A 55,743-nucleotide genomic window follows, 5' to 3' on the forward strand; every position below is an offset into this window, starting at 1 on the left:
CCGCCGATCCGGGCGGAGGAGACGTGATGGCCGGCGTGCTCGACGTCGATCCCGCCACGCTCGCCACGATCCTCGGCATGGCGGCGGTCACCTATGCGACGCGGGTCGCGGGGCTCGCGTTCGCGGGGCGACTCGCGCTGCACGGGCGGGCGAAGGCTGCCTTCGACGCGATCCCGCCGGCGGTCCTCACCGCGGTGATCGCGCCGGCGGTTCTGCTGTCCGGCTGGCCGGACGCGATCGCCGGCGCGCTCGTCGCCCTCGCGGCGATCCGGCTGCCGCTCGTCGCCTGCGTCGCCGTGGGGGTCGGCGCCGTCGTCGCGCTGCGTGCGCTCGCCGGCGCCTGAGGCTCAGCGGGCCGCGATCACCGCGATCTCGACCTTGAGCGGCGGCGCGGCGAGCTTCGCCTCGACGGTGGCGCGGGCGGGCGCGCAGCCCGGCGCGAGCCAGGCGTCCCAGACGCCGTTCATCTCGGCGAAGGTGGCGATGTCGGTGAGCCAGATCGAGGCGGAGAGCAGCTTCGTCTTGTCGGTGCCGGCCTCGGCGAGCAGCGCGTCGATGAGCCCCAGGATCTCCCGGGTCTGGTCGGCGACCGAGCCGCCGGCGGTCTCCTTGGCGACCTGGCCCGCGGTGTAGACGGTGTCGCCGTGCACGACGGCCATGGACATGCGCGGGCCGGGCTTGATGCGGGTGATCTCGGTCATGGGGACGTCCTCTGTTGTGGGACGCCCCTCATGGCCGAGCGGCGCGCGCTCGGCAAGGGGCCGCGGGGAGGGCTCACCGCTGTCACCCCGGGTCGCGAAGCGGGCCCGGGGCCCAGAACCACAGGTGTGTCGCTCGGCGTGCGCGGCAGCGCGCGCGTCCACGAACGCTGCCGTCGGCCGTTCCCGCCGCGGCGCTGGCGCGCCGCTCCACGAACACCTGTGGTTCTGGGTCCCGGACTTGCTTCGCAATCCGGGATGACGGTCCGGTCACCCCGGCTGCGGGGCGAGGCGGGGGACCGGCTTCTCGACGATGGGGAGGTTGATCAGCGCCGAGGCGAGGCCGAGCGCCACCGAGAACCACCAGACGATCGCGTAGCCGCCGGTCGCCTCGTAGAGCACGCCACCGAGCAGCACGCCGAAGAAGCCGCCGAGCTGGTGCGAGAAGAAGGCGAAGCCGTAGAGCATCGCCATGTAGCGCGTGCCGAACATCACCATCACCAGGGCCGAGGTCGGCGGCACGGTCGAGAGCCACAGGAGGCCGATGGTGATGCCGAACAGGATTGCCGAGGTCGCCGAGGCCGGCGCCAGCACGAAGGCGGCGATGGCGATCGCCCGGCCGAGGTAGATCCAGGCCAGCAGGTAGCGCTTGGGCATGCGCGTCGAGAGCCAGCCCGCCCCCAGCGAGCCGACCGCGTTGGCGAGCCCGATCACGGCGAGCGTCCAGCCGCCCACCGCGGCCGAGAGGCCGGCGTCCTTCAGGTAGGCCGGCAGGTGGGCGGTGATGAAGGCGAGCTGGAAGCCGCAGGTGAAGAAGCCGGTGACGAGGAGCACGTAGGAGCGGTGCCGGAAGGCCTCCGCCAGCGCCTGCGCGATCGACTGGCTCGGGCCCGCGTCCGCCTTGGCGCCGCCCCCGGTGCCGCGGGTCGCGAGCATCAGCGAGAGCGGCAGGACGACGAGCATGATCGCCGAGAACCAGAGCAGCGCATCCTGCCAGCCGACCGCGTTGATCAGCGCGTTGCCGATCGGCGGGAACAGGAACTGGCCGAAGGACCCCGCCGCCACGCCCATGCCGAAGGCCATCGGCCGCCATTCCTCCGGCAGGAGCTTGCCGAAGGCGCCGAGCACCAGGTTGAACGAGGCGCCGGCGAGCCCGATGCCGATCAGCAGGCCTGCGCCCACGTGCAGCATCAGGGGCGTCGCCGCCCAGGCCATGACGACGAGGCCGAGCGCGTAGAGCAGCGCGCCGACGATCAGGACGCGTACCGTGCCGAAGCGGTCGGCGACCGCCCCGGCGAAGGGCTGGCCGATGCCCCAGACCAGGTTCTGGATGGCGATGGCGAGACCGAACGTGTCCCGGCCCCAGCCGTAATCCGTCGTCATCGGCACCTGGAACAGGCCGGCGGAGGCGCGCGGCCCGAAGGTGACGAGCGCGATCAGGCAGCCGGCGGCGATGACGATCTCGGGAGCGACGCGCGAGGGGCGCGGCGCAGCGGTGGGGGAGGGCATCGGGTCGGGGCTCCGTCGAAAGCGTGCGGCGGCACTGCGTCGTCCCTGCAGCATAGCTGGCGGACGACGTCGGGGAAGCGAATTGGCTGCATGGGCCCCATCACGCATCGTGATGCCTGCACCCTTCCGGAACGCGCCGCGCCGGCGCGGAACCGGCATGCGACGGCGCCCGTTGCCCGCGCGTCCTCACGAACCACCCGACGCGCGCACGCCGGAGGAGCCCCCCGATGACCCCACGCCTGAAGCCGCTCGCGCATCAGATCGTCGTCGTCACCGGCGCCGCCGGCGGCGTGGGCCGCGCCGTCGCCCGCGAGGCCGCGTCAGCCGGCGCGCGCCTCGTCCTCGTCGGCGGGGACGGCGCGGCGCTGACGCGGGTCGCCGGCGAGCTCGCCGCCGGCGGCGCGCGCGCGGTGATCGTCGAGGCCGACGCGTCCGAGCCGGACGACGCCCGCCGCGTCGCGCAGGTGGCCGACGCCACGTACGGCGGCTTCGACACCTGGGTCGCGACCGCGCCGACGGCGCTCGCGGGCGCCGCGCTCGCGACCGGGCCGGCAGAGCAGCGGCGCATCTTCGACCGGGTCTACTGGAGCGCCGCCCACGGCGCGATCGAGGCCGCGCGCCATCTGCGCCGGCGCGGTGGCGCCATCGTCGTGGTCGGCGGCGGCGTGGCCGAGCGTGCGCTCGCGGAGACGGCGCCCTACGCGGCCGCCCGCGGCGCGATCGCCGCCTTCGTCGGGGGCCTCCGCCGGGAGCTCGCCGCGGAGCGCGCGCCGGTGTCGGTGACGCTGGTGCGCCCGAGCGCCGTCGACGGCCCCGGGGACGCCGCACGCCTCGACGACGCGATCTCGGCCTACGACCCGGCGCTCGTCGCCCGCGCGGCGCTGTTCGCGGCCGAGCACCCGCGCCGCACCCTCGTCGTCGGTGCCGGCGGCCACGCCGCCGACCTGGTGGACAGGATCGCGCCGGGGCTCGGCGGCGGGCTCGCACGGCGCATGGCGCGCGCGGTGCCGCACCGCGACACCAGCCTCGCCCTCGAGGCGCAGCTCCACCCGGGCGCCGCGGCGGCGATCGCGCTCGGCACGGGGCTGATCGTCGCCGGGCTCGCCTGGGCGCTCGCCCGGGTCGGAGAGGGCGCGGCCCCCGGCGAGGCCGGGCCGGTCGACCGCCGCTGGCAGGCCTGGCGCGCCGCCCGCCCGATGCGTGCCGAGCGCGCCGCCGCCCATCCGATGAGCCGCCCCCGGCCGCCGATCACCCGGCACTGAGGGAGGCTCAGCGCCCGGTCTTCACCCGCGTCCAGGCGCGGGTTACGAAGCGCTGGGCGCGCGGGTCGTAGGCCGTGTTGATGAACAGGTTCTCGATCGTCGAGTCGCTCGGGTAGATGCCCGGGTCCCCGAGCACCTCCGGATCGACGAACGCCTTCGCCGCGAGGTTGCCCGAGGCGTAGGCGACGTAGTTCACGTTCCGCGCGGCGACCTCGGGGCGCATCATGTAGTCGATGAAGGCGTGCGCCTCCTCGATGTTGGGCGCGTCCGCCGGGATCGAGAACGAGTCGAACCACAAGAGCGCGCCCTCGTCGGGCACGATATAGGCGATCTCGACGCCGTTGCCGGCCTCCTCGGCCCGCGCCTTCGCCTGGAGCACGTCGCCGGAATAGCCCACGGCCACGCAGATGTCGCCGTTGGCCAGCGCGTTGATGTACTCCGAGGAGTGGAACTTCTGCACGTTCTCGGCCATCGCCGCGAGCAGGTCCGCGCCCTTCTGGAGATCGTCCTGATCCTTGGAATCCGGATCGAGGCCCAGGTAGTTCAGCGCGGTGGGAAAGAGGTCCTCCGGCGCGTCGAGGACATGGATGCCGCAATCCTGGAGCTTCGCGGCGACCTCGGGATCGAACACGAGATCCCAGGTCTCCAGGTTCGCGTCCGGCCCGAGCCGCTCCCGCACCGCCTCGACGTCGATGCCGATGCCGGTCGTGCCCCACATGTAGTTCACGGCGTGCGCGTTGCCGGGATCGTAGACCGCGAGCCGGTCGGCGATCTGCGGCCAGGCGTGCTCGAGGTTCGGGATCCGCGTCTTGTCGAGGGGCGCGAACACGCCGGCCTGGATCAGGCGCTGCGTGAACGGGCCCGACGGCACCACGATGTCGTAGCCCGAGCGGCCGGCGAGCAGCTTCGTCTCGACGATCTCGTTGTTGTCGTAGGTGTCGTAGACCACCCGGATGCCGGTCTCTTCGGTGAAGTCCGCGAGCACCTGCGGGTCGACGTAGTCCGACCAGTTGTAGACGTTGACGACGCGCTCCTGCGCATGCGCGGCGCCTGCTGCGAGCGCCAGCGCGGACACGGACGCGAGCGCGAACAGCGCCCGGCGGGTGGGGAGGAATCGACCCATCGCGTGCGGTCTCCCGGTGTTTGCGTGTACGGCCTGGGGAAAAGCGCGGCGGCGCCGACGCGCGCGCAAATTAGGGGAGCGGGGGGTGGGGTGCAAGGGGCACTCGAAGGGGCACTCGGAGGGGCACCCGAACAGGCCCGCAGGGGGCGCTCAGTACGCCCGCGCGATGCAGAACGCGACCGCCTCGACGAGGGCGTGCTTCATCGGCCCGTCCGGGTGGACGTCGAGGGCGGCGACCGCGCGGCGGCCGTGGTCGCGGGCGCGGGCGATGGTGTCCTCGAGCGCCTTCGTGCGGCGCATGATGGCGAGCGCCTCCTCGAGGTCGCCCTCCCCGATCTCGCCGCGCTCCAGCGTGCGGCGGAAGAAGGCGCGGTCGGCGTCGGTCCCGCGCCGGAGCGAGAGCACCACGGGAAGCGTGATCTTGCCCTCGCGGAAGTCGTCGCCGACGTTCTTGCCGAGCGCGGCGGCGGCGCCGCCGTAGTCGAGCGCGTCGTCGACGAGCTGGAAGGCGACGCCGAGCGCCATGCCGTAGGCGCGCGCGGCCCGCGCCTCCGCCTCCGGCCGCCCGGCGATCACGGGCCCGACCTCGCAGGCGGCGCCGAACAGCTCGGCCGTCTTCGCCTCGATGATGCGCAGGTAGGCGTCCTCGCCGGTCTCGATGTTCTTGGCCGCGGCGAGCTGCATCACCTCGCCCTCGGCGATGATGGCGGCCGCGTCCGAGAGGATCTGCAGCGCCCGCAGCGAGCCGACCTCGACCATCATCCGGAAGGCCTGGCCGAGCAGGAAGTCGCCGACGAGCACGCTCGCCTCGTTGCCCCACTTGATCCGCGCCGCCGGCTTGCCGCGGCGCATGTCGCTCTCGTCGACGACGTCGTCGTGGAGCAGCGTCGCCGTGTGCATGAACTCGACGGAGGCGGCGAGCTTGACGTGGCCGTCGCCCTCGTAGCCCGAGAGGATGCCGGTGGCGAGCGTCAGCATCGGCCGCAGCCGCTTGCCGCCCGACGAGATCAGGTGGTTCGCGACCTCCGGGATCATCGTCACGTCCGAGCCCGTGCGCGACAGGATCATCTCGTTGACGCGGCCCATGTCCGCGGCGACGAGCGTGACCAGGGATTCGATCCCCGGCTCGGCCCGGTTCTCCTCGAAGGGAAGGACGACTCCCACGCGCGCGACCTCGTCTCTAGCGTCCCGCGACCCGGCCGCGGCTTTACGGCAAGGTCGCACGGGCTATGCTGTGGCGCAACGCGCAGGGTTGACGCAAGAGGGAAACGGGCCGGCGATGGTCGAATTGATCCGGACGAACGACGTCGTGACGCTCGGCTACGCCGAATCGCTGCTGCGTGACGCCGGCTACAACATCTTCGTGGCCGACGGGCACACCAGCGTGATGGAGGGCTCGATCGGCATCATCCAGCGCCGCATCCTCGTCGTCGACGACGAGGCGGACGGCGCGCGCCGCTTCCTGCGCGAGGCCGGGCTCGGCGCCGAGCTGCGCGATGGCGCCTGAGCCGCCGGAGGACGCCACCCGCGACACGCTGCTCGACGGCCGGGTCGTGCTGTGGCAGCGCAGACGGGGGCACCGCGCGGGGACCGACGCCGTGCTGCTCGCCGCCGCCGCCGCGCCGCGCCCCGGCGAGGTCGTCGTCGACGTCGGCGCGGGGACCGGCGCGGTGGGGCTGATGGCCGCGTCGCAGGTGCCCGAGGTGCGCATCGTCCTGATCGAGCGCGATCCGGTGCTCGCCGCGCTCGCCGTGCGCAATCTCGCGGAGAACGCGATGAGCGGCCGCGGCATGTCGGTCTGCGCGGACGTGCTCGCCGGCCCGCCGATGGCGCCGGGCGGCGCCGACGTGGTGGCGACGAACCCGCCTTTTCTCGAGCAGGGGGATGCGCCCGCGTCGCCGAACCCGGCGCGGGCCGCCGCCCACGTGCTCGACGCCGGCGGCCTCGCCGCCTGGATCGACGCCTGCGCCCGCCTGCTGCGCCGGCGCGGCCGGCTCGTGCTGATCCAGCGTGCGGACAAGCTCCCCGCCTGCCTCGCGGCGCTGGCACCGCGCTTCGGCGCGATCCGCGTCACCCCGGTCCATCCCCGCGCCGATGCGGATGCGACGCGCGTGGTGATCACCGCGATCAAGGACGCGCGCACGCCGGCGAGCCTCGCCCCGCCCTTCGTGCTGCACGGGCCGGACGGGCGCTTCACCGAGCGGGCGGAGCGGGCGCATCGCGAAGGGACGTGGGAGTAGCGGCGCTTTCCGCTTGCCACCGGCCGCGATCGACCCTAGACCGCCCCGCTCCCGAAGCCCCGGAGCCGCCCCATGGTCGAGCGCGTCGCGATCGGCGTCGATTTCGGCACGACGAACACGGTCGTCGCCCTGGCGCGGGACGGCGAGCCCGTGCGTGCGCTGCCCTTCGACCAGCCCGAGGGGCTGTCCGACATCTATCGCTCCGTCCTCGCCTTCGAGAAGGTGACGGCCGGCGGGGCGCCGACCGTGGTCTCGCACGCGGCGGGCTCCGCGATCCGGGCCTTCCTGACCAGCGCCTTCGAGCTGCGCTTCATCCAGTCGTTCAAGAGCCACGTCGCGAGCCGGATCTTCCACGACACCCGCATCTTCACGCGGAGGTACCGCTTCGAGGACCTGCTCGGCGAGTTCCTGCGGCTCGCGATCGAGGATGCCGGCGGTGCGCTCGACGCGCCGCCGGGCCGGGTCGTCGCCGGCCGGCCCGTGGCCTTCGTCGGGGCGCAGCCCGACGAGGCGCTGGCGATCCGCCGCTACGCCGCGGGCTACCGCCAGGCCGGCCTTCCCGAGCCGTCCTACGTCTACGAGCCCGTCGGCGCCGCGTTCTGGTACGCGCGGCGCCTGGAGCGCGACGCGACCGTCCTCGTCGGGGATTTCGGCGGCGGCACCAGCGACTTCTCGCTGATCCGCTTCGAGCGCCGGGCGGGCGTCGTGCGGGCGACGCCGATCGGCCATGCCGGCCTCGGCCTCGCCGGCGACGCCTTCGACTACCGCATCATCGACGCGGTGATCTCGCCCGCGCTCGGCAAGGGCGGGCGCTACCGCTCGATGGACAAGATCCTGCCGATGCCGGTGCATTTCTACGGCAGCTTCGCCAAGTGGCACCAGCTGGCGCTGCTCAAGTCCCGCGAGACGATCGCCGAGCTCGAGGAGATCGAGCGCGCGTCGCTGGAGCCCGAGAAGATCCGGGCGTTCCTGGAGATCATCCGCAACGATTGGGGGTTTTCCCTCTACCGGGCGGTGACCGACGCCAAGGTGGCGCTCTCCTCCGCCGAGGAGGTGCCCTTCCGGCTGCGGCTCGGCTCGCTCGCCATCGACCGCACCCTGACGCGGGCGCAGTTCGAGGGCTGGATCGCCGACGACCTCGCGCGCATCGAGGCGACGGTCGACGGCCTGCTGGCGGAGAGGAACCTCGCGCCCGCCGACGTCGACACGGTGTTCCTCACCGGCGGCACCGCCTTCATCCCCGCCGTGCGCGCGCTGTTCGAGCGCCGCTTCGGCGCCGAGCGCATCGGCGACGGCGACAATTTCCAGTCCGTGGCCTACGGGCTCGCGCTGGTGGGGCTCGAGGCGGAGATGGGGCCGTGGCTGGCGCGGGGGGCGTGACGCGCGGGCCTCCGCGCCACGCGGACCGGCCGCCTCGGCGGATCTCCGGCACGTGCCACGACCGTTCTCACAGCCCCTCGACGAACCGCAGCAGCCGCGCGCGCTCCCCCGCCGCCAGCCTGTCGAACGCCGTGCGGGCGCCGGCGGCCTCGCCGCCGTGGGCGGCGATCGCCTCGGCCACGGTGGCGGCGCGGCCGTCGTGGAGGAGGCCCGCGCCGTCGGCGAGGGCGCGCGAGAGGCCCCAGAGCGGGGCGGTGCGCCATTCGCCGGGGGCGATGCCGGGCTCGGTGGCGCCGCCGTCGAGGCCCGGGCCGAGATCGTGGACGAGGAGGTTCGTGTAGGCGCGCACCTCTCCGTCGGGGGACGCGAGCGCCGGCGCGTGGCAGGCGGCGCAGCCGGTCTCGGCGAAGAGCCGGGCGCCCGCCGCGTCCGGTGCCGGCTCCGGCGGGGGCGGGACGGCGGCGAGGTAGGCGGCGACGAGCCCGACGATCTCGTCCACGATCTCGGGCGTCCCGCCGTGGGGCGCCGCGCGGCAGGTGGGGCAGTCGCCCTCCGCCGCCGGTCGGTGCGTCGTCGACATGCCGAGATCGGCGGCGAAGGCGATCGCCGTCATCTCGGCGAGGTCGCGCGCCTGCGCCTTGTGGCCGAAGCGCCCGACGAAGCGCCCGGAGATGCCGTCGCCGTCGCGGTCCTCCGGGTCCGCCGCGGCGGCGAGGACGGCGTCGGGCACCGCCTCGAGCCGGCCGAGCCCGCGCAGGGCGGGCGCGATCCGCGCACCCGTGCGGGTCGTCGCGGCGAGCGCACCCCGGGCGAGCCCGTGCGGCGCGTAGCCTCCCGGCGTACGCCGCAGGAGCCCGTCGGGCGCGAAGCCCGGAACGGCGGCGGTCTGGATCTGCGTGCCGTAGACCGGGTCCGGCCGCCCGGCCGCATCGGAGAGGCGCAGCACCAGCGTCTCGCTCGTCACCACGCCGTCGGCACCGACCCGCGTCGGCGCCCGGACGAGGCCGACGTGGCAGGAGACGCAGGCGCGCGCGTTGAACAGCGGCCCGAGCCCGTCGTTCGCCCTGGTCGAGGAGGGCGCGGGCACCCAGGCCCGCTCGAACAGCGCCTCGCCGAGCACGCGGGACATGCGGTCGTCGGCGTGGGCCGATGGCACCAGCACGCACGCGGCGAGCGCCGCGGCCAGCGCCAGGCGCGGGCCACCCCTCTCCCGGATGGGAGAGGGGCCGGGGGTGAGGGCGTACGGTCGACCGGCGGGATCGTCGCAGGCGTGGCGCAGGCCGTATCGATCGGTGAGCATCGGCCACTCCCGCCGGGGCGCACGGCCGCCGGTCTCGCATCATCGCCGATGACCGCCGGGAGTGGTTCGGCATGCTCGGCATCGTAGCGCCGCGGCGTTCGCGCAGGCTTTCCAGCCGTATTCCCTCACCCCCGGCCCCTCTCCCTTCCGGGAGAGGGGAGCGCGTCGGCGGCTTGGTCGGGCACGGCCGCCTAGTCATCCAGCAGATGCTCGTAGCGGTCATCGGTCAGCGTCTCGAGGAAGGCGACGAGGGCGTCGATGCGCTGGTCGTCGAGCGCCGGCCCGTGCTCCAGATCCTCGAGCGCGAGCGTGCCGGGGTGCGGCGGCGGGCCGAAGGGCGCGCCGGTCTCGGGGTTGATGCGCCGGCGCTCCGAGCGGGTGTTGTAGGTGTTGTAGAAGAGGATCACCGTGCGCAGATCGGCGAACACGCCATTGTGCATGTAGGGGCCGGTGACGGCGACGTTCCGGAGCGTCGGCGTGCGGAAGCGCCCGGCCTGGGCGGGGTCACCCGCCGCGGCCGGGTTCTCGCCGAGGCCCGCGTCCGGCGCGAGGTCGGGATGCGCCGGGGTGCCGATGTTGTGGTAGCGGTGGTCGGTGAAGGTCTCGCGCCGGTCGCCGAGCCCGCCGTCCCCGAGGTGGCATAGCGCGCAGTTGGTGAACTGCTGCGAGAAGAACAGCACCCGGCCGAGCTCTTCCAGGTCGTCGAGCGCCACCTCGCCGGCGAGCCAGCGGTCGTAGCGCGAGGAGTAGGGCGCGAAGGTCTCGCTGCGCTCGAAGGCGGCGATCGCCTGGCCGATCACGCCGAAGCCGCGCTGCGGGTCGTCCAGGACGCCCGGCGCGAAATGCGCGTCGAAGGCCGCCGCGTAGGCCGGGTCGGCGCGGACGGCGGCGACGACCGCGGCCTCGTCCGCCATCTGCATCTCGGCCGCGTCGAGCATCGGCCCGCCCGCCTGGGCGGCGAGGTCGGCGGCGCGCCCGTCGTGGAACAGGCCGCCGCGAAAGCCCTCCGCATCGCGGTGGAAGGCGGGGACCTCCGAGGCGTAGGTCAGGGTCGGGGCGTTGCGCCGCCCCATCGACACGTCGTCGGCCCCGAGCGACACGGCTCCCCCGAGCGCCCCGTCGCGTGGGTCGGCGAAGCCGGCGGCGGGGTCGTGGCAGCCGGCGCAGGACTGCGTGCCGCTGGCCGAGAGGCGCGGATCGAAGAACAGCGCCTCGCCGAGCGCGGCGGGGGAGGGGTAGGCGGGGGGCGGCTCGGCCGGCGCGCCCGAGCCCCTTGCCGACGCCGGGACGCTCCCGGCCGCGAGGGCGACCAGGAGCGCGAGCAATGGGTTACGCCGGCGCGACATCGCGTGCGACATGGTCCTCCTCGGTCTCTCTCCCGCCCCCGGCTCGACGCGCCCCGTTTCGGCTGTCGCCGAAGCGCGCCGTGCGGCGCACCCCCTCCGTCTCGTCGCCTTCGGCGCCGATCCACCTCCCCCGATAGGGGAGGAGCGCGTCCCGCCCCGTTGGGGCGGGGACGATCAGCGAAGCGGATCCGGGGCGGGGTCCACCGGCTCGACGTCGGCGATGTGTTCGGCTTCGCCGGCGCCACCTCCCCGGCGGGCGAGGAGCCTCACTGCACCAGCGTCGGGTCGTCCAGGCTGTCGGAGCCCTCCACGGTGATGGTCAGCCCGAGGTCGGCGACCAGCGTCTCGAGGGCGCGGGCCTGGGAGACGAGACCCTCGACGCCGGCCTGGAGCACCGCATTGCCCTCGGTGTTGCCGAGCGCGAGCATCTGGTCGTAGGCCTCGATGCCGTCGTCCGCGCGCTGCTTCATCACGGCGAGGCGGGCGTGCGCCTCCTCCATCGCCGCGGAGACCGCCTGCGCGGCCTCGGGCGCCTGGGCCTGCGCGTAGTCGGCCAGCCCCGGGCCTTCGACGATGCTGCCGTCGGTGCGCTCGTAGCGCCCGCCGTAGAGCGCCTGCATGCCGACCTGGTTGTAGTAATGGGAGTTGTGGGTGTTGTCGGAGAAGCAGTCGTGCTCCTCCTCGGGGTCGTGCAGCAGCAGGCCGAGCTTCATGCGCTCGCCGGCGAGCTCGCCGTAGGAGAGCGAGCCCAGCCCCGTGAGGATGGTGGCGAGCCCGCCCTCGGCGCCCTTGCCCGCGATGTCGGCCCGCGCCGCGCCGCCGTCCTCCCACGCCGCGACCATCTCCTCGAGGTCGGAGACGAGGAGGTCGGTGGCCGCGACGAGGTAGTCGCGCCGGCGCTCGCAATTCGCGCTGGTGCAGCCCTCGCCGAGCGCGAAGTCGCTCGCCGGGCGCGCGCCGGCGCCCGCGTCGGTGCCGTTCAGGTCCTGGCCCCAGAGCAGGAACTCGATGGCGTGGTAGCCGGTGGAGACGTTTGCCTCGACCCCGTCCGCCTCGTGGAGCGCCTGCAGCAGGGCGGCGTCGATGGTCGAGGCGTCGATCGTCTCGCGGCCGACCCGGATCGTCTCGTTGGCGACGACGTTCGCCGTGTAGAGCGGGTTCTCGTCCGACTCCTCGCCGTAGCTGTCGCTCGCGACGTAGTCGATCAGCCCCTCGTCGAGCGGCCAGGCGTTGACCTTGCCCTCCCAGTCGTCGACGACCGCGTTGCCGAAGCGCAGCCCTTCCGTCTGCTGGTAGGGCACGCGCGCGGCGCGCCAGGCCTCGCGCGCGGCCGCGAGCGTCTCGTCGCTCGGGTTTTCGAGCAGCGCATCGACGGCGCCGCGCAGGTCGCGGGCGGCGGCGAGCGAATCCGCGTACATGGCGTGCGCGATGTCGGCATAGGTCTCGACCACCGCCTCGGCGGTCGGCGCAGCCGGAACGGGCGTGATCGCCAGGGCGGGCGCCGTGGCGAGGAGGCCGGCGAGGGCGGTCGCGGCGAGGAGCGCGCGCGGCGAACGGGTCATGGGGATCTCTCCGGGCTTGCAGTCCAGTTTGGAACGCTTCCAAAAACCGAGTGTTTTCAGGCATTTGGCTAGACCGGTGCGGTTTCCCGCGCAACCCTTGTGATTTCCCCGATACCTCCTTGGAACGGCTCCAATCCGGGAGCGGATCGCCTTCCCTCAGCGCTCCACCACCACGTTCGAGCGCGGCTTCGAGCAGCACAGCAGCACCATCCCCGCGTCGATCTCGCGCTGGCGGATGCCGCCGGCATGCGCCATCTCGACGGTGCCCTCCCGCTTCTTGGTCTTGCAGGTGCCGCACAGGCCCTTGGTGCAGGAGGCGGGGAGCCGCATGCCCGCGAGGCGGGCGGCGGCGAGGATCGTGGTGTTCTCGTCGCAGGGCACCGTGCGGCCGGACTTGGTGAAGGTGATCTCGAAGGTCGCGAGCGTCTCGTCCGGCGGCGGCGGCGCGGCCTCGCGCTCGCGCGGGGAGAGCTGGTCGAAGTCGAAGCTCTCCTCGTGGTAGCGCGCCATGTCGTGGCCGGCGTTCGCCAGGAAGTAGCGCACGGCGGCCATGAAGGCGGGCGGGCCGCAGCAGAAGATCTCGCGCTCGCGGAAGTCCGACGACAGCGTCGCGACGAGCTCGGGCGAGAAGCGCCCGCGATAGCCGGACCAGGAGCGCTCGCCCTCGACGCTCTCGACCACGTGCGCGACCCTCAGGTTGAGGCGCCGGTGCGCCATCAGCTCGAGCTCGGCGCGGAAGACGATGTCGCGCGGCGTGCGGGCGAAATGGACGTAGAGCGTGTCGAGGTCCTCGCCGACGTCGAAGTCGCGGCGCACGTGGCTGATCAGCGGCGTCGCGCCCACGCCTCCGGAGATGAACAGGCGCTTGGGGCTCGGGTGCGCCCAGGTCGAGAACTCGCCCATTGGGCCGACCGCGCGTACGACGTCGCCGACGCGCAGGTTGTCGTGCAGCCAGTTCGAGACGACGCCGCCGACGCAGCGCTTGACCGTGATCGCGACCGTGTGCGGGCGCGTCGGCGAGGAGGCGATCGTGTAGCAGCGGTTGATCGAGCCGCCGTCCACGGGGAAGTCGAAGGTCAGGAACTGCCCCGGCGCGAAGTTGAACTGCCGCGGCTCGGGCGAGACGAAGACGAAGGTCTTGACGTCGTGCGTCTCCTCGTAGACCGCCCGGCAGATCAGCCGGTCGTCCTCCTCGCAATCCCAGACGGGGTAGAGCGCCTCGAGCGAGAGGCCATGGCGGGCTGGCATGGGCGAGGCTCCGCGGTGGCTTTGGCGGTGGCGGCGGGGATCAACGGGTCGCGTCGGCGGCGAGGCCGGCGCCGAGCCGCTCGACGTACCAGGCGACGAACCGCTCCACGAGCCCCTCCGTCCAGGGCGAGTACGGCCCCGGCTCGTAGGCGGGGCTCGCCACGCCCTTCTGGCCGATGGCGACGAGCGCGCCGTCCTGCTCGTTCGTGGCGCGCCAGACCTCGGTGAGCCGCTCGACATCGTAGTCGAGCCCCTCGACGGCGTCGCGGTGGACGAGCCACTTCGTCCGCAGGAGCGTGCGGTCGGGCGCGAGCGGGATGACGCTGAAGCTGACCGCGTGGTCCGCCATGAGGTGGTGCCAGGCGTTGGGCTGCGTCCAGAACGACAGCCCCCCAAGCCGCGGCTCGGAGAGCGCGCCGAGCAGGCGCCGGCAGGCGGAGCGCGTGTCCATCGTCTGCGATTCGCCGGCGCGGTCGATGGCGAGGCGCTGCGTGCGAAAGCCCGTGGGGCAGCCGGCCAGCCGCTCGATCTCGGCGAAGGGCAGGCCCTCGCGGGCCCAGCGGGCCTCGAACTCGGCGCAGATCCGCTCGTAGGCCGCCATGGCGGCGGCGCGGTCGGCGTCGGCGTCGTCGGGCGCGAAGCCGAAGCCGTACTCGAACAGGGAGACCGTAAGCTCGGGATGGTTGGTCGCGCAGTGATAGCACTCGCGATTGTTCTCCATCGTGAGCTTCCAGTTACCCTCCTCGATCAGGTCGATCGACGCCGCGACCTTCGCCTCGGCGAGGCCGTGGGGTGCAAGATAGGGGGTCACTGCCGCCGCCATAGCGTCGAAGTCGGCCGGCGGCTCCTCGGCGAGGCAGACGTGGACGAGGCCCGCGAGGCTCCTCACGTGCACGCGCTTCAGCGCATGGCAGGCGCGGTCGAAGCCCGCGCCCATGTGCTCGGCGTGGAGCAGCGCGCCGTCGAGATCGTAGGTCCACTGGTGGTAGGGGCACACGAGCTTGCCGACGACGCCGGCGGGCTCCGACAGGATGCGCGCGCCGCGGTGGCGGCAGACGTTGTGGAAGGCGGCGAGGCCGCCGTCGTCGTCGCGCACGACGATGATCGAGGCCGTGCCGATCTCGACCGTGACGTAGTCGCCCGGCTCCGCCACCTCGCCCTCGACGGCGACGAAGATCCAGTGGCGCCCGAAGACGAGCGCGAGATCGCGCTCGAAGATCTCGGCGCTCGTGTAGAACGGCGCCTCCAGCGAATGGCCGGGCCTGCGCCGCGCCAGGAGCTCCTCGACCGCAACCGCGCCGTCTCGTGCCATCGCGCCCTCGCGAAACCCGGGCCACCCGATCCGCCGAGTGTGACGACGGCCGCCCGGGCGCCTTTCACGCGAGCGACGCCGAATGTCGCTTTCGCGCCATGGGGTCGCGCGGGACCCGAACCATCGCAGCTCGGCCGGGCATCGCGCTCGACCGACGCGTCCCTCCACGTCGCGCGCACGTCATTTCCCGTCGCCTCGAGGCTGGCGCGCGCGCCCCCGGACGGGCAGTCTCGCGGGCACGAATCGACGACGAACCCGACGGGGAAGGACACGCCATGAAGACGCGCGCCGCGGTCGCCTGGGAGGCCGGCAAGCCGCTGACGATCGAGACCATCGACATCGAGGGGCCCCGGCCCGGCGAGGTGCTCGTCGAGGTTATGGCGACCGGCGTCTGCCACACCGACGCCTACACGCTCTCGGGGATGGATTCGGAGGGCAAGTTCCCCGCGATCCTCGGCCACGAGGGCGCCGGCATCGTGCGGGAGGTCGGCGCGGGCGTGACGACGCTGAAGCCGGGCGACCACGTCATCCCGCTCTACACGCCGGAGTGCCGCAACTGCAAGAGCTGCCTGTCGCGGCGCACCAACCTCTGCACGGCGATCCGCTCGACGCAAGGGCAGGGCGTCATGCCCGACGGCACCAGCCGCTTCCGCTGCGACGACGCGCCGGTGTTCCACTACATGGGCTGCTCGACTTTCGCGAACTTCACGGTGCTGCCGGAGATCGCGCTGGCCAAGGTCCGCGAGGACGCGCCGTTCGACAAGATCTGCTACATCGGCTGCGGCGTCACGACGGGCATCGGCGCCGTGATCTACACCGCCAAGGTGTGGCCCGGCGCGAACGTCGTGGTCTTCGGGCTCGGCGGCATCGGCCTCAACGTCATCCAGGGCGCACGCATGGTCGGCGCCGACAGGATCATCGGCGTGGACGTCAACCCGGGCAAGCGGGCGATGGCCGAGAAGTTCGGCATGACGGATTTCGTCGATCCCAACGAGGTCGGCGTCGACAAGGTGGTGCAGGCGATCGTCGACCTCACCGGCGGCGGCGCGGACTTCTCCTTCGACGCCACCGGCAACGTCGACGTGATGCGCCAGGCGCTGGAGTGCTGCCACCGCGGCTGGGGCGAGTCGATCGTCATCGGTGTGGCCGAGGCGGGCCGCGAGATCGCGACGCGCCCGTTCCAGCTCGTCACCGGCCGTGTCTGGAAGGGCACCGCCTTCGGCGGCGCCCGGGGCCGCACCGACGTGCCCAAGATCGTCGACTGGTACATGGACGGGAAGATCAACATCGACGACCTGATCACCCACACCATGCCGCTCGACGAGATCAACACCGCCTTCGACCTGATGCACGAGGGCAAGTCGATCCGCTCGGTCGTGGTCTACTGAGGCCGCCTCAGGCGGCGGCCTCGCGGTCCTTCCCGTCCTGCGCCGTCGCCTCCACCGCCGCCTCGGCGGTGGCGAGCGCGCGGGCCGCGAGCGCGGTGCCGACGCGGGCGTACTCGAGCCGCAGCGCCGCGACGTGCTCGACGCCGCGGGCGGCGAGCTCGTCCTCCTCGACGCCGCGCTTGGCGAGGCTCAGCTCGTAGATCCCGATCGCGCCGATGTTGGCGGCGCTGGAGCGCAGCGCGTGGACGTGGTCGCGGAAGGCCTCCGCGTCGCCGCTCTCCACCGCCTCGTCGAGGGCGTCGAGGAGAGCCTGCGCGTCGCCGAGGAAGGCGCTCGTCACCTCGTCGCGGAAGGCCGCGCCGCCGAGCCGCTCGAGGTCGTCGAGGGTCTTCGTCCGCAGCGCCGGGCGCTCGCCCTCGCTCTCGCCCGCCGCGGCCGGCGCGGTGTCGCCCGCCTCCGCCTCGGTCTCCTCCTCGAGGACGGCCGGCGCGTCGTCCGGTCCGGGGATGTGGATGAATCCGCCGGCGGGCTCCGCGCGCGCGACGTCGGCGAGAACGGCGAACAGGCGCGCGGGCTCGATCGGCTTCGTCACGCAGCCGACCATCCCGGCCGCCTCGCACAGGCGCCGCGCCTCGGGCGTGGCGTCGGCGGTGAGCGCCACGATGGGGCTTCGTTGGCTCGCGTCGGGCTGGGCCGCGCGGTAGAGCTTGGCGGCGAGGATGCCGTTCATCACCGGCATGTTGACGTCCATGAGCACGACGTCGAAGGGCTCGGCGATCATGGCGTCGAGCGCGCTCTTGCCGTCGGCGACGATCGCGGCGCGGTGGCCCTCGCGCTCCAGGATGCGCGCGATCACCTTCTGGTTCGTGACGTTGTCCTCGGCGACGAGCACCTTGAGCGGCCGTTCCGGGCGCGCGTGGGCTCGCTCGCGGCCCGCCTCGCCGAGGTCGACGAGCCCGCCGGCCACGCCCGCGAGCCGCAGCGCGGCCGCGACGTCGCCGTCGAGCGCCCCCGCGGGAAGCGCGCTCGCGAAGAGACGGCGCGCGGCGCCGTCGACGACGATGCCCTCCGCCCGCACGAGGATGCTCGCCGCCGGCGCGGCGCCGGCCTGCGCCAGCGCGGCCATCGCGTTCTCGGGCGCGCGGCCGAGCGCGCGCGGGTCGAGGACGAGGAGCACGCGGCCCGACGCGGCGCGGATCGCGGCGGCGGCTTCATCCAGGTTCGAGGTCGGCACGGGCCGCGGCCCGAGCGGGGCGATGCGCTCGCCGAGGCGCCGCGCGCCCTCGCCCGGGGCGAGGATCACGACCTCGACCGGCGGCAGGGTCTCCATCTCGCCCGCGGCCTCGCGGTCGATCGCGGCGCGGAAGCCGAAGCGGAAGGTCGAGCCCGCGCCCGGCGTGCTGTCGAGCGCGATCGTGCCGCCGTTGAGCTCGACGAACTGCTTGGCGATGGCGAGCCCGAGCCCGGTCCCGCCGTAGCGGTTGATGATGCTCTCGTCGGCCTGGGCGAAGCTCTCGAAGATCCGCGCCTTCGCCTCGGGCGCGATCCCGATGCCGGAATCGGCGACGCTCAGCCGCAGCATCACCTCCCCGCCCTCCTCCCGCTCGCTCTCGCAGGTGACGGCGACGTGGCCCGTGTCGGTGAACTTCACCGCATTGCCGAGGAGGTTGAGGAGGATCTCCTCCAGGTGCTTGCGGTTCCCGCGCAGGCGGTGGGGCGTGGCGGCATCCACGTGGAGCGTCAGCGCAAGGCCCTTCGCCCGCGCCTGGGCGCGCACCAGGGCGGTCGTCTCCTGGAGCAGCGCGTGCAGGTCGAAGGCGACGACGTCGGAGGGCATCAGCCCGGCCTCTAGCCGGGAGAAGTCGAGGATGTCGTTGATGTGGTCGAGCAGCACGCGGCCCGCCGCGTTGATGGTGCGCGTCATCTCGCGCTGCTCGGCGTCGAGCTTCGTGTCCTCGAGGAAGCCCGACATGCCGATGATGGCGTTGAGCGGCGTGCGCAGCTCGTGGCTGACGCTCGCGAGGAAGAGGCTCTTCTGGCGCGAGGCGTTCTCCGCCTCCTGCTTGGCGCGCGAGAGCTTGCGGATCAGCGAGGCGGCGTAGAGCGGCAGGATCACGAGGCCGATCGCCAGGCCCGCGGCGAGCTTGGGGTGCTCGCCCCAGTAATTGTCCTGGGTCAGGACCAGGGCGAAGCCGGCGACGCCCAGCGCCATGGCCGCGTAGAGATAGCGGACACCGAAGCGGAAGCCGTTGCCGAAGATGACCCAGAGGTAGATGGGATAGAGGATCGCCGTCGTCTGGCCGCCCACGGCGAGGCCGTAGGAGAGCGCGCCGAGATCGAGCACCATCGCCGCCACCCGGCGCGGCGGGCAGGCGTCGCGCACGAGGAGGATGTGGCCCAGGAAGCCGAGGCCGGCGAGCCAGTACAACGTCACGACGGCGAGCGGCTGCTCCACCCCCTCGATGCCGAAGAACCGGCAGGCGAGGAGGTAGACGAGGATGATGCCGCCGATCACGAGGCGGTTGATCACCATCTCGTGCTCGCGGTCCGGCCGGTCCCGGAAGGCGCGAATGCGCGAGGTACGCTCCTCGGCGGCGCCGAGCGCGTGCGCGGCGACGGTGGGGCGCTCGGCGCTCACGCGGAGAGCCTCATCGTGGCGCTCTCCCGCACCAGCGCGACGAACTCGGCGGCGGGGACGGGCTTGGAGAACAGGTATCCCTGCGCCTCGTCGCAGCCTTCCGCGCGCAGGAGCCCGACCTGCTCGGGGCTGTCGACCCCCTCGGCGATGGTCTCGATGCCCAGCGAATGGCCGAGATTGACGATCGCGCGCACGATCGCCGCGTCGTTGGGGTCGTTCTTCATGTTGCGCACGAAGCCCTGGTCGATCTTCAGCCGGTCGACGGGGAACTTCTTCACGTAGGCCAGCGACGAGTAGCCCGTGCCGAAATCGTCGATCGAGAAGGTCACGCCGAGCTTGCGCAGCTCCGAGAGCTCGGCGGCGACGGCCTCGGCGTTCTGCATCAGGATCGTCTCGGTGATCTCGAGGTCGAGGAGCTCGGGATCGAGCGTCGATTCCGAGAGCACGTCGAGGACGAGGTCGCGCATGGCGAGCTTGCGGAACTGGATCGGCGAGAGGTTGACGCCCACCCGCAGCCGCGGCAGCCCCATCGTCTGCCAGGACTTCGCCTCGCGGCAGGCCTCGCGCATCACCCACTCGTTGATGGGGATGATGATGCCCGTCTCCTCGGCGAAGGGCAGGAAGTCGAGCGGACGCACGAGCCCGCGCTTGGGATGGCGCCAGCGCACCAGCGCCTCGGCGCCGACGATGCGGCCGGTGCGCAGGTCGATCTGCGGCTGGTAGTGCAGCTCGAACTCGCGGTTGGCGATCGCCCGGCGCAGGTCGGTCTCGAGGGTGATGCCCTCGCGCGCCGCCGTGACCATGTCGGCCGAGAAGAAGCGCAGCGCGTTGCGCTCCTCGGCCTTGGCCCGGTACATCGCGATGTCGGCGTTCTTGATGAGGTCGTCCGTGTCCTCGCCGTCGCCGGGATAGAGCACGACGCCGAGGCTCGCCCCCACCACGATGTCCTCGCCGGCGATCCGGAACGGGTTGCCGATCGCCGCGATGAGGCGCCTGGCGAAATCGCGGGCCTCGTCGGCGTTGCGCACGTCCGTCTGGAGCACGGCGTACTCGTCGCCGCCGAGCCGCGCCACCGTGTCGGTGTCGCGCACGATGTGACGCAGCCGCTCCGCGACGGTGCGCAGGAGCTCGTCGCCGCGATGGTGACCCAGCGCGTCGTTGACGCTCTTGAAGCGGTCGAGGTCGACGAGGTGGAGCGCGAAGAAGCGGTCGCCGCGCCGGGCGCGGGCGATCTCGCGGCGCATGCGGTCCTGCAGCAGCGTGCGGTTGGCGAGCCCGGTGAGCGCATCGTGATGGGCGAGATGGACGAGATGGCTCTCGGCCTTCTTGCGGTCGGTGATGTCGAGCGCCGTGGTGAGCACGGCGATCACGTGCCCGTCCGCGTCCGAGAGCGGGGACTTGGTGACGACGAAGGCGTGCCTGGCGCCGTCGCGGTCGGTCACCTCCTCCTCGTAGCTCGGCAGCGCCCGCGCCGAGCGGAAGACGAGCTGGTCGAGGGCGAGGCTGCGCTGGGCGCGCTCGGCGCCGATCAGGTCCGAGGCCGGCCGGCCGATCGCCTCGGCCTGGTCGATGGCGGCGAAGGCGGACATGTGGGCGTTGAGGAAGATGCACGCGCCGTCGCGGTCGTGCGCGCTGATCAGCGCGGGCACGGTGTCGATCACCTGCGCCAGGCGCTGGCGGCTGTCGCGCAGGAGCGCCTCGCGGGAGCGTTCGCTGTCCTCGAGCTCGCGCTCCAGGAAGGAGGCGCGGCTCTTGATGATCTGCGCCTGGCGGCGCATCTGGAGGAGGTTGCGCGCCCGCGTGAGGAATTCGGCGTGATCGACGGGGCTGAGCAGGAAGTCGGTCGCCCCCGCCTCCAGCGCCTCGAGCCGGAACGAGCGCTCCTCGTAGACGGTGATGGCGATGACGGGCACGTCCTCGCAGCCGGGCAGCCTGCGGAAGCGGCGGGTGAACTCCGCGCCGGTCATGGTGGGCATCTTGAAGTCGGTGATGACGAGATCGGGCGTGCGCGCGGCGAGGCGCTGGAGCGCCTCCGCCGGATCGCCGAAGGCCTCGACCTCGACGCCCTCGGCGATCGACGCCGCCAGGCGCGAGAAGATGTTTCGGTTCGTCACCCGATCGTCGAGGATGATGATCAAAGGCATGCGCGCGACACCGTCCCGTACTCGTGCCCGGCCGAGGGTCGCCGGAGCATGGTCGCCGAGCGTACGGGCGAAGTCTAAAAGAACATTCAACGCAGCGAGAAGCTCTCGCCAACGTCGATAGTCGACACTTCGGTCGTTTCGGAGATCAACACAAAGCAAGCATTGGAACGATTTCATTGGGGATCGGGGGCGAATAGAAATTAATCGACCCCGCATGGCACGACGCGTGACCGCGTCCTCCTGTCGCACGCGCCTCCGGCGCCCGGCATTCGTGACGGTCTACCGGGCAGGCACCTTCCGCGCGACGCCGGCGGGCGTTTGACCGCAGGTTGTGCGACGGGCGCCGGCGTCCGCGGCGGTCTCCCGCCGCCCGCGTCTCACGCGGTCTGCGCGAGATCGCGGGGCGCGTCCTCGGGCTCGGAATCGGGCTCGTCGGGCTCCTCGTCGGCGGCGTCGAGGCCGCGAGCGTCGGCGCCGGAGACCTCCGCGAGATTGCGCGCGAGCTTGCGCAGCAGCTTGCGCAGACGCTTGCGATCCTTCGCATCGAAGTCGCCGAGCAACTCGGCCTCGACGTCGTCCCAGAGCACCGCGATGGCGGCGGCCTTGGCCGCGCCCTCCCCGGTGAGCCCGACGCGCACGACGCGGGCGTCGTCGGGCTCGGTGCGCCGCTCGACGAGGCCGAGGGCGGCGAGCCGCGAGACGGTCTTGGAGGCGGTGGGCGGGCGCACGCGCAGGATGGCGGCGAGCTCGCCCATCGTCATCTGGCCCTCGGCGGCGAGCGCCTGGACGACCTGCTCCTGGCCCGCGAACAGCCCGAGCTCGCCGAGCCTGTCGCCCATGCGCGCGCGATGCAGCCGCGCCGCCTGGACCAGTGCCCAGCCGACGCTCTTCGCCCCCGGATGCTTGGAGCCCGGGTGCTTGGAGCCCGGATGCTTGGTCCCCGAATGCTTGGATTTGTCGTTCATGCCCGTTCGCCCGACCGCCTCTGCCGGTCTCTCCATCGGCCAAATGAATGAAGCCTGGATGACAGCCGCCGAAACAAGTCGCGGCCGAGCGGTCGTGTCCGAGTTGCCGCGGCGACGCCGACGGTGCGGCGGCATGCACTGGAAGAAGGTTCGCGTGCGGCGGTGCGGGCCCCGTCCGACGCGGCCTAAGCGGTGCCGCGGGCCGGGGACGGCGATCCGTCCGTCAGCTCGCGCCGGGCTCGGCCGTGGTCTTGGCGCTCGACTTCGTGCTCGATTTGGCGCTCGTCTTCGCGCTCGTCTCGGCGCCCGGCTCGGCCTTCTTGCGCTTGGCGGCGCGGGCGGTCTTCGCGGCCTTCTCGGCCGCCTTCTCGGCGGCGACGACGGCGGCGGCCTCGGCGTCGGAGGCTTCCTTGGCGAGCCGCAGGGCCCGCAGGCGGGCGGTGCGCTCCTCGACGGCACGGGCCTCGTTGTCGTGATCGACCCAGGCCTGCGCGTTCTCGCGCTCCTTCGTGGCTTGAGCCTCGGCGCGCACGCGCCTCGACTCGTCGGTGGGCGGCGTCTTGGTCACGCGGCGTCCTCTTCCAATCGACGCTCGATCCTCTCGCGTCTTCCGTGCACCATCTGTACCAGTTCACGGCCTCCGGGGATACCGCTCGCGCGGCCGACCGCCCCGTTCACTTCCCCTTGGGGTCGAGCGCGTCGCGCAGGCCGTCGCCCAGCACGTTGAAGGCGAGCACGGTGACGAAGATCGCGAGGCCCGGGAACACCGCCATCCACGGCGCCTGCGCCAGGAAGCGCTGGGCGGAATTCAGCATGGAGCCCCAGGACGGCATCGGCGGCTGCTGGCCGAGGCCGAGGAAGGACAGGCTCGCCTCGGCGATGACGGCGGTGGCGATGGTGAGGGTCGCCTGGACCAGGATGGGCGGCAGCACGTTGGGAAGGACGTGGCGCAGCGCGATGCGCCAATGCGGGTTGCCCACGGCCCGCGCCGCCTCGACCCATTCCTCCGAGCGGGCGGCGAGCACCTGGCCGCGGGTGAGACGGATGAAGATCGGCGTCGCCGTGACGCCGATGGCGATCATCGCGTTCGTCAGGTTCGGTCCGAGGAACGCCGCGAGCGCGATCGCCAGGATGAGGAAGGGGATCGCCAGCATCGCGTCGGTGACGCGCCCGAGCACGCCGTCGGTCCAGCCGCCGACGTAGCCCGCGAGAAGGCCGAGCGGGATTCCGGCGGCCATGGCGATGAGGACGGAGATCACCCCCGCCGCGAGCGAGGCGCGCGCGCCCCAGATCACCCGGGAGAGCACGTCGCGGCCGACCTCGTCGGTGCCGAGCCAGTGCGCGGCGGACGGCGCCTGGCGCACGGCCGACCAGCTCTGCGCGGTCGGGTCGTAGGGCGCGATCCACGGCGCGAGCAGCGCGCAGGCGACGATGACGAGGACGACGACGAGAGAGGCCATCGCCGCGGGGCGACGGCGCAGGCGCCGCCAGGCCCGCCGGCCGGGGCTCTCGATGACGAAGGCGTCGGCGTCCGGCGCCGTCGCGGATGCGGTCGCGGAACCCGGGGTCATGAGCGCAGCCTCGGGTTCGCGAGGATGTAGCCGATGTCGGCGAGCAGGTTGAGCACGATGTAGGTCGTCGCCGTCACGAGCACGACGCCCTGGACCACCGCGTAGTCGCGGTTGAAGACGGCATCGACGATGAGCTTGCCGAAGCCGGGGATCGAGAAGATCTGCTCGGTCAGCACGGCGCCCGAGAGGAGCGTGCCGAACTCCAGCGCGCCCAGCGTGATCACCGGGGTGAGCGCGTTGCGCATGGCGTGCTTCCACACCACGGTGCGCTCCGAGAGGCCCTTGGCGCGCGCCGTGCGCACGTAGTCGCTGTCGAGCGCCTGGATCATGGCCGAGCGGGTATGGCGCATGATCACGCCGGCGATCGCCGTGCCGAGCACGAAGGCCGGCATGATCGTCGTCGCGAGCGAGCGCTGGAGGTCCTCGAAGGGGCTCACGTAGCCCGAGGCCGGCAGCCAGCCGAGATGCACGGCGAAGAGCAGGATCATCATGATCCCGAGCCAGAAGTTCGGCGTCGAGATGCCGGCGAGGCCGACGACGTTCACCACCCAGTCCCAGGCGGAGTTGCGCTTCACCGCGGAGAGCACGCCCGTCGCCACGCCCAGCACGAGCGCGATCAGCATCGCCATCACCGCGAGCTGGATCGTGACCGGGAGCTTCTGCGCCACGAGCTCGGAGACCGGCACCTTCAGGCGCATCGACTCGCCGAGGTCGCCGGCGAGCACCTTGCCGATCCACATCGCGTACTGCACGGGGATCGGCTGATCGAGGCCATATTGCTTGCGGATCTGCTCGATGACGACGGGATCGCGCTCCTCGCCCGCCATCACCAGCGCCGGGTCCCCCGGCATCAGGTGCTGGAGCGAGAAGATCAGCACCGACACGAAGAACAGCGTGGGGACGAGCTGCGCGAGCCGCTTGCCGATGAGCTGGAGCACGGTCCTCTCCGTTCTCTCCCCTCTCCCGGACGGGAGAGGGGCCGGGGGTGAGGGATTCGGTTCGAGGGCGAGGGCGCGGCCGATGCAGGCGTGTTCGCCGAGCATCGAGCCGCACGCCCTCACCCCTGCCCCTCTCCCGTCCGGGAGAGGGGTTCTTCGGGTCACTCCATCGTCACGCCGACGAGGTTGACGAGGCCGTCGGGGCGGGGCGTGTAGCCCTGCATGGCCTTCGTGTGGGCGATCAGCACGGCGCGGTGGTAGAGGTAGAGCACCGAGCCCTCCGTCAGCCACACGTCCGCGACGTCCGAATAGGCCTGCATGCGGCCCTCCTGCGTCGTCGCCGTGCGCGCCTGCGTCAGCGCCGCGTCGACCGCCTCGCTCGCGAACTTGCCGTAGTTCAGCGGGCCGGTCGAATGCGCGAAGGAGTAGATGTTGCCGTCCGGGTCGGGCCGGCCCGACCAGGCGAGCATGAAGGCGCCGAAGCGGCCGGCCTCGGCCTCCTGCAGGCCCGTCGCGAACTCGACCACGCGGATCTGCATGTCGAAGCCCGCCTCCGCCGCCATGGCCTGGATCACCTCGGCGACCTGGCGGACCTCCGGGTTGTTGGGCACCATGAAGTCGACGACGATCGGCGTTGCGACGCCGGCCTCGGCGATGAGCGCCTTGGCCTTCTCGACGTCGCGTGCGGGGACCGGGTAGGCGTCCTGGTACCAGGCGTTCTGCGGGTTGACCCACTGGTTGCCCGGGAAGAAGGCGCCGTCGAAGACGACCTGGTTGAGCGCCGCGCGGTCGATGGCGAGGTTGAGCGCCTGGCGCACGAGCGGGCTCTCGGCCAGCGGGCCGGTGGCGCCCTCGCCGTTGGCGACGTTGATCGTCATGCCCTGGTAGCCGAGCTCCGTCGTCGACTCGAGCACGAGGTCGGCATCCGCCTCGATCGTCGGGATGTCGGTCGCGAGCGCGCGCTCGATCAGGTCGAGCTCGCCGGACTGCAGGTTGGCGAGGCGCACGGTGGAATCCGGGATCGGGCGGAACTCGACGCGGTCCACATCGATCGCGTCCGCGTTCCAGTAGTCGTCGAACTTCTCGAGCACGATGCGGTCCTGCTGGACGCGCTCGACGAACTGAAAGGGCCCGGCGCAGACCGGGTTCGTGCCGAACTGGTCGCCCGCGGCCTCGGCGGCGGCGGGGGACACGATCATGCCGGAGCGATCGGTGAGCGTCGCGAGCAGCGGCGCGAAGGGGCTCTTGAGGGCGAGCCGCACGGTGAGCGGATCGACGACCTCGACGTTCTCGACGATCGAGAGCTCGCCGCGGCGGAAGGAGCCCTCCATCGTGCGGTGCCGGTCGAGGGAGTACTTCACGGCCTCCGCGTCCATCGGCGTGCCGTCGTGGAAGGTGACGCCCTCGCGCAGGCGGATCGTCAGCGAGAGGCCGTCGTCGGAGGTCTCGTGCGAGACCGCGAGCTGCGGGACGATGTCGAGGTTCGCGTCGATGTCGAACAGCTTGTCGCAGAGCGACGCGAAGACGATGCGGCCCACGTAGGTGCGCCCGAGCGACGGATCGAGCACGTCCGGATCCTCGGCGAGCCCGATCCGGACCGTCGTCTGCGCGCTCGCGCCGGCGGCGGAGAGGCCGAGCGTCGCGGTGGCGAGCGCTGCGGCGAGTACCATGCGTCTCATCTCGAGATGTCTCCCTCGTCGTGCCGGCTTTCCCGGCGGGTTCCCCTCATTGCGCCGCGGCCTGCGCCGCGGCGGCCTCGTCGTCGCCGGCGAAGGCGGCGAAGAGGGTCTCGAGCCTCGGGTCGCGGGCCGGCTCGCGCGGCGCGAGATCGCGCGCGTCGGGCAGCCGGGTCGCGAAGAGGCAGGCGGAGGCGTGCGTCGGGCTCACCGCCGCGAGCGGCGGGCGGGCCTCGGCGCAGACCGGCTCGGCATGCGGGCAGCGCGTGCGCAGATGGCAGCCCGAGGGCGGCGCGAGCGGGCTCGGCACGTCGCCTTCGAGCAGCCGCCGCTCGCGCCGCGCCAGCGGCGAGGGCGCCGGGATCGCGGAGAGCAGCGCGCGCGTGTAGGGGTGGCGCGGGTTGTCGAAGATCTCGTCGGTCGTGCCCGTCTCGACGATGCGCCCGAGATACATGACGCAGACCCGGTCGGCGATGTGGCGCACGACGCCGAGATCGTGGGAGATGAAGACGTAGGCGAGACCGAGCCGCGCCTGGAGATCCTCGAGCAGGTTGAGGATCTGGGCGCGGATCGAGACGTCGAGCGCCGAGACCGGCTCGTCGCAGACGATCACCTTCGGCTCGACCGCGAGCGCGCGGGCGATGACGATGCGCTGGCGCTGGCCGCCGGAGAACTCGTGGGGAAAGCGCGCCGCCTGGCGCGGGTTGAGCCCCACCCCCGCGAGCAGCTCCGCCACCCGGGCCGCGCGCTGCGCCGGCGGCACGATCGCGTGCAGCATCAGGGGCTCGGCGAGGATCTCGCCCACCGTCATGCGCGGGTTGAGCGAGGCGAACGGATCCTGGAAGACGATCTGCGCCGTGCGGCGCAGGCCCCTCAGGTCGCGCTCGCGGGCATGCGTGACGTCCGCGCCGTCGACGACGATGCGCCCGCTGGTCGGCTCGACGAGGCGCAGGACCATGCGCCCGAGCGTCGACTTCCCGCAGCCGGATTCGCCGACGAGCGCCAGCGTCTCGCCCGCATGGACGGCGAGGGAGACGCCGTCGACCGCCTTCACGCTCGCCGTCGTGCGGCCCAGCAGCGTCCGCTCGGCGACGAAATGCTTGACGAGGTCGTGCGCCTCGAGCACGGGCGCGGGGGAGGACGCGAGGGGCTTCATGCGGCGAGCTCCTCGAGCGGCGCGCGCCAGCAGCGGGTGGCGCGGTCCCCGCCGATCTCGACGAGGTCCGGCATGGTCTCGCAGCGCGTGATGCGGAAGGGGCAGCGCGCCGCGAACCGGCAGCCCGCGGGCGGGCGGGACATGTCGGGCACGGTGCCCTCGATCGCGGCCAGGCGTCCGCGCGCGCGGTCGAAGCGCGGCAGCGAGCCGAGGAGCCCCACCGTGTAGGGATGCTGCGGGAAGCGGAACAGCTCCTCCACCGGCGCGCGCTCCACCACCTGGCCGGCATACATCACGGCGACGTCGTCGCAGACCTCCGCGACGACGCCGAGGTCGTGGGTGATCAGCACGACCGCTGTGCCGGTCTCCTCGCGAAGCGCGCGCATCAGGTCGAGGATCTGCGCCTGGATCGTCACGTCGAGCGCGGTCGTCGGCTCGTCGGCGATGAGGAGCCGCGGCTCGCAGGCGAGCGCCATGGCGATCATCACCCGCTGGCGCATGCCGCCCGAGAGCCGGTGCGGATAGTCGTGGAAGCGCCGCGCCGGCTCGGGGATGCGCACCCGCGCGAGCATCTCGACGGCGCGCTCGGCGGCCTCCCGCTTGCCGACGGCGCGGTGGCGCACGATCGCCTCCACGATCTGGTCGCCGATCGTGTAGGACGGGTTGAGCGAGGTCATCGGCTCCTGGAAGATCATCGCGAGCCGGTCGCCGCGCAGGTCGCGCAGCGTGCGCTCGCTCTCGGTCAGGAGATCGCGGCCGTCGAAGAGGACGCGGCCCGTCACGCTGGTTCCGGTCCGAGGCAGGAGCCCCATCACCGCGAGCGACGTCACGCTCTTGCCGCAGCCCGATTCGCCCACGATCCCGAGGGTGCGCCCCGGCGCGACCGAGAAGGACACGCCGTCGACCGCCCGCGTGCGTCGTCCGTCCGGCCCGGTGAAGCCGACCGCGAGGTCCTCGACGGAGAGGATCGGCGCCTCGCTCATGCCGCGGGCGCCTTCCCGGCCGCCGGCTCGCCTGCGTCCTGGGCCTGCGCGGCGGCGACGGCGGCGGCGATCTCGGAATCGATGCGCGCGCGGTCGGTGATGCCGACGGGATCGGCCCCGGTCGCGAGATAGCGCTTGAAGTGCACCCAGCGCTCGCGGGAGACCCGCTCCAGGCGGGCGAGCTCGGCGATCGGCTCGGGATGGTCGTCGACGCGGATGTCGAGGTCGGGCCAGTCCTCGGTCCCGTGGATAACGAGACCGGCGGACTGCTTGCCGCGCTTGTCGCCGCCCGCCGCCTCGCCCGCCGCCATCGCCACGAGGAGCCGGCGCGGGAAGGGCAGGGCGGCGTTCTCGCGAAACGCGCGCGCGGTCTCCTCGAGCACCTGCGGCCCGGCGAGCATGTTGCCGGCGAGCCCGCAGAGATCGTCCGCGATCGCCCCGCACCAGTCGACGCAGTCCGTGCCGGTATGGGCGGCGAAGCGGCCGCGGGCGTCCATCACCTGGACCTGGCGATGATCGCGGCCGGAATCGTCGGCGACGAGGGCGTGGACGACCTCCGCTGCGCCCGCGCCGCCGCGCAGGAGAGCGAGGCCGCGGGGGCCGTAGAGCGGGTTGATCAAGGCCTGCGTCGCGACCGCGCCGGTGCCCGGCGCGATGAAGGGCACGCGCGCGCCCACCGCGAAGAAGCGGCTCGCCACCGCGATGCCGATGGCGCCGGTCTCGGGGTCCCTCGCGACGATCGACCAGGTCATGCGCCCCTCCCTCGGGTCCTCAGTAGCCGACGACCTGCCCGTCCTTGCGCGGATCGGAGCCGCCGGCATAGCCCCCCTCGATGCGGTGGATCAGCTGCGCGCCGCCGAAGCCGAAGCTCGCGTCCGGCGCCTCGACCTCGATCGCGTGGCCGAGCGCGCCGAGCGCCTCCAGCGCCGCCGTGCCCAGGCTGTCCTCGATGGCGACCGTGCGGCCCGAGACGAAGCGCCAGCGCGGCGCGTCGGCGGCGGCTTGTGGGTCCTGCCCCCAGACCTGCGTGCGCAGCGCCATCTGCAGGTGGCCCTGCGCCTGCATTGGCCCGCCCATCACGCCGAAGCTCATCAGCGGCGCGCCGCCCTTCGTCAGGAAGCCCGGGATGATGGTGTGGAAGGGTCGCTTGCGCGGGCCGACCCGGTTGGGGTGGCCGGGCGTCGTGACGAAGCCGAGCCCGCGATTCTGCAGCGAGATGCCCGTGCCCGGCACGACCACGCCCGATCCGAAGCCGGCGTAGTTCGACTGGATGAAGGAGACCATCATGCCCGAGGCGTCGGCGGCGGTGAGGTACACCGTGCCGCCGTGCCGCGGCGCGCCGGCGCCGAAGTCCTGCGCCCGCGCGGGGTCGATCAACGCCGCGCGCCGGGCGAGATAGTCGTCGGCGAGCAGATCCTGCGCGGACACCTCCGTCATCGCCGCCGGATCGGCGACGTACGCCTCGGCGTCGGCGAGCGCAAGCTTCATCGCCTCGATCTGGATGTGGAGCGCCGCCGGATCGTCCGCCGCGAAGCGCTCGAGGCCGAGGTGGCGGGTCATGCCGAGCGCCATGCAGGCGGCGATGCCCTGGCCGTTCGGCGGGATCTCGTGGAGCGCGACGTCGCCATAGGTCGAGGAGACCGTGCCGCACCAATCCGCCTCGTGGGCGGCGAGGTCGTCCTCGTCGAGCGCCGCGCCGTGGGCGCGGGCGAAGTCGGCGATGCGCCGGGCGAGCGCGCCGCGATAGAAGGTCTCGCCCCGGCTCTCCGCGATGGCGGCGAGGCTCGCCGCCATGTCCGGCGAGCGGAAGACCTCGCCCGCCGCCGGCGCACGGCCGCCGGGCAGGAAGTGGTCCGCGAAGCCCGGCTGATCGGCGAGCGTGCGCTCGGCGCGCTTCCACAGCGCCGCGATCACCGGCGAGACCGGGAAGCCCTCGGAGGCATAGGCGATCGCCGGCGCGAACAGATCGGCGAAGGGCAGCTTGCCGAAGCGCTGCGACAGCGCCACCCAGGCCGAGACTGCGCCGGGAACGGTGACGCTCTCCCAGCCGCGCTCGGGCATCCCGTTCGGGAAGCGGTCCGGCGACCAGCCGGCGGGGGAGCGGCCCGATGCGTTCAGCCCGTGCAGCCGCTCGCCGTCCCACAGGATGGCGAACGCGTCCGACCCGAGGCCGTTGCCCGTCGGCTCCAGCACGGTCAGCGCGATGGCGGTGGCGAGCGCCGCGTCCACGGCATTGCCGCCGGCGAGCAGCATGCGCAGGCCGGCCTGCGCCGCGAGCGGCTGCGAGGTCGCGACCATGTTCCTCGCGAGCACCGGCGAGCGGCGCGAGGCGTAGGGCATGTCGTGGCGCAGCTGCACGGGACGCTTCCTTTCGCGGCGCCGCGAGGCGCCGAACCAATCACGATTGTCACGCACCGAGGGCGCGGGGCCGAGCCCCTCGATGGGAAGCGGGAGCTTAGACACGGCCCATTTACCGTGCAAGCCGAAGCCTGCTCATTCTATATGCGCCGATTGCCCGAGCGGACGCCGCGCGTCGTCCCGGCCCGGGCTCGACAAGGGTGGGCGATTGGTCGTACCAATAGACATTGGTGCGGCCGGGACATGCCGCGAGCGTCATGGGTGACAACGTGGACGACATCCCGGACGATGGCCGGCCTGCGGCTGCGCGCAACCCGGCGCCGGACGACGATCCGGTCCTCGGGCGCGTGCGCGACGCGCTCGCCGACGGCAGCTTCGTCGCGTCCGGTCGCGTCATGCCCGAGCGCGACATCGCCGAGGCGCTCGGGGTGGGCCGGCGCGCGGTGCGCCGCGCGCTCGGCACGCTGGAGGCGCAGGGCCTGATCTGGCGGCGCCAGGGCCAGGGCACTTTCGTCTCCGCCCCGCCGGCGCCCAAGGCGCGGCGCTTCGCCGGCATCGCGGCGCTCACCAGCCCCGCCGAGATCATGGAGGTGCGCCTCGAGATCGAGCCCGTGCTCGCGCGCCACGCGGCGCTGCGGGCGGCGCCGGTCGATGTCGAGGGCCTGCGCCGCCTCGCCGAGCGGTCCCGCGACGCCGAGACGGACGCGGACTACGAGCGCTGGGACCAGGTCTTCCACCGCCGCATCGCCGAGGCGATGCGCAACGGCCTCTTCCTCGCCGTGTTCGAGGCGATCGAGGCCGTGCGCGAGGATCCCGTCTGGCGGCGCCTGCGCGAGAGCACCCGCTCGCCGGAGCGCCGCGCGGCGCTCGCCGCCGAGCACCTCGCCGTCGTCGACGCCATCGCCGCCAGGCGCCCCGAAGCGGCCGAGCGCGCGATGCGCGAGCACCTCGCCTCCATCGCCGCGAGCCTGGGGCTGCCGCCGGGCGGGTGAGACCGAGGATCGGCCTCAGTTCAGCTGGGTGAAACCTCCGACCCGGGCCACCTGTCGCATAGCCGGCGCTCGGACGGGCGCGACGCGGGCGATGGCGCCGACAGGATCGCTCTCCTCGAAAACAGGCCGCGGTGGCGGCAGGACGCCCGCCACGATCGCGAAGCCCGCCGGAGCCGGCGCGGCCGCGGGTGCGGCCGAGGGCGCCGCGACCGGCGCCGCGTGGAGCCCGTGCGGGCGCGGGGGCGGCAGCATCGCGACCGCGATCGCGCGCGCTTCGGCAACGGGAAGCGACACGTTCGGGATCGAGGCCGTGCGCGTCGGTGCGGCGCGTGCCGCGTCGGGGCGGCTCGCCGCGTAGGCGCGCCAGGTGGCGGCGTGGCGGGGGCCGAGGGTGGCGGCGACCATCGTGCGCAGCGCGCGCGGGGCGGCGCCGGGCGCCTCCACGTCCGGCAGCGCGCCGTCGCGGCCGACCACCCGCGCGCCGTCGGCGGTGACGATGACGTCGCCGGGCCGCAGCGTGCGGTCCCCGGCGGCGAGCCGCTCGGCGGCGCTGCGCTCCGGCTGGGCGCAGCCGCAGCCCGCGACGCGGGTCTCGCGGTGGGCGAAGGCCCGAGGCAAGTCCGTGTAGGGCGCGCCGCCGGCGAGCGCGCGGGCGTCCGCGATGTCGCGCGAGCCGGTCGCCGCGAACAGCGCCGTCTGCGCCGCCGGGCAGGCGGCGGCGCAGGCTTCCTCGTGGAGCGAGAGGTCGCGGGCGGTGCGCAGGTCGCCGAGGGGGAAGAAGTAGCCGTCGCAGGTGCGCACGCAGAAGCTGAAGCGGGCGGGCGCCGGAGCGGGTGCCGCGGCCGTTCGCGGCGCCGGTGGCTCGATCGACAGCCGCGCCGGCGCCACCACCGCGGCGCGGCGCGCGAGATCGGTCGCCGCCGGCCCGTCGGGCCGGCCGAACAGCGCGACCCCGTTCCCCGCCGCCCGGTCCGCCCGGAAGAAGGCGAGGGCGTCGGGCCCGGCGACCACGCCGGCACCGGCGAGGACCATCGCCCCGGCGAGCCCGAGCGCCAGGAGCACGCGCCGCCCCGCGCGCGGCGGCGAAGCCTCGGCGGGCGTCGGCGCCTGCGCGGTCAGGCGGGCGCGGTGGGCGCGCACGAGCGCTGATCCGGTCACGGCTCACTCCTCGGTCTGGAACCGGGCGTACCGAACCGGAACGTGTCCCCGCGCGCAATCTTCACCTTTCGTTAGGGTTAAGCCTTCCTTACCGGGATCCCGGGATCCCGGTCCTCAGCCGCGCGGGGTCGGCCGCCAGCCGGGCGGCGCCATCTCGAAGCCGGCGAAGTCGAAGCCCGGCGCCACCGTGCAGCCCACCAGCGTCCAGGCCCCGAGCGACGTCGCCGTCTGCCACCAGCCGGCTGGCACGACGATCTGCGGGGCCTGCCCGCGCGCGATGTCCGGCCCGAGATGGCGGGCCTCGGCGTCGTGGCCGTTGGGCGAGAGCGTGATCACCAGCGGCGCACCGGCACAGTGGTGCCAGACCTCCGCCGCGTCGACCCGGTGCCACTCCGACGTGTCGCCGAGCCCGAGCAGGTAGTAGATCGCCGTCGAGACCGCCCGTCCGGACGCGTCGGTGCGCGGGTCGCGATAGGTCTCGCGGTAGTAGCCGCCCTCCGGGTGGGGGGCAAGGCCGAGCCGCGCCACCACCTCGTCCGCCGTGAGCCCGTCGATCGCATGCGCCATGGCGGCCGCCCCCCTCCCCGCGTTGCGTCAGAACCGGTTCTTCCACTCGCGCAACGCCCGGAACACCTCGTTCGCCGGGCGGCCCTCCAGGTTCACGGCGCGGGCGAGCGCCGGCTCGGTGGCCCGCACGAACGGGTTCGTCGCCTTCTCCGCGCCCACCGTGGTCGAGCCGAAGAGCACGCCGGCCTGCGCCTTCTCCTCCGCCTCGCGGGCGCGCGCCTGGAGCGCCGCGTTGTCCGGATCGGCGGCGAGCGCGAAGCGGGCGTTGGCGCGGGTGTAGTCGTGCCCGCAATGGGCGACCGTGTCGTCGGGGAGCGCGGCGATGCGCGTCAGCGCCCGCCAGAGGTCGTCGTAGCCCTCGCCGAAGACGCGCCCGCAGCCCATCGGGAACAGCACGTCGCCGGGGAAGAGCAGCCCTGCTCCGGCGAAATGGAAGGTGACGTGGTCCTCGCAATGGCCCGGCGTCTCCCAGACCTCGCCGACGAGATCGCCGACGCGCACCGTGTCGCCCTCCGCCACCGTCTGCGCCACGCCCTCGATCGCCGGTCCCTTCGCCGGCGCCACGACGCGCGCGCCGGTGGCGGCGACGAGTTCGGGGATGCCCTGCACGTGGTCGGCGTGCTTGTGGGTGACGAGAATGTCGGTGAGCGTCCAGCCCGCCTCGGCCAGCGCCTGCTTCACGGCGGCGGCATCCGGCACGTCGATCGCGGCGCAGGCGCCCGTCGCCGGATCGCGCACGAGGACGCCGATATTGTCCGACAGGCAGCGGAAGACGCGGGTTTCGGCGGAGGTTTGCGCAGCCATGGCCGGGCTCCTGGAATGCGGTGTCGATCGCGGGAGCGGTAGCACGGGAGCCGCCCGCCCGATACCCGCCGGAAGCCCCGGCGGGCTCGGCGACGTTCCCATTCGCGTCCGGGACGTCGCGCCGCGGCGCTGGCGCGCCGTTCAGGACGGACCTGTGGTTTCGGGTCCCGGACTGCCTTCGGCATCCGGGATGACAACCCCTGTCACCCCGGGTCGCGAAGCGGGCCCGGGGCCCAGAACCGCGCGGGGATGTTCAGCGTGCGCGGGAGCGCGCGCGTCCACGAGGCGCCGATGGGGGCGTCTCACGCCGCGGCGTATGCACGCCGCTCGACGAGCACCTGTGGTTCTGGGTCCCGGATCGCCTTCGGCGTCCGGGATGACGGGTGGCAGCACGCCGAATCGGCCCTCTTCCCATCGCCCGCAGAACGTTATAATAGAACACGCCATGACCCGACCGCACGACCATCACCACCATAACCACGCACCCCGCCCCCGCGCGGCGGCGCCGACGCTGTCGCTGCTGCGCCTGTCGGCCGGGCAGCGGCTCGCCGGCGTGGGCGTGGCGCTCGTCCTGCTGTGGGCGGCGATCCTCTCCGTGATCGGGTGGGCCTGACGCACATGGCCGCCACCGCGATCCGCTTCGAGAACGTGACGCTCGGCTACGGCCGGCATCCCGCCGTGCATCACCTCGCCGGCGAGATCGCGCCGGGGAGCCTGACCGCCATCGTCGGGCCCAACGGCGCCGGCAAGTCGACGCTGCTCAAGGGCGTCGTCGGCGCGCTCAAGCCGCTGCAGGGCCGCATCACCCTCTCCACCGGCGCGCGCACCCGCATCGCCTACCTGCCGCAGGCCTCCGAGCTCGATCGCGCCTTCCCGATCTCGATCTACGACCTCGTGGCCATGGGCCTGTGGGGCTCGCGCGGGCTGTTCGGCGGCATCGGCCGCGCCGATCGCCCGCGGATCGAGGCGGCGATCGCGGCGGTGGGGCTGTCGGGCTTCGAGAGCCGCGCCATCGGCACGCTCTCGGGCGGCCAGATGCAGCGCGCCCTGTTCGCGCGCCTCCTCCTGCAGGACGCGCCGCTGATCCTGCTCGACGAGCCCTTCACCGCCATCGACGCCAAGACCACGGCGGACCTGCTCGGCCTCGTGCGCCGCTGGCACGACGAGGATCGCACGGTCGTCACCGTGCTGCACGACATCGAGATGGTCCGCGGCACCTTCCCCCGCACCATGCTGATCGCCCGCGAGCTGGTCGCCCACGGCGAGACGGACGTGGTGCTGCGCCCCGAGAACCTGCTCGAGGCGCGGCGCATGGTCGAGGCGGCGAACGACCGCGCCCCGATCTGCGCACAGGCGTGATCGCACGATGATCTACGAGGCGCTCCTCGCCCCCTTCGTCGAGTTCGAGTTCATGCGCCGCGCCCTCGTCGGCGCGCTGGCGCTGGCGCTCGCCGCCGGCCCGATCGGCGTGTTCCTGATGCTGCGGCGGATGTCGCTCACGGGAGACGCCATGGCGCACGCGATCCTCCCCGGCGCGGCGATCGGCTTCCTCGTGTCCGGCCTGTGGCTGCCGGCGCTGACCCTCGGCGGCTTCGTCGCCGGTGTCGCGGTGGCGCTGGCGTCCGGGCTGGTGACGCGGCTCACCCGGCTGGGCGAGGACGCCTCGCTCGCGGCCTTCTACCTCGTCTCGCTCGCACTGGGCGTGACCATCGTCTCCATGCGCGGCTCCAACGTCGACCTGATGCACGTGCTCTTCGGCACGGTGCTGGCGCTCGACGACGGAGCGCTGCTGCTGATCGGCGCCATCGCCACGGTGACGCTCGGCGCGCTCGCGCTGATGTACCGGCCGCTGGTGCTCGAATGCGTCGACCCGGTCTTCCTCGGCTCGGTGAGCCGGGCGGGCGGGGTGGTGCACCTCGCCTTCCTGGTGCTGGTCGTCGCCAACCTGGTGGGCGGCTTCCAGGCGCTCGGCACGCTCCTCGCGGTGGGCCTGATGATGCTGCCCGCCGCGTCGGCGCGCTTCTGGGCGCGGGACGTCACCGGCATGATCGCGGTCGCGACCGCCGTCGGCATGGCCTCGGGCGCGGTCGGGCTGCTGCTCTCCTACCATTGGGAGCTGCCGGCGGGGCCGGCGATCATCCTGGTGGCGGGCGGCGCCTACCTCGTCTCGCTGCTGGTCGGCCCCGAGCGCGGCCTCCTGCGCCTCGCCTTCCCGGGCCGGCATCTGGAGGCGTGAGGCGCGCGACCGCCTCCTCCCTGCAGGGGAGGGCGGAGGCCGCAGGCCGGAGGGTGGGGAGGGCGGCGACGCCGCTCGCAGGGACATCGAACGGCCCCACCGTCCGCGCCCTGCGCGGACTCCTCCCCTTCGGGGAGGACGCGGCCGCGGCGGAGGGCATTCATGTGGTCGAGAAAGCTCGAAAAGGGGATCATCATGTCCACTAAGTGCAACGTTGTAACATTGCTTTCCACCGCCGCTGCGGCGCTGCTCCTCGCGGCGCCGGCGCTCGCGCAGGAGCGCCTGCCGGTCGTCGCGACCTTCTCGATCCTCGGCGATCTCGTCGGCGAGGTCGGCGGCGAGCGCGTGGCGCTGACGACCCTCGTCGGTCCGGACGGCGACGGCCACGTCTACTCGCCCTCGCCCGCCGATGCGCGGAGGGTGGCGGATGCGGGCCTCGTCTTCGTCAACGGCCTCGAGTTCGAGGGCTGGATCGACCGCCTGATCGCCTCCTCGGGCACGAACGCCACGGTCGTGGTGGCGAGCGAGGGCGCCGACCTGCTCGAGACCGGCGAGCCGCACGCGCACGGGGACGAGGATCACGGGCACGACCACGACAAGGATCATGATCACGACCACGCCCACGAGGACGAGCACGCGCACGAGCACGCCGATGCGGACCACGCCCACGGCTTCTACGATCCCCATGCCTGGCAGGACGTCGAGAACGTGATCGTGTACGTCGGCAACATCCGCGACGCGCTGATCGCCGCCGATCCCGAGGGCGCCGACACCTACGCCGCCAATGCCGCGGCCTATCTCGCCGCGCTCGCCGCCCTCGACGCCGAGATCGAGGCGGCGGTGGCGTCGATCCCGCAGGCACGCCGCACCGTCGTCACCAGCCACGACGCCTTCGGCTATTTCGAGCGCGCCTACGGCCTCACCTTCGTGGCGCCGCAGGGCGTCTCCACCGAATCCGAGGCCTCTGCCCGGGACGTGGCCATGCTGATCACCCAGATCCGCGAGACCGAGGCCGATGCGGTCTTCGTCGAGACCATCACCGACGAGCGCCTGATGCGCCGCATCGCCGACGAGACCGGCGCCGCGATCGGCGGCACGCTCTACTCCGACGCGCTCTCGGGCGCCGACGGCCCGGCGCCCACTTACATCGAGATGATGCGCCACAATATAAGGACCCTGAGCGAGGCGCTCGGCTCCTGAGCCGGGGCGCCGCCGCACGACTCATCCGAAGGAGCTCCGGCGCCCGGCGCCGGGGCAGATCGCGAGAGCGAGACGCAACGCATGTCCGATACGTCCGAAGGCAAGATCCCCGTCACCGTCCTCACCGGCTATCTCGGCGCCGGCAAGACCACGCTCTTGAACCGCATCCTCTCGGAGGAGCACGGCAAGCGCTACGCCGTCGTCGTCAACGAGTTCGGCGAGGTCGGCATCGACAACGACCTCGTCGTTGGCGCCGACGAGGAAGTCTTCGAGATGAACAACGGCTGCATCTGCTGCACCGTGCGCGGCGACCTGATCCGGATCATGGACGGGCTGATGAAGCGCAAGGGCCGCTTCGACGCGATCATCGTCGAGACGACGGGGCTGGCCGACCCGGCGCCCGTGGCGCAGACCTTCTTCGTCGACCAGGACGTCTCCGACAACGCCCGCCTCGACGCGGTCGTCACGGTCGCCGACGCCAAGTGGCTCTCCGAGCGGCTCGCCGATGCGCCGGAGGCCAAGAACCAGGTGGCCTTCGCCGACGTGATCCTGCTCAACAAGGTCGACCTCGTCTCGCCCGAGCAGCTCGCCGATGTCGAGAGCCGCATCCGCGCCATCAACCCCTACGCCAAGCTCCACCGCACCGAGCGCTGCGCCGTGCCGCTCGACGCCGTGCTCGGCCGCAACGCCTTCGACCTCGAGCGCATCCTCGAGATCGAGCCCGACTTCCTGGAGGAGGGCCACCACCATCACCACGACGAGGACATGCAGTCCGTCTCGGTGACGCTGGAGGGCGAGGTCGACCCGAACAAGTTCATGCCGTGGATCTCGAACTACACCCAGGTCGAGGGGCCGCGCATCCTGCGCTGCAAGGGCATCGTCGCCTTTCCGAACGAGCCCAAGCGCTTCGTCTTCCAGGGCGTGCACATGATCCTCGACGGAGACGTCCAGGGCGCGTGGAAGCCCGACGAGAAGCGGCGCTCGCGCGTCGTCTTCATCGGGCGCGGCCTGAAGGCGGACGAGATCCGCGAGGGCTTCCTCGCCTGCGCCGCTTGATCGGCGCGGGCGCGGTACCACATCTGAGCCAGGGCGCGGGCAGCCGCCCGGCCCTCCGCTTGCTGCACGACGAGACCGCCATGTTCATCCAGACCGAAGCCACGCCGAACCCCGCGACGCTCAAGTTCCTGCCCGGCCGGGTGGTGATGGAGCGCGGCACGTTCGACGCGCGCGCCGCCGAGGGCGCCGAGGGCTCGCCGCTGGCGCAGCGCCTGTTCGCCATCCCCGGCGTCGCCGGCGTGTTCTTCGGCTACGACTTCGTGACGATCACCAAGGGCGAGGGCGAGTGGCAGCACCTCAAGCCCGCGATCCTCGGCGCGATCATGGAGCACTTCATGTCGGGCCAGCCGGTCGTGGCCGATGCCGGCCCGGCCGAGGCGGCCGAGGGCGCGGAGTTCTTCGAGGAGAGCGACGCCGACACGGTTGCCACGATCAAGGACCTGATCGAGACGCGGGTGCGCCCGGCGGTGGCCGGCGACGGCGGCGACATCACCTTCCGCGGCTATCGCGACGGCATCGTCTACCTCGCCATGAAGGGCGCCTGCGCCGGCTGCCCCTCCTCCACCGCGACGCTCAAGCACGGCATCCAGAACCTCCTGCGCCACTTCGTGCCGGAGGTGCAGGAAGTCCAGCAGATTTGAGATTGCGGTCGGCAGGCGCCAGCGAACTATCGTTGCGTACCTCGAAATGCGCATCTGCCAACCTATGTCCGCCTCGTGGAGCCAACGAGGATCGCGACAGCCGATGACCGAGCCGAGCCGCAGCAAGCCCCTCTCCGACGCCGCCCTCGACCAGCTCTTCCGCGAGGCGCGCACGCACAACGCCTGGCGCGACGAGCCCGTCTCCGAGACGACGCTGCGGGCGCTCGCCGACCTGATGAAGATGGGGCCGACGAGCGCCAATTGCTGCCCCGCGCGCATCGTCTTCGTCGTCTCCCCCGAGGCCAAGGCCCGGCTCGAGCCGCATCTCTCGGCGGGCAACCGCGCCAAGACCATGGCCGCGCCGGTGACGGCGATCGTCGGCTACGACATGCGCTTCTACGAGAAGCTCGATCGCCTGTTCCCGCACGAGCCCGAGGCGCCCTCCTGGTTCAATTCGTCCGAGGCGAAGATCCGCGCCAACGCCACCCGCAACGGGGCGCTGCAGGTGGCCTACCTGATCCTCGCCGCCCGCTCGCTCGGCCTCGATTGCGGCCCGATGACGGGCTTCGACGCGCCGGGCGTGACGCGGGCCTTCTTCCCCGGCGGCGCCGTCGAGGCGGACGTGCTCGTCAACCTCGGGCACGGCGATCCCGCAGGGGTGAAGCCGCGGCTCCCGCGTTTTTCGTTCGAGGAATTCTGCGCGATCGCGTAAAGCTCTCGGCACGATCGACCGAGAACGGACGTCCCGACGAGGCCCCCCTTGCGTATCCTCGCCATCGACACGGCGCTCGAGGCCTGCTCCGCCTGCGTCCTCGACGCGGGCGCGAGCGCGCCGCTCGCGCGCGAGCAGATCCCCATGCAGCGCGGCCACGCCGAGGCGCTGCTGCCCCTCGTCGCGCGGGTCATGGCGGGCGTGCCCGGCGGCTTCCCGAGCCTCGACCGGGTCGCGGTGACCGTCGGGCCGGGCAGCTTCACCGGCCTGCGCGTCGGCATCGCGGCGGCGCGCGCCATCGGGCTCGCGGCGAAGGCGCCGGTCGTCGGCGTCTCGACGCTGTCGGCGCTGCTCGCGCCGCTCGTCGCCTCCGCCGACCGCCGGCTGCTGGCGGCGGCGATCGACGCACGCCACGGCGCCGTCTACTTCCAGGCCGTGGCGCCGGGCGGGCGCACCGTCGTAGCGCCGGCGCACATGCCGGTGCGCGATGCGGTGCGCTATCTCGGCTCGGGCGCCGTGATCAGCGGCTCGGGGGGCCCGATCGTCGCTGCGGAGGCGATGCAGAGCGGCATCGACGTCACCCTCGCCGACGCCGAGCCCGCACCCGAGATCGCCTGGGTCGCGCGGCTCGGGCTCGCCGCCGATCCCGGCGGCGCGCTGCCGAAGCCCCTCTACCTGCGCGCGCCCGACGCCCGCCCGCAGGACGGCGCACGCATCGCGAGGCGCTGATGCCGCCCTGGCGTACCGCATCGAAGCCGCTCCCCGTCGTCGCGCCGCTCCTGCCGGCGCACGCCCCCGCCTGCGCCGCGATCCATGCGGCGAGCTTCGCGCACGGCTGGAGCCCCACCGACATCGAGGGCCTGATCAGCGATCGCGGGGTCGTCGCCGACGGCCTCTATCTCGGCGATCCCGCGCGGCCGAAGGGCTTCGTGCTCTCCCGAAGCGTGGTCGACGAGGCCGAGATCCTCACGATCGCCCTCGACCCCGCCGTGCGCGGGCGCGGCCTTTCGCGCGGCCTGCTCGAGCGCCACCTCGAGGCGCTCCGGCGCATGGGCGTGGCGCGGCTCCACCTCGAGGTGGACGAGGCGAACGCCCCGGCGCGCGCGCTCTACGCCCGCCTCGGCTTCGCGCGCGTCGGACGCCGAGAGGGCTACTACCAGCGTCCCGACGGCACCCGCGCCGCGGCGCTGACTCTCGCGCTCGACCTCTGAGGCGGGCGTGATGGCGGGTCTCCTCAAGGCGCTGCGCCTCCTCGTGCTCGTGCTCGCGCTCGTCGTCCTGATCGGCCCGCAGGCCATCGGCGTGCGCGCGCACTGGGCGATCGCCCGGCGCATCCCCGTCCTGTTCCACCGCATCGCGCTGTGGGCGCTCGGCGTGCGCGTCGGCGAGATCGGCCATCCGCCGAAGGAGACGCCGACCCTCGTCCTCGCCAACCACGTCTCCTGGCTCGACATCGTGGTGCTGGGCAGCCTCAGGCCGCTCTCTTTCGTGGCGAAGTCCGAGATCGCCGGCTGGCCGCTGTTCGGCACGCTGGCGCGGCTGCAGCGCTCGATCTTCATCGAGCGCGAGCGCAAGGCGGCGACAGCCGAGGTCAACGCCACGATCGCGCGGCGCCTCGCCCGCGGCGAGCTGATCGTGCTCTTCGCCGAGGGCACGACCGGCGACGGGGGCCGCATCCTGCCCTTTCGCACCTCGCTCGTGGGTGCGGCGCGGCTGGCGCTCGCCGACCACCGGCTCGACGCGATCGCCCTCCAGCCCCTCTCCCTCGTCTACGTCCGCCGCGACGGCCTGCCGCTCGACCGCCGCGAGCGGCCGGAGATCGCCTGGTACGGCGACATGGACCTCGTGCCCCACCTGAAGGGCGTCGTCGCCGGCGGGCCGATCGACGTCGAGATCCGCTGGGGCGCGCCGATTCCCTTCGACGCTCAGACCGACCGCAAGCGCGCCGCCGCCCGCGCCGAGGACGAGGTCAGGCGGGGGCTCAACGCCGGTCTGGGCCGCTGCGGCGAGCCGCCCGCGCCGCATCCCACGCGCTGAGCGGCCGCTCGCGCACCGACCCGGACAATTCGAGCGATCGATTCAACGCTCCCGTGAAGCGGCCCGCCTAGTGTCTCCGCAGGGAGGCACGAGGAGCCATGAACGCGATGCCCGCACTGATTCGGGAGGTCGACGACGCGATCGCGCGCGGGTCGCGCGAACGACGCACCGACCACCTGCGCCAGGTCACCGACCTGTTCCTGCGCGACGCGCCCGCCCTGTCGGACGAGCAGGTCGACCTGTTCGACGTCGTCATCGCCCGGCTCGCGGCGGTGATCGAGGCGCGCGCCCGTGTCGAGCTCGCCGAGCGGCTGGCGGATGCGCCGAACGCACCGCGCGGCGTGATTCGCTCGCTCGCCCACGACGACATCGAGATCGCCCGCCCCGTGCTGGCGCGCTCGGAACGGCTCTCGGACGAGGACCTCGTGGCGGTCGCGATCGCCAAGGGGCGCGAGCACATGCTCGCCATCACCGCCCGGCTGAACCTGTCGGAGCCGGTCACCGACGTGCTCGTCAAGCGCGGCGACAGGCGGGTCGTGCACGCGGTCGCCGCCAATCCCGGGGCGCGCTTCTCGGAAGGGTCGCTGTCGGACCTCGTCGATCGCGCCCGCATCGACACGCCGCTCCAGGAGCTGCTCGGCGAGCGCATCGACCTGCCCGAGGAGCACGTCCGCCAGCTCGTCGCCATCGCCCAGGAGACCGCCCGCCGGCGCCTCGCCGAGGACGCCCCGCGCGGCACGGCGATCGTGGAAGCGGTCGAGATCGGCGCGAGCGCCGTGCGTGCGGCGGTCGTGCCCGGCGGGCGCGACCTCGGCACGGCCTACGCCGTGGTCTCGCGCATCGCCGCGACGCGGCCGATCACCGAGGGCGACGTCGCCGCCTACGCCCGCGACGGCAAGGGCGACGAGGCGATCTGCGCCATCGCCTTCGCCGCCGAGCTCTCGCTCGCCACCGCCGAGCGGCTGTTCAAGGCCGGCGATTCGGAGCTCCTCGTCGTCGTCGCCCGCGCCCAGGGCTGGGCCTTCGCCACGCTCGAGCCGCTCCTCGTCCTGCGCGATCCGGAAGGCGGGCTCGCGCCGCACCTGCGCAAGCGTGCGCGCGACGCCTTCGAGCAGCTGCGTCCGCAGACCGCCCAGCGCGTCGTCCAGTTCCTCAAGGCCCGCGAGGCCTCGCAGAAGCGCTCGGCCGAGGCGGCGGCGCAGCGCCGACTGGAGGCGCGCCGGCGCTGAGGCGTCGGGCCCGGCGCCGGAACCGGGCGCGCCCGCGCTTCCGGCGGGGCGGGGCGCCGTGCTAAGGGGGCGGGCCCGCCCCCCTCCGGAGCCGCCCCGCGATGAAGCCGCTCAACGCCGTCTATGCCGGCCTGCCGACCACGATCTTCGAGGAGATGTCCCGGCGCGCCCGCGAGACGGGGGCGGTGAACCTCGGCCAGGGCTTCCCGGACGATCCCGGTCCCGCGGACGTGCGCGAGGCGGCGGCCAAGGCCGTCGTCGAGGGCTGGAACCAGTACCCGCCCATGCTCGGCCTGCCGGAGCTGCGCACGGCGATCGCCACCCACTACGCGCGCTGGCAGGGGCTCGACCTCGACCCCGAGCGCGAGGTGATGGTGACGTCGGGCGCCACCGAGGCGATCGCCGGCGCGCTGATGGCGCTCGTCGAGCCCGGGGACGAGGTCGTCCTGTTCGCGCCGATGTACGACGCCTACCTGCCGCTCGTGCGCCGCGCCGGCGGTGTGCCGCGCGTCGTGACGCTCCAGCCGCCGCGCTTCGGCCTCGACGAGGCGGCCTTGCGCGCGGCGATCTCGCCGCGCACCAAGGCCGTCCTGTTCTGCAACCCGCTGAACCCGACGGCGACGATCTTCTCGGACGCGGATCGCGCGCTCCTCGCCCGCGTCTGCGTCGAGAACGACGTCGTCGCGATCTGCGACGAGGTCTGGGAGCACGTCGTCTTCGACGGCGCGCGCCACCGGCCGCTGATCGCCGAGCCGGGCATGCGCGAGCGCACGGTGAAGATCGGCTCGGCCGGCAAGATCTTCAATCTCACCGGCTGGAAGGTCGGCTTCGTCTGCGCGGCGCCGGCGCTGCTCGGGGCGCTCGCCAAGGCGCACCAGTTCCTCACCTTCACGACGCCGCCCGCCCTCCAGTCCGCCGTCGCCTACGGGCTCGGCAAGGACGATGCCTGGTTCGAGGGCATGCGCGCCGACCTCCAGCGCTCCCGCGACCGCTTCTGCGCGGGGCTCGCCGAGCTCGGCTTCCGGGTGATCCCCGCAGCCGGCACGTACTTCGTCAATGTCGACCTCGCCGGGCGCGACGACGACGACGTCGGCTTCTGCCGCCGGCTCGTGAGCGATCACGGCGTGGCCGCCATCCCGGTCTCGGCGTTCTACCCGGGCGGCGAGGTGACGAACGTGGTGCGCTTCTGCTTCGCCAAGCGGGACGCCACGCTGGATGCGGCGCTCGAGCGCATGCGCGGGGTCTGACCGACGGGGCGATCCGCCTCCTCGCGCCCCGCCGCGCCGGCCCGCGCCTGCCATCCGCGCGCGAACCGTGCTAGACGCGCCTCCCGGAGGCGCGCGCACGATCATGGCCGATACGCAGACCAAGCCCGAGACGAAGACGAAGAGGCCGCCGCCCCTGTCCGGCGACACCTGGCCGGTCATGCGGCGGCTGTGGCGCGAGCGGATGCGGACGCATCGGCGCACGCTCGCCCTCGTGCTCGGGCTCATCGCGATCGGCGCCGGGGCGACGGCGCTCTACCCGCTCCTGATCCGCGAGGCCTTCGACGCCTTCGACCGGCGCGACCTCGACCTGATCTATTGGGCGCCCGTCGTCGTGATCGTCGTCACCTCGATCAAGGGCTTCGCGCTGTTCGGCCAGACGGCGCTGACCCAGCGCACGGTGGCACGCATCGAGGCCGACATGCAGGCGGCCTTGTACGCGCGGCTCCTCTCCCTCGACCTCGCCCAGCTCGGCACCGAGAGCCCGGCTTCGCTGACCCAGCGCTTCACCACGGATTTCACCTACATCCGCGAGGCGATGGTGCGGATCTTCACCGTGTTTTTCCGCGACGTCGCGACGATCCTCGCTCTCGTCGTGGCGATGCTCGTCATCGACCCGTGGATGACGCTCATCGCCGCCCTCGTCGCCCCCTTCGTCGCCCCGCCGATCGCGCGCATCGGCAAGCGGCTGCGGCGAGTCTCGACGGCGACGCAGGAGGAGATCGGCGACATGGCCGGGCTCGTCACCGAGAGCCTGGCGGGCGTGCGCGTCGCCAAGACCTACCGGATGGAGCGCTGGCTCGAGGGCCGGGCGCGCGGCGCCTTCGACCGGGTGCGCGACCTCAAGATCAAGGCCGCGACGCAGCGCGCGCGCCTCGACCCCCTGCTCGAGATCGCCGGCGGCGCGGCGGTGGCCGCCGTGCTGCTGCTCATCGGCGTGCGCATCGGGCGCGGCGAGACGACGATCGGCGACTTCACCGGCTTCGTCACGGCGCTGCTGATGGCGGCCCAGCCGATCCGGGCGCTGGGCAACCTCAACGCCATCGTGCAGGAGGCGATCGCCGCGCTGCACCGGCACTGGGCGCTCCTCGACGAGACGCCCCGCATCGCGGACGCGCCCGGGGCCGTGCCGCTCGTCGTCGGCGCCGGCGCGGTGCGGTTCGAGCGCGTGCGCTTCCGCTACCGCCCGGACGCACCGGCGCTCGAGGAGATCGACCTCACCGTGCGCGGTGGCGGCGTCACCGCGCTCGTCGGACGCTCGGGGTCCGGCAAGTCGACGCTGGTGGCCCTCGTGCCGCGGCTCTACGACCCGACCGAGGGTGCCGTCCTCGTCGACGGGCAGGACGTGCGCGGCGTCACGCTCGCGAGCCTGCGCGACGCGATCTCGGTCGTCTCGCAGGACGCGGTGCTCTTCGACGACACGATCCGCGCCAACATCGCCTTCGGCCGGCCGGGCGCCGGCGAGGCGGAGATCGTGGCCGCGGCGGAGGCGGCGGCCGCGCACGACTTCATCCGCGCGCTGCCCGACGGCTGGGAGACCCGCGTCGGCCCCGCGGGCGGGCGCCTCTCCGGCGGCGAGCGCCAGCGCGTCGCCCTCGCGCGCGCCTTCCTGAAGGACGCGCCGATCCTGCTCCTCGACGAGCCGACCTCCGCGCTCGACTCGCAGTCCGAGCGGCTCGTGCAGGACGCGCTCGCGCGGCTGATGGCGGGGCGCACGACGCTCGTGGTGGCCCACCGCCTCTCCACGGTCCGCGAGGCCGACGAGATCGTCGTGATGGAGGCCGGGCGCATCGTCGAGCGCGGCACCCACGCCGAGCTGGTGGCGCACGGGGGGGCCTACGCGCGGCTGGAACGCCTGCAGCGCGCGGACGCGCCGCAGGCGGTCGAAAGCTGAGGACAACCCGCGCGCGGCAGCCGCCGATGGGCCGAAACCGGCGGCGGAACGGCTGACCGGAGGTTTCGCCGACGGGCGACTCGGGCTATCCCTGCTTTGCGCGGGGAGGGGCTCGGCGCAACGGGAGGCGGGCATGCTCGATCAGCTGACCTACGAGGACTTCAAGGACGAGATCGGCAAGACGTTCGTGCTCGAGGGCACCGGCGGACGTGTGGAGATGGAGCTGATCGGCGCGCGCCTGTCGCCCTACCCGAGCCTGCCGGCGCGAAGGCGCGCCTTCGCCATCCTGTTCGTGACGTCGCCGACGCCGATCCTCGACAACCAGATGTACAACATCCGCCACCCGAAGAAGGGGCTGATGGAGGGCGTGTTCATCACGCCCGTGGTGCCCGCGATGGAGGACATCGAGAAGCTCAACGGCAAGCGCGTCTACGAGGCCGTGTTCAACTGAACGCACGCGGCGCGGCCGCTCACTCCGCCTCGTCGGGCGACGGTCCCGCGGCGACGCGCATCGGCTCGTGCGGCCGCGGCGGCGGCAGGGGCGGCGACGACGGCGCCGGACGAGGCACAGCCTCGGCCGAGGGGCCCGGGACCCGCGCGACGGGCGCCGCGGCCGGGCGCGACCGCAGCCAGGCGGCGCGGCGCTCCTCGCGGGCGGTGAGGCCGAGCCGGTCGTCGATCTTGCGCCGCAGCGCCGGGCCGGCCGCGCGGCCGTCTCGGAAGTCGACGAGGCCGCTGCCGTCGAAGACGAGCGCCCCCTCGGCGGTGACGACGACGTCGCCCCGCCGCAGCGTGGCGTCGCCCTGCGCCCAGCGCCCGGCGGGCTCGGAGACCGTGGCGCAGTCGCAGCCGGGCACGCGCTCGCGGCGATGCAGGAAGGCGGTGGCGAGCGCGGTGTAGGGCGTGCCGCCGTCGAGCGCACGGGCGCTCGCGAAGCCGCCGGCGCGGGAGCCGACGAAGAGTGCCGTCGGCGTGCCCGGGCAGGCGGCGGCGCAGGCGCGCCGGTGCAGGTCCGCATCGCCGCGCCCGCGCAGCGTCCCGAGCGGGAAGGCGTAGCCGTCGCAGGTGCGCACGCAGAACGTGGTCCCGACGCCGGGCGCGGCGGGCCCGGCGAGACCGCCCGAGGGACCGGCCGGCGGTGCTGCGGGGCCCGACGGGGCTGCCGGCGCCGTGCGCCGGGGCTCCGGCTCGGGCCGCAAGGCTCCGCCGCGGCCGAACAGGAACTCGATGAAGCCGCCCCCGAGCTCGGCGGTGACGATCGGCGCGGGCTCGGCATCCGGCGCGGCGGCCGCGGGCGCCGTCGCCGCGATCGCCGGCAGGACGAGCGCCGGCAGGACGAGCGCGGTCGCGAGCCGCGCGAGGCGCCCCCTCCACCCGCGCCGTCCGCATCCCGCCCGCATCGCGTCCCTCCCCTCGCTCGATGGCGAGGGGACGATGCGGGCAGCGAGATTGCCGCGCGGTGAGTCTCGCGGGCGCCGCGGCGGGTTCGCCCGGGCTTCGTCGAATCAGGCTGAATCGGCGCTTAAGGGACGCGGTTAACGCCCCGTTCCCGCGCTACTCCGCGGCCTCCCGCGCCGCATCGGCGAGCGGCCGGTCCGCCCAGCCGGCCTCCTCCAGCGCCCGCGGCAGCGGCCCGCCGCCGACCCAGTCGAGCAGCTCGGCGGTGTGGACGATGGGGATGTCCGTGCCCTTGCCGATCTGGGTCATGCAGCCGATGTTGCCGGTGGCGATCAGGTCGGGCTTCGTCTTCTCGATGTTGGCCACCTTGCGGGCGCGCAGCTGGCCGGCGATCTCGGGCTGGAGCAGGTTGTAGGTGCCGGCCGAGCCGCAGCAGATATGGCCCTCCGGCACGTCCTTCACGGTGAAGCCCGCCTTCTTCAGGAGGGTCTTCGGCTGGATGCGGATCTGCTGGCCGTGCTGCATCGAGCAGGCGGAATGGTAGGCCACGACGAGGCCGGACACGTCCCGCGCCGGCGCGACGACCTTCAGCGCGGTGACGTATTCCGTCACGTCCTTGGCCAGCTCCGAGACGCGCTTCGCCTTCTCGGCATAGGCGGCGTCGTCGCGCAGCATGAAGCCGTAATCCTTGATCGTGGTGCCGCAGCCCGACGCCGTGATCACGATCGCATCGAGCCCCTCGCCCTCGATCTCGCGGGTCCAGACGTCGATGGCGCGCTTCGCGAACCCGTGGCCCTCGTGCTCGCGGCCCATGTGGTGGACGAGCGCGCCGCAGCAGCCCTCGCCCTTCGCCTGCACCACCTCGATGCCGTTCCTCGTGAGCAGCCGGATCGTCGCCTCGTTGATGCCGGGGTCGAGCACGCGCTGGGCGCAGCCCTGCAGCAACGCCACGCGTCCGCGCCGCTCGCCCTGCGCCGGGAAGACCTGCGGCCCGTCGATCGCCGAGCGCGTCGGGAGGCGCTCGGGCGCCAGCTCCAGCATGCCGGCGAGCCGCGGCCCGAGCTTCGGCACGGCCCGTGCCACGGACCTGAACGGCGCGCCGAGCTTCGCGCCGACGAGCGCCAGCCGGAAGCGGTTCGGGTAGGGCAGGATCGCGGCCAGCACCGAGCGCAGCAGGCGATCGTGCCACGGCCGCCGGTAGGTCTGCTCGATGTATGCCCGCGCATGGTCGACGAGGTGCATGTAGTGCACGCCCGACGGGCAGGTCGTCATGCAGGAGAGGCAGGACAGGCAGCGGTCGATGTGCTTCACCACCTCCGCATTGGCCGGCTTGCCGTTCTCCAGCATGTCCTTCATCAGGTAGATGCGCCCGCGCGGGCTGTCGAGCTCGTCGCCGAGCAGGAGATAGGTCGGGCAGGTCGCGGTGCAGAACCCGCAATGCACGCAGGTGCGCAGGATCTTCTCGGACTCGCGCGTCGCGGGATCGCGGAGCTGCTCTTCGGTGAAGTTGGTCTGCATACGCCTGCCCTCGAGCCGCTCTCTATCCCTCCCTGTAGGGGAGGGGAATGCCGCCGAAGGCGGCCAGGGGTGGGGTGCGTCGGCCCACGACGCCGCCTTCGTTTCCGCTTCGCGGAACACGCCTTCCGGCGTGCCCCATCCGTCTCGTCGCCTTCGGCGCCGACCACCTTCCCCTACAGGGAAGGAGATCAGACCCCCGCGTACATCCGCCCCGGCTCGAAGATGCCCTTCGGGTCGAAGCTGGCCTTCAGCCCCTTGGTCAGGCGCATCATCGCCTCGGGCAGCGGCTCGAACACGTCGACGGCGGCGCGCAGGTCCGCCGGCGCCCGCACCAGCGTGGCGTGGCCGCGGTGGGCGCGCGTCGCCTCGCGCACGATGCGCGTCGCCGCCTCGTCGGCCGCGGCGGCGAGCCAGACGAGCCCGCCGCCCCAGTCGTAGAGCCAGCGTGCCTCGGTCTGCGCCCCGATCGCGGCGGCCAGCGCCGGGCCGCGCGAGGGCGCCGTCGAGATCTTCCACACCGCGCGCTCGGGCGGCGTGACCAGCGGCGCCACGTCCCGCACGCCGCGCCACAGCGCCTCGCCGTCGGCGTCCTCGACCAGCCCCGGCTCGCCGTACTCCGCGAGCAGGCTCTTCAATTCGCCGAGCCGGTATCGCACGGACGCCTCGAAGCCCTCGATGCGGATCAGCGTCCCCGCCCCGCCGCCGTCGCCGGGCACGTGCGCGGCGCCCGTCACCTCGAAGGGCGAGCCGAGCGCGGCGCAGAGAGCCGTCACCGCGCGCGTGTCGTCGAGGCCGGAATAGACCAGCGTCGCCGTCCGCTGCGGGATCGGCAGGACCTTGAACGTCACCTCGGTGAGGATCGCGAGCGTGCCCCAGGAGCCCGCGAGCGTCTTCACCAGGTCGAGCCCGGTGACGTTCTTCATCACCCGCCCGCCGTTCTTCACCGCCTCGCCGCGGCCGTTGACGAAGCGCACGCCGATCAGCGCGTCCCGCGCCGCGCCGACCATGATGCGCCGCGGGCCCGACACGTTGGCCGCCGCCACCGCGCCGATCGTCGGCTCGCCCTCGGTTCCGAGCAGGGCGCGCCAATCGGCGGGCTCGAAGGCGAGGCGCTGGCCCTTCTCGGCGAGCGTCGCCTCGACCTCGGCGAGCGGCGTGCCGGCGCGCGCGCCGATGACGAGCTCGGCCGGCTCGTAGAGCGTCACGCCGGAGAGGCCGCGGGTGGAGAGGGTCTCCTGCGTCTGCGCCGGGCGGCCGACGCCGTGCTTCGTCGCGCCGCCGGCGACGGCGAGCGGCACCGCGCGGCCGGCGGCGTCGCAGACGAGGGCGCGGACCTCGTCCTCGCTCGCGGGGGAATGGATGGTCACGCCGCCTCCCGCCCGTTCGTGGGGGTCTCGTCGAGCTCGCGGCCCTCGAGGGGGAAGACCTTGGCGGGGTTGAGCAGCCAGAGCGGGTCGAATACGCCGCGCACCCGCAGCTGCTGGGCGAGATCCTCGCGGTTGTACTGCGTCGTCATCAGGTCACGCTTCTCGATGCCGACCCCGTGCTCGCCGGTGAGGCAGCCGCCGAGCTCGACGCACAGGCGCAGGATGTCCTCGCCGGCGGCCTCCGCCTTCTCCATCTCCCCCGGCTTGTTGGTGTCGAACATCACCAGCGGATGCAGGTTGCCGTCGCCGGCGTGGAAGACGTTGGCCACCCCGAGCCCGTAGCCCTTGACGATCTCGTCGATGCGGCGGAGCGCCACCGGCAGCTGCCCGGTGGGAATGGTGCCGTCCATGCAGATGTAGTCGGCGACGCGGCCCGTGGCGCCGAAGGCGGACTTGCGGCCCTTCCAGATCGCCGCGGCCTCGGCCTCGGTCTGCGCCACCTTGAGCGCCCGCGGGTTGAACGGCTCGGCGATCGCGACGATGCGCGCGAAGGCGTCCTCGATCTCCTCCTCGGAGCCCTCGACCTCGATGATCAGCATGGCCTCGACATCGAGCGGGTAGCCCGCGTGCGCGAAGGCCTCGCAGATCTCGATCGCGGGCTTGTCCATGTACTCGAGCGCGACGGGAATGATGCCCGCGCCGATGATCGCCGCGACGCAGGCGCCGCATTCCTCCACCGATTCGAAGCCCATCAGGGCCGGGCGCGCGCCCTCCGCGGCGCGCAGGATCCGCACGGTGGCCTCCGTCACGATGCCGAGCTGGCCCTCCGATCCCGTCATCAGGCCGAGGAAATCGTAGCCCGGCGCGTCGAGCATGTCGCCGCCGATCTCCACCACCGTCCCGTCGACGAGCACCACCGTGAGGCCGAGCAGGTTGTTGGTGGTGACGCCGTACTTCAGGCAATGCGCCCCGCCCGAGTTCATGGCGACGTTGCCGGCGATGGTGCAGGCGAGCTGGCTCGAGGGGTCGGGGGCGTAGAAGAAGCCCTCGTGGGCGACCGCCTGCGAGATGGCGAGGTTGGTGATGCCGGCCTGCACCCGCATCGTGCGGTTCGCGAAATCCGTCTCGAGCACGCGCGCGAGCTTCGAGACGCCGATCACGATCGCGTCCTCCTGCGGGATCGCTCCGCCGGCGAGCGAGGTGCCGGCGCCGCGGGCGACCACCTTCACCCCGTTCTCGCTGCAGAAGCGCATCACGGCGGCCACCTCCTCGGTGGAGGAGGGCAGCACGACGGCGAGCGGCAGGCGGCGGTAGGCGGTGAGCGCGTCGGTCTCGAAGGCGCGGCGCTCGTCCTCGGTGACGATCAGCGCGTCCGGCGCGACGAGGGGAGCGAGCCCGGCGAGGATCGCGTCGCGCCGCGCCAGGATGCCGGCATCGGGGGTCGGGAAGGCGATCGACATCGGCGTCCTCCTCGTCGTGCGGTTCGTTCGTCCCGTCTCGTTCGGACGGGTTCCGGGGTCGCGGGGACCAAGCGCAACATAGGCCGAACGCTTCGCGCTTAACAGAGGCGTCGCCTGCGCTAGATTGTTTCCCCCTGTGACATAATCGGAACCGACAATGGACCGCCTGGGTGATCTCGACGTCTTCGCGCACATCGTCGCCGCGCGCTCCATGTCGGCCGCCGGGCGCGAGCTCGGGCTCTCGCCGGCGGTGATCTCGAAGCGCATGCGCCGGCTCGAGGAGCGGCTCGGCGTCCGGCTCCTGCAGCGTACCACGCGCAGCCTCGCGCTCACCGAGGCGGGACGCGGCTTCCACGAGCGGGTCGTGGCGATCCTCGCCTCCGTCGAGGAGGCGGAGGCGTGGGCGATGTCCGGCGCGGCCGAGCCGCGGGGCCTCCTGCGGGTCTCCGCGCCGACCTCGTTCGGGCGCATGCACGTCGCGCCGCATCTCGTGCGCTTCCTCGCCGCCTACCCGCAGGTGACCGTCGACCTCGCGCTCTCCGACGCCTTCGTCGACGTCGTCGCCGACGGGCTCGACCTCGCCATCCGGATCGCGGACCTCTCGGACTCGAGCCTCGTCGCCAAGAAGCTCGCGCCGAGCCACCGGGTGCTGGTGGCGACGCCCGGCTATCTCGCCGCGCGCGGCACGCCCGCCGATCTCGACGCGCTCTCGCGCCACACGCTCCTCGTCCACGGCACGCCGGAATGGCGCCTCGACGGGCCGGACGGGCCGCGCACGGTGCGGATATCCTCGCCGCTGCGCACCAACTCGAGCGAGGTCGTGCGCGAGGCGGTGCTCTCGGGCGCGGGGATCGCGCTGCGCTCGACCTGGGACGTCGGGCCGGAGCTGAAGTCCGGCGCCCTGGTGCGCGTGCTTCCCGCCTTCCGCTCCTCCGCCCGCGTCGCCATCCACGCCGTCTACCCGAGCCGGCGCCACCTCGAGCAGAAGACGCGGGCGTTCATCGACTTCCTGGAGAGGCTCTACGGGCCGACGCCGTACTGGGACGCGGGGCTCGCGTTGTGAGCCGCCGCGTCGCGTCGCGGCGCGCCCCCGCGCATGCCAGCCTCCCCCGTCCCGCAACGCTCCCGCCTCGACCGGCGCGCGCGGAGCGCGTATGAGCGCGGACCACGCGCGCACCCCCCCGAGATCCGACACCGAAGGAGCCCGTCCATGCATCGTCTCAACGGCAAGGTCGCCCTCGTCACCGGCGCCGCGCGGGGGATCGGCGCGGCGATCGCCAGGGCCTTCGCGACCCAGGGCGCCTTCGTGCTGGTCACGGACCTCGACGAGGCGGGCGCCGCGGCGCAGGCCGAGCAGCTCGGGCCGTGCGCCGCGCACACGAAGCTCGACGTGCGCGAGGAGGCGGACTGGGTCGCGGCGGTCGACAACCTCGTCGCCGCGCGCGGCAAGCTCGACGTGCTCGTCAACAACGCCGGAATCACCGGCTTCGAGAACGGCATGGTGCCGCACGACCCCGAGCACGCGTCGCTGGTGGACTGGCGGGCGGTGCACGCGGTCGATCTCGACGGCGTGTTCCTCGGCTGCAAGCACGCGATCCGCGCCATGCGCCCGGCGGGAACGGGCTCGATCGTCAACATCGCCTCGCGCTCCGGCATGGTCGGCGTGCCGGGGGCCGCCGCCTACGCCTCCGCCAAGGCCGCGGTACGCAACCACACGAAGAGCGTGGCGCTCTACTGTGCGGCGCAGGGGCTCGCCATCCGCTGCAACGCCATCTGCCCCGCCGCGATCATGACCCCGATGTGGGAGGTCGTGCTCGGCTCCGGTCCCGAGCGCGCCGCCCGCGAGGCGGCGGCGCTGGCGGATTGCCCGATGAAGCGCTTCGGCCGCCCCGAGGAGGTCGCGGCGCTCGCGGTCATGCTCGCCTCCGACGAGGCGACCTACATGACCGGCGCCGAGCTCGTCCTCGACGGCGGCATCCTCGCCGGCGGCGCGGCGCCCGCGCCGTCGGAGGAATAGGCGGCGAGCTGGGGGATTGCGCCGGCCGGCGCTTCGATGGAGCCGCTGTCACCGCCGACGTCGCGCCGCGGGACCCCGCCCCGGATCCGCTTCGCGGATCGTCCCCGCCCCGACGGGGCGGGAGCGGGTGGCGGATCCTCGCTCCTCCCCCGTCGGGGGAGGTGGATCGGAGCCGAAAGGGGACGTCTCGAGCCGGGGGCGGGAGCGCCGTCTCAAAGCTCCGGCAGCACGCCCTGCGGCGCCGCTGCGGCGAGCGCGCCCGTCGCGACGAGATCGCGGGCGGCGGCGATGTCCGGGGCGAGCGTCCGGTCGACCTCGAGCGGCGGCGAGACCGCCCGGATGGCGGCGAGCGCCGGCAGCAAGGCCGGGCTCGTCTCCAGCGGCGCCCGCAGCTCCACGCCCTGCGCGGCGGTCAGCGCCTCGATACCGACGATGCCGAAGAGGTTCTCCGTCATGGCGAGCAGGCGGCGCGCGCCGTGGCAGGCCATGGAGACGTGGTCCTCCTGGTTCGCGGAGGTCGGTGTCGAGTCCACGGACGCGGGATGCGCCATCTGCTTGTTCTCGGACATCAGCGCCGCCGAGGTCACCTCGGCGATCATCAGCCCGGAGTTCAGCCCGGGGCTCTTCGCCAGGAAGGCGGGGAGCCCGAAGGAGAGGGCCGGGTCGACGAGGAGCGCGATGCGCCGCTGCGTCACCGAGCCGATCTCGGCCACCGCCAGCGCGATCTGGTCGGCGGCGAAGGCCACCGGCTCGGCGTGGAAGTTGCCGCCCGAGACGACGCTGTCGTCGGACAGGACGAGCGGGTTGTCGGTCACCGCGTTCGCTTCCACCTCCAGCGTGCCCGCGGCCTGGCGCAGCAGGTCGAGGCAGGCGCCCGCGACCTGCGGCTGGCAGCGGATGCAATAGGGGTCCTGCACCCGCTCGTCGCCCTCGCGGTGCGCCTCGCGGATGCCCGAGCCCTCCAGCAGCGCCCGCAGCGCGGCGCCCACATCGATCTGCCCGCGATGGCCGCGCAGCGTATGGATCTCGGCGCGGAACGGCGCCGGCGAGCCCATCGCCGCATCGGTGGAGAGCGCGCCGGTCACGATCGCCGCCTGCAGGGCGCGGTGCGCCTCGAACAGGCCCGCGAGCGCGAGCGCCGTGGAGACCTGCGTGCCGTTGATCAGCGCGAGCCCCTCCTTCGCCGCGAGCCGCACCGGTGCGAGCCCAGCCCGCGCGAGCGCCGCGGCGCCGGGCAGCGTCTCCCCGCCGACCACGGCCTCGCCCTCGCCGATCATCACCGCCGTCATGTGCGCGAGCGGCGCGAGGTCGCCCGACGCGCCGACCGAGCCCTTCTCGGGGATCACCGGCAGGACGTCGCGGGCGAGCATGCCCTCGATCAGCCGCACGATCTCG

Annotated in this window: 51 protein-coding genes (1 of these 51 only partly in view); 23 read left to right on the plus strand and 28 right to left on the minus strand. The window is 73.2% G+C overall.

The window, feature by feature from the left end:
• On the plus strand, positions 1-344 hold a 344-nt coding region (locus G407_RS0101575; RefSeq protein ID WP_425337482.1), incomplete at its 5' end, for an AzlD family protein.
• Positions 345-347: 3 nt separating this feature from the next.
• Here the strand turns inward: G407_RS0101575 and G407_RS0101580 are convergent.
• Together G407_RS0101580 and G407_RS0101585 are read right to left on the minus strand one after the other, a co-directional pair.
• Positions 348-701 (minus strand): RidA family protein, encoded by a 354-nt coding sequence (locus G407_RS0101580; RefSeq protein ID WP_029029400.1) that lies wholly within the window; start codon positions 699-701, stop codon positions 348-350.
• A gap of 267 nt (positions 702-968) precedes the next feature.
• Positions 969-2,207: an MFS transporter gene (locus G407_RS0101585; protein WP_029029401.1), complete on the minus strand. Its 1,239-nt coding sequence runs from the start codon at positions 2,205-2,207 to the stop codon at positions 969-971.
• Between the two features lie 227 nt (positions 2,208-2,434).
• Here G407_RS0101585 and G407_RS25110 point away from each other — a divergent pair, with 227 nt between their 5' ends.
• Positions 2,435-3,469 carry an SDR family NAD(P)-dependent oxidoreductase gene (locus tag G407_RS25110; RefSeq protein WP_052340815.1) on the plus strand — a complete coding sequence of 345 codons (1,035 nt, stop codon included), beginning with the start codon at positions 2,435-2,437 and terminating at the stop codon, positions 3,467-3,469.
• Positions 3,470-3,476: 7 nt separating this feature from the next.
• On the opposite strand, the gene G407_RS0101595 is transcribed toward G407_RS25110, so the two are convergent.
• Together G407_RS0101595 and G407_RS0101600 are read right to left on the minus strand one after the other, a co-directional pair.
• Positions 3,477-4,592, minus strand: coding sequence for a polyamine ABC transporter substrate-binding protein (locus G407_RS0101595; protein ID WP_052340816.1), 1,116 nt, complete (start codon positions 4,590-4,592; stop codon positions 3,477-3,479).
• Positions 4,593-4,742: 150 nt separating this feature from the next.
• The gene (locus G407_RS0101600) at positions 4,743-5,756 is read right to left on the minus strand and encodes a polyprenyl synthetase family protein (protein WP_029029403.1); all 1,014 of its coding nucleotides are present in this window, start codon (positions 5,754-5,756) and stop codon (positions 4,743-4,745) included.
• Positions 5,757-5,871: 115 nt separating this feature from the next.
• Here G407_RS0101600 and G407_RS0101605 point away from each other — a divergent pair, with 115 nt between their 5' ends.
• The 3 genes from G407_RS0101605 (at position 5,872) to G407_RS25115 (ending at position 8,212) form a co-directional block, all read left to right on the plus strand.
• Positions 5,872-6,099: a putative signal transducing protein gene (locus G407_RS0101605; RefSeq protein ID WP_029029404.1), complete on the plus strand. Its 228-nt coding sequence runs from the start codon at positions 5,872-5,874 to the stop codon at positions 6,097-6,099.
• Positions 6,089-6,832: a tRNA1(Val) (adenine(37)-N6)-methyltransferase gene (locus G407_RS0101610; RefSeq protein WP_029029405.1), complete on the plus strand. Its 744-nt coding sequence runs from the start codon at positions 6,089-6,091 to the stop codon at positions 6,830-6,832. Before G407_RS0101605 ends, G407_RS0101610 begins: the two co-directional genes overlap by 11 nt.
• 72 nt (positions 6,833-6,904) lie before the next feature.
• Entirely contained in the window at positions 6,905-8,212 is a 1,308-nt protein-coding gene (locus tag G407_RS25115) for an Hsp70 family protein (protein ID WP_052340817.1), read from the plus strand.
• Positions 8,213-8,279: 67 nt separating this feature from the next.
• On the opposite strand, the gene G407_RS0101620 is transcribed toward G407_RS25115, so the two are convergent.
• From G407_RS0101620 to G407_RS0101640, 5 genes are all read right to left on the minus strand, one after another.
• A complete protein-coding gene (locus G407_RS0101620) occupies positions 8,280-9,512 on the minus strand; it encodes a di-heme oxidoredictase family protein (RefSeq protein WP_052340818.1) in 1,233 nt (410 codons plus the stop codon).
• Positions 9,513-9,703: 191 nt separating this feature from the next.
• Positions 9,704-10,870: a cytochrome-c peroxidase gene (locus G407_RS0101625; protein ID WP_245258995.1), complete on the minus strand. Its 1,167-nt coding sequence runs from the start codon at positions 10,868-10,870 to the stop codon at positions 9,704-9,706.
• Positions 10,871-11,124: 254 nt separating this feature from the next.
• Complete coding sequence (locus tag G407_RS0101630) at positions 11,125-12,420, minus strand: imelysin family protein (protein WP_029029408.1); 1,296 nt, start codon at positions 12,418-12,420, stop codon at positions 11,125-11,127.
• 156 nt (positions 12,421-12,576) lie between these two features.
• Positions 12,577-13,668, minus strand: a complete 1,092-nt coding sequence (locus tag G407_RS0101635; RefSeq protein ID WP_029029409.1) for an FAD-binding oxidoreductase — start codon at positions 13,666-13,668, stop codon at positions 12,577-12,579.
• A gap of 40 nt (positions 13,669-13,708) precedes the next feature.
• A complete protein-coding gene (locus G407_RS0101640; protein ID WP_029029410.1) occupies positions 13,709-14,980 on the minus strand; it encodes an aromatic ring-hydroxylating oxygenase subunit alpha in 1,272 nt (423 codons plus the stop codon).
• 275 nt (positions 14,981-15,255) lie between these two features.
• On the opposite strand from G407_RS0101640, the gene G407_RS0101645 reads away from it, so the two are divergent.
• On the plus strand, positions 15,256-16,368 hold the full coding sequence (locus tag G407_RS0101645; RefSeq protein ID WP_029029411.1) for an S-(hydroxymethyl)glutathione dehydrogenase/class III alcohol dehydrogenase: 1,113 nt from the start codon (positions 15,256-15,258) through the stop codon (positions 16,366-16,368).
• Between the two features lie 7 nt (positions 16,369-16,375).
• On the opposite strand, the gene G407_RS25120 is transcribed toward G407_RS0101645, so the two are convergent.
• The 11 genes from G407_RS25120 to G407_RS0101700 all read right to left on the minus strand — a co-directional run bounded on the left by G407_RS25120 (position 16,376) and on the right by G407_RS0101700 (position 30,779).
• On the minus strand, positions 16,376-19,006 hold the full coding sequence (locus G407_RS25120) for a hybrid sensor histidine kinase/response regulator (RefSeq protein WP_043538627.1): 2,631 nt from the start codon (positions 19,004-19,006) through the stop codon (positions 16,376-16,378).
• Positions 19,003-21,150 (minus strand): EAL domain-containing response regulator, encoded by a 2,148-nt coding sequence (locus tag G407_RS0101655; protein WP_029029412.1) that lies wholly within the window; start codon positions 21,148-21,150, stop codon positions 19,003-19,005. Before G407_RS0101655 ends, G407_RS25120 begins: the two co-directional genes overlap by 4 nt.
• 377 nt (positions 21,151-21,527) lie before the next feature.
• Positions 21,528-22,115, minus strand: coding sequence for a MarR family winged helix-turn-helix transcriptional regulator (locus G407_RS25125; RefSeq protein ID WP_052340819.1), 588 nt, complete (start codon positions 22,113-22,115; stop codon positions 21,528-21,530).
• Between the two features lie 223 nt (positions 22,116-22,338).
• Positions 22,339-22,683, minus strand: coding sequence for a hypothetical protein (locus G407_RS30095; RefSeq protein WP_052340820.1), 345 nt, complete (start codon positions 22,681-22,683; stop codon positions 22,339-22,341).
• A gap of 106 nt (positions 22,684-22,789) precedes the next feature.
• The gene (locus tag G407_RS0101670) at positions 22,790-23,686 is read right to left on the minus strand and encodes an ABC transporter permease (RefSeq protein WP_029029413.1); all 897 of its coding nucleotides are present in this window, start codon (positions 23,684-23,686) and stop codon (positions 22,790-22,792) included.
• Positions 23,683-24,624, minus strand: coding sequence for an ABC transporter permease (locus G407_RS0101675; protein WP_029029414.1), 942 nt, complete (start codon positions 24,622-24,624; stop codon positions 23,683-23,685). The genes G407_RS0101670 and G407_RS0101675 overlap by 4 nt, the downstream gene beginning before the upstream one ends.
• 161 nt (positions 24,625-24,785) lie before the next feature.
• Entirely contained in the window at positions 24,786-26,303 is a 1,518-nt protein-coding gene (locus G407_RS0101680; RefSeq protein ID WP_029029415.1) for an ABC transporter substrate-binding protein, read from the minus strand.
• A gap of 46 nt (positions 26,304-26,349) precedes the next feature.
• A complete protein-coding gene (locus G407_RS0101685; RefSeq protein ID WP_029029416.1) occupies positions 26,350-27,456 on the minus strand; it encodes an ABC transporter ATP-binding protein in 1,107 nt (368 codons plus the stop codon).
• Positions 27,453-28,439, minus strand: coding sequence for an ABC transporter ATP-binding protein (locus G407_RS0101690; RefSeq protein ID WP_029029417.1), 987 nt, complete (start codon positions 28,437-28,439; stop codon positions 27,453-27,455). The genes G407_RS0101685 and G407_RS0101690 overlap by 4 nt, the downstream gene beginning before the upstream one ends.
• Complete coding sequence (locus tag G407_RS25135) at positions 28,436-29,191, minus strand: DUF1028 domain-containing protein (RefSeq protein WP_052340821.1); 756 nt, start codon at positions 29,189-29,191, stop codon at positions 28,436-28,438. The genes G407_RS0101690 and G407_RS25135 overlap by 4 nt, the downstream gene beginning before the upstream one ends.
• A gap of 19 nt (positions 29,192-29,210) precedes the next feature.
• Positions 29,211-30,779 carry a gamma-glutamyltransferase family protein gene (locus G407_RS0101700; RefSeq protein ID WP_210163059.1) on the minus strand — a complete coding sequence of 523 codons (1,569 nt, stop codon included), beginning with the start codon at positions 30,777-30,779 and terminating at the stop codon, positions 29,211-29,213.
• Between the two features lie 275 nt (positions 30,780-31,054).
• On the opposite strand from G407_RS0101700, the gene G407_RS25140 reads away from it, so the two are divergent.
• Positions 31,055-31,789: a FadR/GntR family transcriptional regulator gene (locus G407_RS25140; protein ID WP_084327179.1), complete on the plus strand. Its 735-nt coding sequence runs from the start codon at positions 31,055-31,057 to the stop codon at positions 31,787-31,789.
• Between the two features lie 15 nt (positions 31,790-31,804).
• On the opposite strand, the gene G407_RS30100 is transcribed toward G407_RS25140, so the two are convergent.
• The 3 genes from G407_RS30100 to gloB all read right to left on the minus strand — a co-directional run bounded on the left by G407_RS30100 (position 31,805) and on the right by gloB (position 34,318).
• Positions 31,805-32,947 (minus strand): DUF2865 domain-containing protein, encoded by a 1,143-nt coding sequence (locus G407_RS30100; RefSeq protein WP_029029419.1) that lies wholly within the window; start codon positions 32,945-32,947, stop codon positions 31,805-31,807.
• A 114-nt stretch (positions 32,948-33,061) separates the two neighbouring features.
• Positions 33,062-33,514: a cupin domain-containing protein gene (locus tag G407_RS0101715; protein WP_029029420.1), complete on the minus strand. Its 453-nt coding sequence runs from the start codon at positions 33,512-33,514 to the stop codon at positions 33,062-33,064.
• Between the two features lie 27 nt (positions 33,515-33,541).
• Positions 33,542-34,318 carry a hydroxyacylglutathione hydrolase gene (gene gloB / locus G407_RS0101720; RefSeq protein ID WP_029029421.1) on the minus strand — a complete coding sequence of 259 codons (777 nt, stop codon included), beginning with the start codon at positions 34,316-34,318 and terminating at the stop codon, positions 33,542-33,544.
• A gap of 445 nt (positions 34,319-34,763) precedes the next feature.
• Here gloB and G407_RS31495 point away from each other — a divergent pair, with 445 nt between their 5' ends.
• The 14 genes from G407_RS31495 (at position 34,764) to G407_RS0101790 (ending at position 47,039) form a co-directional block, all read left to right on the plus strand.
• Positions 34,764-34,931 (plus strand): hypothetical protein, encoded by a 168-nt coding sequence (locus G407_RS31495; RefSeq protein WP_156917436.1) that lies wholly within the window; start codon positions 34,764-34,766, stop codon positions 34,929-34,931.
• Between the two features lie 5 nt (positions 34,932-34,936).
• Entirely contained in the window at positions 34,937-35,677 is a 741-nt protein-coding gene (aztA, locus tag G407_RS0101730; RefSeq protein WP_156917437.1) for a zinc ABC transporter ATP-binding protein AztA, read from the plus strand.
• A gap of 7 nt (positions 35,678-35,684) precedes the next feature.
• Positions 35,685-36,554 carry a metal ABC transporter permease gene (locus tag G407_RS0101735; protein ID WP_029029423.1) on the plus strand — a complete coding sequence of 290 codons (870 nt, stop codon included), beginning with the start codon at positions 35,685-35,687 and terminating at the stop codon, positions 36,552-36,554.
• Positions 36,555-36,749: 195 nt separating this feature from the next.
• Positions 36,750-37,754 carry a metal ABC transporter solute-binding protein, Zn/Mn family gene (locus G407_RS0101740; RefSeq protein ID WP_052340854.1) on the plus strand — a complete coding sequence of 335 codons (1,005 nt, stop codon included), beginning with the start codon at positions 36,750-36,752 and terminating at the stop codon, positions 37,752-37,754.
• An 81-nt stretch (positions 37,755-37,835) separates the two neighbouring features.
• Positions 37,836-38,810 carry a CobW family GTP-binding protein gene (locus G407_RS0101745; RefSeq protein ID WP_029029425.1) on the plus strand — a complete coding sequence of 325 codons (975 nt, stop codon included), beginning with the start codon at positions 37,836-37,838 and terminating at the stop codon, positions 38,808-38,810.
• Positions 38,811-38,890: 80 nt separating this feature from the next.
• Positions 38,891-39,451 carry a NifU family protein gene (locus G407_RS0101750; RefSeq protein ID WP_029029426.1) on the plus strand — a complete coding sequence of 187 codons (561 nt, stop codon included), beginning with the start codon at positions 38,891-38,893 and terminating at the stop codon, positions 39,449-39,451.
• 103 nt (positions 39,452-39,554) lie between these two features.
• On the plus strand, positions 39,555-40,163 hold the full coding sequence (locus G407_RS0101755) for a malonic semialdehyde reductase (RefSeq protein WP_029029427.1): 609 nt from the start codon (positions 39,555-39,557) through the stop codon (positions 40,161-40,163).
• Positions 40,164-40,211: 48 nt separating this feature from the next.
• A complete protein-coding gene (gene tsaB, locus G407_RS0101760) occupies positions 40,212-40,892 on the plus strand; it encodes a tRNA (adenosine(37)-N6)-threonylcarbamoyltransferase complex dimerization subunit type 1 TsaB (protein WP_029029428.1) in 681 nt (226 codons plus the stop codon).
• Positions 40,892-41,374, plus strand: coding sequence for a GNAT family N-acetyltransferase (locus tag G407_RS0101765; protein ID WP_052340822.1), 483 nt, complete (start codon positions 40,892-40,894; stop codon positions 41,372-41,374). Before tsaB ends, G407_RS0101765 begins: the two co-directional genes overlap by 1 nt.
• A gap of 10 nt (positions 41,375-41,384) precedes the next feature.
• Entirely contained in the window at positions 41,385-42,200 is an 816-nt protein-coding gene (gene olsA / locus G407_RS0101770; RefSeq protein ID WP_029029429.1) for a lyso-ornithine lipid O-acyltransferase, read from the plus strand.
• Between the two features lie 107 nt (positions 42,201-42,307).
• Positions 42,308-43,429, plus strand: coding sequence for a DUF2336 domain-containing protein (locus tag G407_RS0101775; RefSeq protein ID WP_169728753.1), 1,122 nt, complete (start codon positions 42,308-42,310; stop codon positions 43,427-43,429).
• Positions 43,430-43,530: 101 nt separating this feature from the next.
• A complete protein-coding gene (locus G407_RS0101780) occupies positions 43,531-44,676 on the plus strand; it encodes an aminotransferase (RefSeq protein ID WP_029029431.1) in 1,146 nt (381 codons plus the stop codon).
• 103 nt (positions 44,677-44,779) lie between these two features.
• A complete protein-coding gene (locus G407_RS0101785; RefSeq protein ID WP_052340823.1) occupies positions 44,780-46,588 on the plus strand; it encodes an ABC transporter ATP-binding protein in 1,809 nt (602 codons plus the stop codon).
• Positions 46,589-46,721: 133 nt separating this feature from the next.
• Positions 46,722-47,039 (plus strand): DUF6916 family protein, encoded by a 318-nt coding sequence (locus tag G407_RS0101790; protein WP_029029433.1) that lies wholly within the window; start codon positions 46,722-46,724, stop codon positions 47,037-47,039.
• Positions 47,040-47,058: 19 nt separating this feature from the next.
• Here G407_RS0101790 and G407_RS30105 read toward each other — a convergent pair whose 3' ends face one another.
• The 4 genes from G407_RS30105 to G407_RS0101810 all read right to left on the minus strand — a co-directional run bounded on the left by G407_RS30105 (position 47,059) and on the right by G407_RS0101810 (position 52,331).
• Positions 47,059-47,988, minus strand: coding sequence for a DUF2865 domain-containing protein (locus G407_RS30105; protein WP_052340824.1), 930 nt, complete (start codon positions 47,986-47,988; stop codon positions 47,059-47,061).
• A gap of 154 nt (positions 47,989-48,142) precedes the next feature.
• Complete coding sequence (gene glcF / locus G407_RS0101800) at positions 48,143-49,504, minus strand: glycolate oxidase subunit GlcF (RefSeq protein ID WP_029029434.1); 1,362 nt, start codon at positions 49,502-49,504, stop codon at positions 48,143-48,145.
• Positions 49,505-49,692: 188 nt separating this feature from the next.
• Entirely contained in the window at positions 49,693-50,871 is a 1,179-nt protein-coding gene (gene glcE, locus G407_RS0101805; protein WP_029029435.1) for a glycolate oxidase subunit GlcE, read from the minus strand.
• Positions 50,868-52,331 (minus strand): FAD-linked oxidase C-terminal domain-containing protein, encoded by a 1,464-nt coding sequence (locus G407_RS0101810; RefSeq protein ID WP_029029436.1) that lies wholly within the window; start codon positions 52,329-52,331, stop codon positions 50,868-50,870. Before G407_RS0101810 ends, glcE begins: the two co-directional genes overlap by 4 nt.
• Before the next feature lie 157 nt (positions 52,332-52,488).
• Here G407_RS0101810 and G407_RS0101815 point away from each other — a divergent pair, with 157 nt between their 5' ends.
• Positions 52,489-53,394: a LysR family transcriptional regulator gene (locus G407_RS0101815; RefSeq protein ID WP_029029437.1), complete on the plus strand. Its 906-nt coding sequence runs from the start codon at positions 52,489-52,491 to the stop codon at positions 53,392-53,394.
• A 147-nt stretch (positions 53,395-53,541) separates the two neighbouring features.
• Complete coding sequence (locus G407_RS0101820; RefSeq protein ID WP_029029438.1) at positions 53,542-54,348, plus strand: SDR family oxidoreductase; 807 nt, start codon at positions 53,542-53,544, stop codon at positions 54,346-54,348.
• A 212-nt stretch (positions 54,349-54,560) separates the two neighbouring features.
• Here the strand turns inward: G407_RS0101820 and hutH are convergent, their stop codons facing one another.
• A protein-coding gene (gene hutH, locus G407_RS0101825; RefSeq protein WP_029029439.1) for a histidine ammonia-lyase crosses the window boundary here: on the minus strand, positions 54,561-55,743 show its 3' portion. It continues 356 nt past the right edge of the window; only the last 1,183 of its 1,539 coding nucleotides appear in the window; the start codon falls outside the window, past its right edge; it ends in the stop codon at positions 54,561-54,563.

Source organism: Salinarimonas rosea DSM 21201 (assembly GCF_000429045.1).
GTDB classification, from domain to species: Bacteria; Pseudomonadota; Alphaproteobacteria; order Rhizobiales; family Beijerinckiaceae; genus Salinarimonas; species Salinarimonas rosea.

Excerpts from the sequence above, each read along its gene's own strand:
- G407_RS0101580 (WP_029029400.1), bottom strand. The coding sequence starts at position 701 with ATGACCGAGATCACCCGCATCAAGCCCGGCCCGCGCATGTCCATGGCC.
- G407_RS0101585 (WP_029029401.1), bottom strand. The coding sequence starts at position 2,207 with ATGCCCTCCCCCACCGCTGCGCCGCGCCCCTCGCGCGTCGCTCCCGAG.
- G407_RS25110 (WP_052340815.1), top strand. The coding sequence starts at position 2,435 with ATGACCCCACGCCTGAAGCCGCTCGCGCATCAGATCGTCGTCGTCACC.
- G407_RS0101595 (WP_052340816.1), bottom strand. The coding sequence starts at position 4,592 with ATGGGTCGATTCCTCCCCACCCGCCGGGCGCTGTTCGCGCTCGCGTCC.
- G407_RS0101605 (WP_029029404.1), top strand. The coding sequence starts at position 5,872 with ATGGTCGAATTGATCCGGACGAACGACGTCGTGACGCTCGGCTACGCC.
- G407_RS0101610 (WP_029029405.1), top strand. The coding sequence starts at position 6,089 with ATGGCGCCTGAGCCGCCGGAGGACGCCACCCGCGACACGCTGCTCGAC.
- G407_RS25115 (WP_052340817.1), top strand. The coding sequence starts at position 6,905 with ATGGTCGAGCGCGTCGCGATCGGCGTCGATTTCGGCACGACGAACACG.
- G407_RS0101620 (WP_052340818.1), bottom strand. The coding sequence starts at position 9,512 with ATGCTCACCGATCGATACGGCCTGCGCCACGCCTGCGACGATCCCGCC.
- G407_RS0101625 (WP_245258995.1), bottom strand. The coding sequence starts at position 10,870 with ATGTCGCACGCGATGTCGCGCCGGCGTAACCCATTGCTCGCGCTCCTG.
- G407_RS0101630 (WP_029029408.1), bottom strand. The coding sequence starts at position 12,420 with ATGACCCGTTCGCCGCGCGCGCTCCTCGCCGCGACCGCCCTCGCCGGC.
- G407_RS0101635 (WP_029029409.1), bottom strand. The coding sequence starts at position 13,668 with ATGCCAGCCCGCCATGGCCTCTCGCTCGAGGCGCTCTACCCCGTCTGG.
- G407_RS0101640 (WP_029029410.1), bottom strand. The coding sequence starts at position 14,980 with ATGGCACGAGACGGCGCGGTTGCGGTCGAGGAGCTCCTGGCGCGGCGC.
- G407_RS0101645 (WP_029029411.1), top strand. The coding sequence starts at position 15,256 with ATGAAGACGCGCGCCGCGGTCGCCTGGGAGGCCGGCAAGCCGCTGACG.
- G407_RS0101655 (WP_029029412.1), bottom strand. The coding sequence starts at position 21,150 with ATGCCTTTGATCATCATCCTCGACGATCGGGTGACGAACCGAAACATC.
- G407_RS25125 (WP_052340819.1), bottom strand. The coding sequence starts at position 22,115 with ATGAACGACAAATCCAAGCATTCGGGGACCAAGCATCCGGGCTCCAAG.
- G407_RS0101670 (WP_029029413.1), bottom strand. The coding sequence starts at position 23,686 with ATGACCCCGGGTTCCGCGACCGCATCCGCGACGGCGCCGGACGCCGAC.
- G407_RS0101680 (WP_029029415.1), bottom strand. The coding sequence starts at position 26,303 with ATGAGACGCATGGTACTCGCCGCAGCGCTCGCCACCGCGACGCTCGGC.
- G407_RS0101685 (WP_029029416.1), bottom strand. The coding sequence starts at position 27,456 with ATGAAGCCCCTCGCGTCCTCCCCCGCGCCCGTGCTCGAGGCGCACGAC.
- G407_RS0101690 (WP_029029417.1), bottom strand. The coding sequence starts at position 28,439 with ATGAGCGAGGCGCCGATCCTCTCCGTCGAGGACCTCGCGGTCGGCTTC.
- G407_RS25135 (WP_052340821.1), bottom strand. The coding sequence starts at position 29,191 with ATGACCTGGTCGATCGTCGCGAGGGACCCCGAGACCGGCGCCATCGGC.
- G407_RS0101700 (WP_210163059.1), bottom strand. The coding sequence starts at position 30,779 with ATGCCCTACGCCTCGCGCCGCTCGCCGGTGCTCGCGAGGAACATGGTC.
- G407_RS25140 (WP_084327179.1), top strand. The coding sequence starts at position 31,055 with ATGGGTGACAACGTGGACGACATCCCGGACGATGGCCGGCCTGCGGCT.
- G407_RS0101715 (WP_029029420.1), bottom strand. The coding sequence starts at position 33,514 with ATGGCGCATGCGATCGACGGGCTCACGGCGGACGAGGTGGTGGCGCGG.
- gloB (WP_029029421.1), bottom strand. The coding sequence starts at position 34,318 with ATGGCTGCGCAAACCTCCGCCGAAACCCGCGTCTTCCGCTGCCTGTCG.
- G407_RS31495 (WP_156917436.1), top strand. The coding sequence starts at position 34,764 with ATGACCCGACCGCACGACCATCACCACCATAACCACGCACCCCGCCCC.
- aztA (WP_156917437.1), top strand. The coding sequence starts at position 34,937 with ATGGCCGCCACCGCGATCCGCTTCGAGAACGTGACGCTCGGCTACGGC.
- G407_RS0101735 (WP_029029423.1), top strand. The coding sequence starts at position 35,685 with ATGATCTACGAGGCGCTCCTCGCCCCCTTCGTCGAGTTCGAGTTCATG.
- G407_RS0101740 (WP_052340854.1), top strand. The coding sequence starts at position 36,750 with ATGTCCACTAAGTGCAACGTTGTAACATTGCTTTCCACCGCCGCTGCG.
- G407_RS0101745 (WP_029029425.1), top strand. The coding sequence starts at position 37,836 with ATGTCCGATACGTCCGAAGGCAAGATCCCCGTCACCGTCCTCACCGGC.
- G407_RS0101750 (WP_029029426.1), top strand. The coding sequence starts at position 38,891 with ATGTTCATCCAGACCGAAGCCACGCCGAACCCCGCGACGCTCAAGTTC.
- G407_RS0101755 (WP_029029427.1), top strand. The coding sequence starts at position 39,555 with ATGACCGAGCCGAGCCGCAGCAAGCCCCTCTCCGACGCCGCCCTCGAC.
- G407_RS0101765 (WP_052340822.1), top strand. The coding sequence starts at position 40,892 with ATGCCGCCCTGGCGTACCGCATCGAAGCCGCTCCCCGTCGTCGCGCCG.
- olsA (WP_029029429.1), top strand. The coding sequence starts at position 41,385 with ATGGCGGGTCTCCTCAAGGCGCTGCGCCTCCTCGTGCTCGTGCTCGCG.
- G407_RS0101775 (WP_169728753.1), top strand. The coding sequence starts at position 42,308 with ATGCCCGCACTGATTCGGGAGGTCGACGACGCGATCGCGCGCGGGTCG.
- G407_RS0101780 (WP_029029431.1), top strand. The coding sequence starts at position 43,531 with ATGAAGCCGCTCAACGCCGTCTATGCCGGCCTGCCGACCACGATCTTC.
- G407_RS0101785 (WP_052340823.1), top strand. The coding sequence starts at position 44,780 with ATGGCCGATACGCAGACCAAGCCCGAGACGAAGACGAAGAGGCCGCCG.
- G407_RS0101790 (WP_029029433.1), top strand. The coding sequence starts at position 46,722 with ATGCTCGATCAGCTGACCTACGAGGACTTCAAGGACGAGATCGGCAAG.
- G407_RS30105 (WP_052340824.1), bottom strand. The coding sequence starts at position 47,988 with ATGCGGGCGGGATGCGGACGGCGCGGGTGGAGGGGGCGCCTCGCGCGG.
- glcF (WP_029029434.1), bottom strand. The coding sequence starts at position 49,504 with ATGCAGACCAACTTCACCGAAGAGCAGCTCCGCGATCCCGCGACGCGC.
- G407_RS0101810 (WP_029029436.1), bottom strand. The coding sequence starts at position 52,331 with ATGTCGATCGCCTTCCCGACCCCCGATGCCGGCATCCTGGCGCGGCGC.
- G407_RS0101815 (WP_029029437.1), top strand. The coding sequence starts at position 52,489 with ATGGACCGCCTGGGTGATCTCGACGTCTTCGCGCACATCGTCGCCGCG.
- G407_RS0101820 (WP_029029438.1), top strand. The coding sequence starts at position 53,542 with ATGCATCGTCTCAACGGCAAGGTCGCCCTCGTCACCGGCGCCGCGCGG.